A 55,668-nucleotide genomic window follows, 5' to 3' on the forward strand; every position below is an offset into this window, starting at 1 on the left:
GCCGTATCAGACCGTGAAAGGGACTTATGACACGCTTCCCGATCAGATGATCAGTGCTTGTAGTTCAGGCCGATCGAGAAGCGACGACCGAACGGATCAAGGTTCGAGTAGAAGTTCCCGCCAACCCAGACCGGCGGTTCTGCGTCGAAGATGTTGACCACGCCTGCGCGCAGGGTCAGGTCATCACGCACCTTGTAGCGAACGGTCAGATCGTTCCGCATGAAGTTTTCCAGACGGTGATAACGGGCTTCGCGGTTGTCCCAGTTGGTCACCGTCGCCGTACGACGGTTCAGATCCTGAGCCGACTGCCAGTCAGCCGTCCAGGTAAGGCTGAAGGTGTCGTTCGGACGCCAGGTCAGGTTCGAGGCAAAGCGCACCCGCGGGTAATACACACTACCTTCCGATGCGGTGTAATCTGCCGGATTATCGATATTGTTGAAGTTCTTCTGTTCGATCAGCCACGAACCGTTCAAGGAATGGTCGAGGCGGCCAAAATCACGACCCAGGAAGTTGCTCAGGTCCCAGTGGTAGCGGGTCGAGAAATCAAGGCCACGAACTTCGCGTTTCGCATAGTTGAGCGAGTCCTGGACGAAGCTGGTGATGACCATACGGTCATCACGCGGGGTGGCGGGATCATCAATCGGCGAACGGGTGACACGATCGCAGTTCTGCTTAACCAGGGTGCCTTCCGGGCCCGAGACACACAGCCCAACATTGGTACCAACAGCCACCGAAGCGATCACCTGATCAATGGTGATCTCATAGTAGTCCAGCACCAGTTGGAAGTTCGGGACGAAGCGAGGCTGCATCACGACCGAGAAGGTGAAGGACTCGGATTCTTCCGGTTGCAGGTCGATATTGCCTTGGTTGAAGCCCGCCACACTGGACGGATACTCCGGACGGAAGGCATTCGGTGCATTGGGATTGGTAAAGCTGAAGGTGCCCGGCGCGAAACCAAGCTCCGCGGCCAGCAGCTCGCAGTTGGCCGCACGGCGGGCCTTCACCTCTTCGTCGATGATATTGTTGATCTGGCGGGAGTCACAGACATCCGTCGGCTGAGCGAAAGTCTGGGTCGCCGGCGCATAGTTTTCACTGAGCGTCGGGGCGCGAACCGAGGTGTTAAAGCTGGTCTTGAAGGCCAGATCCTGAATCGGGCGATAGACGAGGTTCACACCGTAAACATCGCTCTTACCGAAGTGCGAGAAGTCCGATGCACGGTACGAGGCCGTGAACTCGGCATAGTCACCCAGGAAGTTGTCGCGGAACAGCGGAATGCTGATTTCTGCGAAGCCTTCTTTCACGGAATAGTCGTGATAGAGGAAATCCGGACCGGTGTTGGACAGCAGCCAACGACCAGCCGTCGTCTTGTCGCGGCCCGTACCTTCGGTGGCTTCCTTACGCCATTCTCCGCCTAAGGCGAACCCGATGGGGCCCGCACCCCAGAAGTCCCAGAGCTGGCCGGAGACCGTACCCATCACGTCATGCTGTTCGTTCATCTGATCGATGACGATTTCCGAACGCACATAGGCCAGAGCTTCAGGCGACTGATTGCCTTCACCGAAGATGTTCAGCGGCTGACAGGCTTTGATATCGGGATCGTCTGCGCCGATCTGGGCCGGACCGACACCTTGTCCCGTCGTCGGATCATAAGGGTTGCGGTTGGTGACCAGGCCACCATTAGCCGTGGCCAGTTGCACGCGGCAGACAATAGCACCCGGCGTCCCGAGCACGCCCAAGGTGTCGACGACTGAATCCAGAGCATAGCTGAACCGTTCGCCATCGACCGAGCGCTCGTAGTTCTTGTTGTCCACGCGACCGTAGGTATAGCCGATGTCCCAATTCAGGTTCTTGATGAACCCGACCTGTTCCAGTTCGCCATCAAGCGAGATGACGTAGCGCTGCAGTTGCTTTTCATTGAGCTGCGGACGGGTCAGGGTCCAGGCCGAATAACGGGCAAACGGCATGGCTTGAGCCGGATTGGTGACACCGCCGTAGGGGACGCCGCCCGCGCAGCCTGCCACAGTCAGACAATACACCGGCTGCACATTGTTCATGATAGCCGTCCGCAGGTTTGCTGGCAGGAAGGCATTGTCCAAACGGGTCAGGAAGGCCGACGGACCACTGGTACGGGCGCTCAGGATCTGGGCGGAGTTGGTCGCAGATCCGACATTGCCGATATACACATCGGCAAAGGCATAACCGGTCGCCAGTTCAGTCGTTTCGTCCTGATACTTGGCTTCAAGGTGAAGGTTGACGTTTTCGGTCAGTTTAATGTTGGCTCCGACCTGGAACAGGGCGCGCTCGCTGGCCGGATAGATTGCGTCGACGTTGAATGTCGTGTTCGGGTTCAAACCATCACCGCCCACATTGGTGACCCGGTTGGTACCACCTTTCTGGACCCAGTCGCCGAAGTTCGCGAGACGCGCGTTCAGACCATCAAAAACCCAGGTGCGTCCCGGCTCCACGCCATAGCACATGGACTGCGTAATGCTGGTCGTACATTGGGCCGACGGAGAAATAAGCGGATTGTTCAAGGGGCTAGGCTGATAGTTGCCCGCCAAGGTCACCTGCCCCCATTTCATCAACTGCAGGGTACGGACGTCGCGATACAGCATCGCGTCCCACACTCCGTCAGCAGGCACGGCCGTAGGGTCAGCATCATTGGTCGTAAACGACCAGCCGTCACGGAGCCAGTCGATGTCCTCGGCAGACATCGCATCGCCCTTTTCATACTCGCCATAGCCATACAGGTTCAGACGGTCGTCAAAGAAGTTGCGCCCGACCAGACCGGCGATGCGATACTGCATCTGCCCATCCTGGTTGATCTGGGCGGCGCGGGCATCGATCTCAATGCCATCAAAGTCTTCGCGCAGAACATAGTTCAGCACGCCGGATACCGCGTCGGCACCATACACCGACGAGGCACCGCCCGTCACAATCTCAATATTGCGGATCAGAAGACGCGGAATAACGTCGGAGTCCACAGACAGCGAACCTGCCGCCGAGCCGACATGGCGACGGCCGTTCACCAGAGAAAGGGTACGCCCCGCACCGAGAGAACCCAGGTTAGGCAGAGACAGACCACCAGCATTCAACACACCTGCTGTGGTGTCGGACGGAACCTGCGAGTTCATCAGCGCCGGGATCGTCGCCAGATATTCAATGACCGAACTCTGCCCGGTTTCCAGGATCTCGTCCTTGGTGATCTGGATTAGCGGCGTCGGCGCGGTCGCCGGGTCACGGCGGATGCGCGAGCCCGTCACGACAACTTCCTGTACGCGAGTGACCTCGTCTTCGGATTGTGCGGTCGAGCTTTGGGCAAATGCCGGAGCGGCCAGTGCCGCGAAGCTGACGATCATAGTCGTGCCGAGAAGCGCGTTTCTCATAGTGATCATAGGTCTCTCCGAACGGTTTGACACCGGTATGTCTGATTACAGACACATGTTAGACACATTCTTGATCTGCCCGTCACCGATCGAAATTCGTCGTTACTTACGTATTTTCGCTTAATACGGCAAAGCTTATAGCAAAGCTTAAAACCTTAATTCACATTTTTTGAATATGAGATGCTCGTTTCAATTGATTGTAATTTCGAGGCAAAAATGAATATTTTCTATACATTAAAGTTTAACTGCAAAGCTTGAAATCCATCGTATCTCAATATTTCTGGGCTATACTAAAGGTTGCATATTGTTGGATTGAGTTGCCTAAAAACATCACAGGATTCAGACCATGACACTCGATAACGACATTAGAGATAATGATAAGCTTAGCCGTTACGAGATCGAAGTAGATGGAAAACTGGCTTACGTCGAGTACAACAACGTGGCCGGCGGGCGTCTGGTATCCAAGACACTGGTTCCGCCGGAACTCGAAGGGCGCGGGATTGCTTCGCGGTTGGCGAAGCATGTGCTTCAGGACATTCGCGACAAGGGTTTGAAGATCCTCCCGACTTGCACCTTCTTCGCGGCCTATATCCAAAAGCATCCGGATGAATATGCCGATCTGGTTCAGGATGGGTACAAGGCGGTTCTGGGGCTTTAAGCGCCACGGGACGAAGGGCGGGTTCGCTTTCCCGCCCTTGGCCTGCTAGGGCAGGCCCATGAAGACCAACACCCTTGATGTCCTGATTGTCGGAGCCGGCGCTGCCGGCATGATGTGCGCGATCGAAGCGGGCAAGCGCGGTCGCCGCGTGCGCGTGATCGACCATGCCAAGGCTCCCGGCGAGAAGATCCGCATCTCGGGCGGCGGTCGCTGCAACTTTACCAATACGGGCATCCATCCCGCCGCCTATCTGGGCGAGAACCCGCGTTTCGCCCTGTCGGCGCTGAAACGGTTTTCGCAGCACGACTTCATCAAGATGGTCGAGCGGCACCGCATTCCCTATCACGAGAAAACCCTCGGCCAGCTGTTCTGCGACGACAGCGCCAAGGACATCATCAAGATGCTGACCGACGAGATGAAGGCGGCCGGCGTGATCCTGTCGCTGAACCTCGGGGTCAAGGCCATCAACAAAACGGGCACGCTCTTCAGCGTCGATCTGGATGACGGGTCGCGCGTGGAGGCGCAGTCGGTCGTCATCGCTACCGGTGCCAAGTCAATCCCCAAGATGGGGGCCACGGGCTGGGCCTATGATGTGGCGCGCCAGTTCGGCCTGCGCGTGACCGATACCCGCCCGGGGCTGGTGCCCCTGACCTTCGAGCCGACGCTGCTAGAGAGCCTGAAGCCACTGGCCGGCGTCTCGTTGGATGCCGTCGTCCAGCACAAGGCCCCGAAGGATGCGGCAGCGGGCCGCCCGAGCAAACCGACGCAGTTCCGCGAGGGCCTGCTGTTCACCCACCGTGGCCTGTCGGGACCGTCGATCCTGCAGATCAGCTCCTATTGGCGCGAGGGCGAGGCCATCACCGTCAACTTGGCCCCTGATATCGACGTGGCCGCCGCCCTGCTGGCCGCCAAGAACGAAAACGGCAAGCAGATGGTCCATACCGCCATGGGCCACATCGTCCCGCGCCGTCTGGCCGAGGTGCTGTGCGAACGCGCGGGCCTGAAGGGCAAGCTGGCCGAACAGGGCGACAAGAAGCTGCGCGCCCTGGCCGAAAGCGCCAATGCATGGACGGTGAAGCCCGTCGGCTCCGAAGGCTATCGTACGGCGGAGGTGACGCTGGGCGGCGTCGATACCACCCAACTGGACCAGCAGACGATGGAGGCCAAGGACGTGAAAGGCCTCTATTTCATCGGCGAGGCGGTGGATATCACCGGCTGGCTGGGCGGCTATAATTTCCAGTGGGCGTGGTCGTCCGGCTGGGCGGCGGGTCAGGCCGCCTGACGCCACGTCTTGATAGATATCAGGCGGCGGCTTCGGCGGACTTCATCAAGGGCGCGAGGCTTCTGAGCAGCTCCGGCGAGGTCTTGAGTAGTTCGCGTCCCTCGGTGGAGCGGATCACCTTGATGACCTCGGCGCGGGCCTGATCGGTCAGCTTGCCGAACGGGGCCGCCTCGCCCGTGGCGATCTTCAAGAGGACAGACAGACGCTGGGCCAGCGGCTTTGGCGCATTGACGATCTGGGGCAGGAGGCGGGCTTCGTCCGCGATCCGTGCGCCGAGATTGCCCAAGGTGATGACGGCGTTTTCGGCATCCTTGCCCGTCAGGCCCGCGCCCTCGATGGCCTGTTGCAGGCGGCGCAGAGATGCCAGCTTGTGCGTGGGCGGTGAGACTTGGCCCCTGATCTCCGTCTCGAACCGCAGAGATGAAATACAGGCCTCCAGCCAACGTGCCGCTGCGCGCTTGCTGCTGCCGCCGGTGACGTTGTCGCTGAGACGCGCCAGTCGCTCGGCCTCGGCTAAGACATTAGGGCAGTCCTTCACATAGGCCGCCACAAAGTCCGCATTCACCAACAGGCGCGACCGCTCGATAAAGGCGTTCTGGACCTCTTCGAGCGTCAGCAGACGCCCTGCCGCCGCCGTCAGCGACATCGCCAGCGCCCGCAGGATGTTGATCTCGCCCTCGGCATCGCCGGAATGGAGCCGCCGCTGGCTGGTCAATTCGCGCAGCACCATCTTGGCCAGAGCGGCAGCGACCATGGGAAAATCCCCTGCCGCCAGACGTTCACCCAGCCTTGCGGCCGGACCATCGACCGGTGGCACCATGACGGCCAGCTTGGGGTCCTGGGCGACAATGGTGGCGACCTCGACAGGAGCGACCATGCGCACCACGGCGGCCAAGGTAGCCCCCTGATCCAGAGACGGGCCGAACAGTTCCGGCAGATTATAGCGGGCCGCCAGCATCTCGCAGAGGATCTGTTCGACCGGCACCATGATCATGGCCCGAACAGGACCTGCAGCCGGTGCGCGGTCGCACATCTCCAGCAAGGTCGCCAGACGCGCCCGTGCGCCGACCTTGCCTTCCAGACCGCGCGCTACAGCGCCACCCATGCGGAAAGCGCGATCGGGGTGACCCTGAAGCTTCTCGGCGATCTGTTCGATCGGGATGCGGGCCGGATCGTCGAACTCGCCCTTGCGACCGGCGCGGGCGATACGCTCGACGGTGTCGTCGGCCAGTTTTTGATAGATGCGGATCAGGGCATGGACGTCCTGTCCGGTGGCCTGGGATTCCGGCACGGCGACCTTTTGGATCGCGTGCTGGACCTCGGCGCCGGATGCATCCAGTCGCTCGGCCAGAAGGGGCGAATGCAGAAGCTCGAACGCCGTCGCGCCCTGACGACGCAGCCAGTCCTCCAGCACCTGTCCGAGGGATTCGCGCGCATGGAGCGTATAAAGCTCTGCGGGCGTGCGGCAGGCAGGGCCGGTCGGGCCCTCGATCTTGGATTTCTTGCGAACAGGATCGGGTGTGCCCAGACGCAAGACATTGACGGTCGAGAACTCCATCGTCGCCGGATTGAGGGTTTCCTTGGTCACCTTGACCGCGGCGGCGATGCGGTCGCGGATCACCTCTTCGGCGGTGGTGATGCTGAAGCGGCGGTCCTCATTGGCCATAAGCAAGGTCCAGTCCGCATTGGCGGTCTTGCGTATGTAAATTTCGTAGTGGACCGGTCCGGCCATCTTCAACCCGCGTCGATATTTTGCGAGCCAATTTGTAAATCAGAGAGATTAACGTTCAGCTTCACCATACAAAAGATGAAGGGGGTTGAACCTAAAGTTGGCTCCCCCCATTTCCTGTGGCCGTAATCTGCCTTAATCATAACGCACGGTACCGTTTGCCGTGCGTATATTACGGCCCAATCGTCCGCGTTCGTTCGCAAGGAGAAGCCCTTGGCTAACATCACCCTGGTCGATGACGACGAAAACATCGTCGCGTCCGTATCCCTGGCGCTGGAAAGCCATGGCCACAAAATCACGGCCTATCACGACGGTGCCTCGGGCCTCGAGGCGCTCGAGACCACGCCGCCGGATCTGGCTATTCTGGATGTGAAGATGCCGCGCATGGACGGCATGGAAGTGCTGCGCCGTCTGCGCCAGACCTCCAACATCCCCGTCATCATGCTGACGTCCAAGGACGAGGAAATCGACGAGATCCTCGGCTTCAACCTTGGTGCCGACGACTATATGCACAAGCCGTTCAGCCAGCGTCTGCTGCTGGAACGCGTCAAGGCCCTGCTGCGCCGTGCGGGCGTTGAAGGCACCGATATGGCCGACACCTCCGGTGCAAGCGATGCCAACAAGGCCATCAAGCGTGGCCCGCTGGCCATGGATCCGGCCCGTCACGAATGCACCTGGGACGGCAAGCCGGTGAAGCTGACCGTCACCGAATTCCTGCTGCTGCAAGCTCTGGCCCAACGCCCGGGCTTCGTGAAGAGCCGCGACAACCTGATGGACGCGGCCTACGACGATCAGGTCTATGTCGACGACCGCACCATCGACAGCCACGTGAAGCGCATGCGTAAGAAGTTCCGCATGGTTGACCCTGAATTCGACGCGATCGAGACCCTGTATGGCGTCGGCTACCGCTACCGCGAAGCCTAAGACTGACAAGCCGCGCAGACGGTTCCGTTTCGGCGGATCGCGTCTGGGCGGCTTTATGCTGGCCCTCAATCTTCTCAGCCTGCTGATCATGATCGGCGGGGCACTGGCTCTGAACGAATGGAGCCGGGGGTTGATCAATGCCCGACAGGAATCGCTGTCGGTGCAGGCCGAACTTCTGTCCAACGTGCTGGGCGAGTTGGGGATCACCCAAGGCGATCCCTATCCGGTACTGGACGACCGCGCCGCCGCCTTCTGGCTACGCGACAACTTCATTCCTACCGGCCAGCGCGCCCGCCTGTTCGACATGGACGGGATTCAGGTTTCGGATTCCTACAACGTCTCGGACAATATTCCCGGTCAGCCGCTGCCGCCCGCCCGTCCCGCGGGCTCGCCCCTGCCGGAAGAGCCGTCGCCGCAACTGATCGAACAGGCTCGCAGCGAAGCCGACGCGGCACTGGCCGCCGAGGTGGAACTGGCCCTGCAAGGCGAACCCCAAGCCACCATCCGCCGCAATGAAGAGGGCGAACGGGTGGTTTCGGTGTCCCTGCCCGTGCGTCACGTCCAGCAGGTGCTCGGCGTGCTGACGCTGGAAGCGGGCGATGTGAATGCCACACTGGCGGCCCAGCGCCGCGCCCTGATGCCGTTCGCCTTTGTGGCCTTGGCGGTGAACCTTCTGGCCTCGCTGATCCTGCATCTGTTTGTAGCTCGTCCGGTGCTGCGTCTGTCGGCAGCAGCGGATCAGGTCCGTCTGCAACGCGCCCGCGCCATCTCCCTGCCCGACCTGACCATCCGTAAGGACGAGGTCGGCGGTCTGGCCCGCGCGCTGGAACAGATGACCGACACATTGTCGATGCGGATGGACGCCATCGAGCGTTTTGCCGCCGACGTGTCGCACGAGATCAAGAACCCGCTGACCTCGATCCGCTCGGCGCTCGAAACCCTGCCGCTGGTCAAGACGGACGAGCAACGCGCCCGCCTGACCAATCTGCTGCAAAACGATGTGCGTCGTCTGGATCGCCTGATTACCGACATCTCCAACGCCTCGCGTCTGGATGCCGAGCTGTCGCGTGACCGTCCACGCCAGATCGATCTGGGCGAGCTGTTGAGCGACATCATCGGCGTCTATGAGAATAGCCTGCGCGAGGGGGATATCCCCGTGCGTCTGGTCAATACGGCTGGCCAGGATGTGTCGGTCATTGGCCGTGACACGCCGCTGGGTCAGGTGTTCCGCAACCTGATCGACAATGCCCGCTCGTTCAGCCCCACGGGTGGCGAGGTGCGCGTCTTCCTTGAAAAGGACAGCACCCCGAACTTCTGGCGCATCCGCGTCGAGGACGACGGCCCCGGTATCCCGCCCGACAACCTCGAGACCGTGTTCGAGCGTTTCTATACCTCGCGTCCCAAGGGCACGGCCTTTGGCAACAACTCGGGCCTTGGCCTGTCGATTGTGCGCCAGATCGTGACCGCGCACGAAGGCACTGTGGTGGCCGAGAACCGCACCGAGGGCGATGCAGTGAAGGGCGCGACCTTTACGGTGCGCCTGCCTGTCGCCAACCGCCGGCTGTGAACGACCAGCCGATCCACGCCACCACCGTCGCCATCCGCTGTGACAACAGCGGCAACAGCGAGTGGCGCGGCGTCGTGCTGCGCGGCCCATCCGGCATCGGCAAAAGCGATCTGGCGCTGCACCTGATCGCCATGGGCGGGCGTCTGGTCGCCGATGACCGGACCTTGATCTGGGCCAGTGGTGACGGCGTGTTTGCCCGCTGTCCCAACCCTATTCGCGGACTGATCGAGGCGCGGTCGGTGGGTATTATGACCCTGCCTGCGATGGAGCTGGTCCGTGTGCGGCTGGTCGTGGACCTGTATGATCACGCGCCCGAACGCTGTCCCGATCCGCAAGTGATACAGTGGCTTGGTCTCACCCTGCCGCTCATTTCCATCGACGCGCGATCCGCAGGGGCTGCCAGCCTGATCCACCGCGTCACAGAAGCCCTTTGAACCTTTGTGGGTTTGCCTCTAAGACTATCGGTTTGCAGCGGCATTGGCGGACAATGATCTGCCCCGCTTCATAATGTTCGACGGGTTAGGACCATACTGGTGTTGGCTTTATGATCGGTCTTGTGATCGTCACCCACGGGGGCCTGGCTTCCGAATTCATTTCGGCGATGGAACACGTCGTCGGACCGCAGAGCGGCGTGGCCGCCATCTGCATCGGGCCGGAAGACGATATGGAACGTCGCCGTCAGGACATCCTTGATGCCTCGGCGGCGGTGGATGATGGCGATGGCGTTATCCTGCTGACCGACATGTTCGGTGGCACGCCGTCCAATCTGGCTATTTCCGTTATGGAACAGACCAAGGCCGAGGTGATCGCCGGACTGAACCTGCCCATGCTGATCAAGCTGGCCAGCGTGCGTAACCGCGAGACGCTGGAAGCCTGTGTCGCCCATGCCCAGGATGCGGGGCGTAAATATATCTCGGTCGCGTCGTGGGTTCTGGCGGGGGACAAATGAGCCAGACCGCCAAGGTGACCCTGTCGATCTGCAACCAGCGCGGCCTGCACGCGCGGGCCTCTGCCAAATTCGTCAAAACGGCTTCGGAGTTTGAATCCGAAATCCGCGTCAGCAAGGACGGCACCACCGTCGATGCCCGCTCGATCATGGGCCTGTTGATGCTGGGTGCCGGTATCGGCTCGACCATCGACGTCGAGGCCGAAGGCCCCGATGCCGAGGGCGCCATGGCGGCGCTGACCGATCTGGTCGAGCGCCGCTTTGACGAGGACCAATAGGGCCGCGCTTACAGCCCTTGGATCCAGTTCTCGATTTCGGCCTGATCGGCATCGGTCATCCAGTGCCCCAGCCCCAGAACCTTGTGGCTGACCTCATGTCCCGCCGCCGACAGATCCGCCGTCAGGGCGGTGGCACGATCAACCGACACCAGATGGTCGCTATCGCCTGACACCAACAGGATACGGCCCTGCCCCTGCACGGGCTCGACCTCGCCTTCCAGAACCTTCATCCCGCGCAACAGGACAGCCTGCCGGACGGTATCGGGATAGAGCTGGGCCATGGCGGCGATCATGTTCGCGCCGTTTGAATAGCCCAGCAGCATCAGCTTATCCGGATCGAGCGCATAGCCACGGATGGCACCGGCCATAAAGGCGTTGAAGGCTGCAGCCTCGGAGCGAATGTCGTCCTGATCGAACTCGCCCGGTCCAAAGCGGCGGAACCAACGCAGCTTGCCCTCTTCGGTCGCGCGCCCGCGCACGGCAAGGATGGCGGCCTTCGGGTTAATCCGGTGCGCCAGCGGCATCAGATCGCCCTCATCCCCGCCCGTCCCGTGCAGGACGACGATGGTGCTGCCATCCATCTCCTCTGGCCAATAGAAGCGGTGCACGAAGGGCAGGTCGCGCTTGGGGCAACGCATCTCGCCCGGCCGTGCGAACTGCGGCAGGCGGATACGAAGCTCCTCGGCCACATGGGGCATGATTTCGGGCGGGAATTTCAGCGTCTGGCCCAGTTGGTCGGCGGGTTCGTCAGCGCTCATACCGGGGGCATCGGTCGCATATTCGATCAGCAGGCCCGAGGTATCGCGCACATAGAGCGACACGAAATACTGGCGATCATGCACATTGGTCGGGCCGTGATTGATCAGGTCCAGCCGCATCTGGCGTACAGCCTCGATATCCGGCGCGCGGAAGGCGACATGGTCCGGCACCCCTGCCCCCTTCACCGAAGGCGGGAAGCCGGTGACAGCATGGATGTCCACAATATCGGTATCGGATTTCAGGCGGGTGATCGCGCCCTCGGTCCTGTCGTGCTGATAGCCGAAGCGACCGATGAAGGCAGAGGTTGCCTCGGCCACGTCGCTCAGCACCGTAATGCCGCGAATATGACAGGGTGCCGTCACCGATCCCGATCCGGTCGCCGCCTCGCTGGCCACCAGCTTGATAATCAGACCGTCGGGGTCCTTCAGCCGCAGGACGGATTCGCCGAACTCTTTCAGCGGCCCCTCCACAGGGATGTTGGCCGAGATGGCCCGCATCATCCATTCGCCCAGACTGTCCGCCGGAACCGCAAAGGCGATTTCGGACACCTGTCCCAGACCGGTGCGGCCCCGCCCCGTAGCCTCCCACACAAGGAAGCTAACCAGCGTGCCGGGGCGACCTTGGGGATCACCATAGAAGAGGTGCAGCTGCTGGGCGTCCTCATAGCCACCCGTCTGTTTGACGAGGCTGAGCCCCAGAAAGCCCATGTAGAAGTCCACATTGGCCTGAACATCGGCGGTAATGCTGGTGACGTGGTGAATGCCCGTGGTCACGATATCTCTTTCAATGAAAATGGACCCCGTGCCATGCGGACGCGGGGCCAATAGTATTCGGTTTTACTTGCCCGCTTCGCGGTCCAGAACCTTTTGCACCGCAGGGTCAGCCGCCAGACGGTCATGCAGGGCCAGCACATTCGGATACTGCGACAGATGGCCCTCCAACAGCTTCTTGCCCCAGCGGATCATGGGGAAGGCATAGGCGTCCATCACCGACTTGGTGCCAAGAATCCACTCGCGGCCCTCAAGGTGTTTATTCAAGGCGGCAAACTGTTTGTGGGCCAGGGCGTGACCGGCCTTCACCACCTTTTGGCGCGCTTCGTCGCTGTCGTCGGTGGTGTAGCGGGCGGGCATGAAGATCGGCCAGAAGGAGGCGTGCATGTCGCTGGTGAAGAAGGACGACCAGCGATGGGCCTCGGCCCGCTCGCGCAGGCTGTCGCCACCGGTCAGGCCCGCTTCGGGATGTTTGTGCGCCAGATAGTCAAGGATCGCCCCCGCCTGCGTCAGCAGCCATCCGTCGTCTTCACGAAGGGTCGGCACCGCACCCGCAGGATTGACTGCCAATAGCTCCGGCGAGCCATAGCCAACCTTGACCGCCTCATACGGTGCACCAATCCACTCCAGCACAATATGCGGTGCCAGCGAGCAAGCCCCAACGGCGTAATAAAGCGTCGGCATCAATGTCGTCCTTTGCGTTTCCAATCAGGCATCAGCCCGGTTGCAGTTCACATGGTCACTCGCTCCGCGCGCCGAAAGCCATCGGCGGCCCACCTCAATGTGACACCATGTAAAACGGCAAATCAAACGGTCGGTTGCCGCGGCAAACGCCGCAATGGCAGGTCAAATCACCGCCAGAATATCCATTGTGCAGGAAGATGGTGGAGCCGAGGGGAATCGAACCCCTGACCTCGTCATTGCGAACGACGCGCTCTACCAACTGAGCTACGGCCCCGTGCGGTGGAGATAAGGACGACAGGTCCGGCCTGTCAACGGGTCGTTGGCCTGCTTGGCTATTGTCGTACGGATCGCTAGAAGGGACGGCTTGAAACAGGGATAGACACCGATGGCCGCCGGCTTTGTGAACTTCTTCTTTCTGGTGCTGAACTGGTCGCTGGACCTTGTGGTCATTGCCATCATCGCCAACGCCATCCTCAGCTGGCTGCTGGCGTTTGACGTCATCAACTATCGCAACCGTTTCGTCTATCAGATCGCCACCGGGCTGGACCGCTTCACCTCGCCGCTGTTGGCACCGCTGCGCCGTTTCATCCCGTCGCTGGGCGGCATCGACATCACGCCGATCATTCTGTTGTTGGTGATCCGCGCCCTTCAGTCGACCGTCATCGTGGCCCTGCATAACCTTTGCCTTGGCATGGTGGGCTATTGAGCTAGGGCTTGCAGGTCACGCCCCTATGCATTTCCGACATCGCGTCGCCATTCGTGACTTGCACCCAGCGTAGCGGCCTCTAATGCTGTTCAGCCTAACTGTTCAGTTCTGTCGGAAGCCCTAGTTGACCATGAGCGGATTCAAAACTGTCGCCATCATTGGCGCCGGTCAGATGGGGGCAGGTATTGCCCAGACCGTCGCCACCGGTGGCTATGACGTCAAAATCTATGACGCGGCAGAAGGACGCTCCACGCTGGCACTGGGTGAAGTCGCCGCCAGTCTTGCCCGCCGCAGTGCGCGTGGACTGATTGGCGAGGCCGAAGCCCACGCGTCGCTGGGCCGCATCCAGCAAGCGGGCTCCATTGTCGAACTGGTGACCGGCGCCGATCTGGTGATCGAGGCGGCCAGCGAGGACGAGGCCGTCAAAAAAGCCGTTCTGGCCGATGCCGTGCCGCATCTGTCGGCCCATACGGTCATTGCCAGCAACACTTCGTCGATTTCCATCACCCGTCTGGCCTCGGTGACCGACCGTCCGGACCGCTTTATCGGCCTTCATTTCATGAAGCCGGCACCGGTGATGCGACTGGTCGAGATCGTGCGCGGCATCGCCACCTCGGCCGAGACCTATGACCAGGCGGTCGCCTTTGCCGAGAGCCTTGGCAAGGAGACCACCGTCTCCGAAGACTTCCCCGCCTTCATCGTCAACCGCATCCTTGTGCCGATGATGAACGAGGCGATTTACACCCTTTATGAGGGCGTCGGCACGGTCACCTCGATCGACCGCGCCCTCAAGCTTGGCGCAAATCATCCTATGGGCCCGCTTGAACTTGCGGACTTTATGGGGCTGGATGTGGCTCTGGCCATCATGAACGTGCTTCATGAGGGTCTGGCAGACAGCAAATACCGCCCGTGCCCGCTGCTGGTGAAATATGTCGAGGCCGGCTGGCTTGGGCGAAAGACCGGCCGCGGTTTCTATGACTATTCGGGCGAAACTCCGGTACCCACACGCTGATGATTGAACACGCCGCCCCCACCCCGCCCCGCACGGATCGCGAAAGCGCCACGAGCATCATCGACCGTTTTCCGGGGGGCGAACGTGTTGCACCGCGTAATAGCCCGCAGTCCAAGATTCTGGCCGTCCTGCTGGCCGCCGCATGGCCGCCGCTGCTGGTGACCCTGCCGATCTGGCCGCCGCATCACTATTGGGCGGGGCTGGATACCGACTGGCGGCTGGTGCTGCTGGCGGTGGGGCTAATCGCCACGCCGATCTTCATGGCCCGTCTGGCCAAGGCCAAGCGCCCGAACAATGCACCGTGGACGCGCCGTGCGGTTGTGGCCCGCTATGTCATCTATGGGGGCCTTCTGACGGCTGTCCTTCAGATCCTGATGACCCTTGTTCTGGCCATCGTCGCCGGTTTCTCGGGCGAGAGCTTTGTTCAGGCTCTGGGCGCGATCGAGACGGTCGTGCTGGTGTTCGGGGTTCTGGGCGTTCCCCTCGCTCTGATGGTGGGTGTCAGCTACGCCCTGTGGGGCGGGCTGTGTGTGGCCTATATCGGCTATAAGAAGGTGAACGTTTCACGCTTCTAAAGCCCAGATGACCATCGGGAGGGGTGGCCATGACGGTAGCGGATAATCGACTGATATCGCTGGACAGCCTTCGTGGTCTGGCTGTACTCGGCATTCTTGTCGTGAACATCATGGCCTTTGCCTGGCCGATGACTGTGGCCATGGATGCCACAGCCGGTCCGTTTGCGATCGATGGCATGCTGTCGGGCAACGACCGCCTGTTCTACTGGGTCGAGCAGACCTTCTTCGTCGATCGTTTCCGCAACCTGTTCACCCTGTTGTTCGGGGTCAGCCTGTTTCTGGTGGGCGGAGAGCGCACCGACAAGGATCGCGGGCGCCTGTTGCGACGGCGCCTTGGCTGGCTGGCCGTGTTTGGCCTCGTCCACGGGTTGCTGATCTGGTTTGGCGATATTCTACTGTTCTATGCGTTTTGCGGCCTGTTCGCCATGCTGGCGCGCTCGCTGTCGGGGCGTATCCTGATCATCATCGGCGGGGGGATCACCGCGGCCCTTGGTTTTTGCCAGCTCGGGTTTGGCCTGCTGCTGCCCATGCTGCCGCCGGAGTTTTCCGCGTCCATGTCGGGCGAGCAGACCGCGGATGTATTCGGCTCGGTCACCGATATCATCGCGGCCTATCAGTCCGGCCTAGTCGGGGCTTTGATCGAGAACCTGAAGGCGTGGCTGATCGTCCAGCTCAGCAGCCTGATGATCATGCCATTCTCGTCCATCCCGATCATGCTGCTGGGCATGGGGCTGTTCAAGGTAGGCTTCTTCCACGGGCGGGTCAGGGCGTGGATCTATTGGGCGCTGATCGCCGTCACGGCGGTGGCACTGGCCGCTCGCGGCTGGGCCGTGCATGTCGAAAGTTTGGTCCCTCCCGTCGAAATGCCGTCGCGGGGGCTGGATGAAGCCACAGCAGGGCTTTCTGTGCTGATCACCATCGGATACGCCGCCCTGGTCATCATGGTGCCGGTGATGTTCCGCTGGCTTGCCCCTGTGGGCCAGATGGCCTTTACGACCTACCTCTGCCAGTCGCTGATCATGGCCTTTGCCTTCTATGCGCCATTTGGGCCAAAGCTGTTTGGCACCGTGCCACCCGGCCAGATGTGGACATGGATTATCGGGTGCTGGATCGCCCAGATTGTCTTTGCGCATGTATGGATGCGGTTCTTTAGATGGGGTCCGCTGGAGTGGGTGTGGCGCTGCCTGACCTACGGTCGCAAGCTCGAGATCCGCAAATCCCTCCCCTAGTCGCATTGCAGCGGGACGTGTGATGGCTTAATCGCCACCGCATGACCGATACTGCACGCCCAGACACCCGCCCCGAAGCACGCTCACCCCGCGGTTTTCAGGACCGTCGCGGCCATGATTTGAGCGTCGAGCGTCAACTGATCGCGCGCGTGTCGGAAGTTTACGAGCGCTGGGGCTTTGAGGCCCTTGAGACGCCCGCCTTTGAATATGTCGATGCGCTGGGCAAATTCCTGCCGGACACCGACCGCCCGAACGAAGGCGTTCTGGCGCTGGAGGACGACGACGACCAGTGGATGGCCCTGCGCTATGACCACACGGCGCCGCTGGCCCGCTTTGCGGCGCAGAACTGGGAAACCCTGCCCAAGCCGTTCCGCCGCTATGCCTATGGTCCGGTCTGGCGCAATGAGAAGCCGGGTCCAGGCCGCTTCCGCGAGTTCTGGCAGTGCGATGCCGATACCGTAGGTTCCGACCGCCCCGAGGCCGACGCCGAAATCATCGCTATGGGCGTTGAGGGTCTGGGGGCCGCTGGCCTCGAGGCCGGTCAGGCCGTTATCCGCGTCTCCAACCGCAAACTGTTCGACGGTCTGTTCGACGCCGCCGGTATCACCGACACCAACCAGCGCCTGACCGCCCTGCGCGCCGTCGATAAATACGACCGTCTGGGTATCGAAGGCGTACGCCTTCTGCTGGGCGAAGGCCGTCTGGATGAGTCCGGTGACTACACCAAGGGGGCCAATGTTCCGGCCAGCCTGATCACCAGCATCGAGGCCTTCCTCGCTTCGGCCGAACAGCCGGGCCTGTCGCGCGCCGAGGTTCTGGACGCCATTGCCAATGTCGGTGCCGGTCTGGGCGCTGCGGGCGAAGCGGCTCTGAAGGAACTGTCGGCCATCGACCGCGCCCTGAACGCCATGGGCGTGGCGCAGGATGCGGTGAAGTTCGACCCGACCATCGTGCGTGGTCTGGAATACTACACTGCCACCGTGTTCGAGGCCGAGCTGCTGCTGGAGACCAAGGACGAGAAGGGCCGCCCGATGCGCTTCGGCTCGATCGGCGGCGGTGGCCGGTATGACGATCTGGTCGCCCGCTTCACCGGCCAGCAGGTTCCGGCCACCGGCTTCTCCTTCGGTGTGTCGCGTCTGGCCTCGGCCCTGAAGGCTGCAGGCAAGACGGGCGAAGGCCGCACCCGCGGACCGGTCGTCGTCATCGTCTTCTCGGACGACGACATGCAGCACTATCTGGATGCCGTGGCCGAGCTGCGCAACGCAGGCATTCCGGCAGAGCTGTATCTGGGTCGCGCCGGCATGAAGGCCCAGTTCAAATATGCCGACCGTCGCAACGCCCCCGCCGCCGTCATCCTCGGCGGTGACGAGATCGCAGCGGGCGAAGTCACCATCAAGGATCTGGACGCCGGTCGCGCCCAAGCCGCCAACATCGCCGACAACGAAGCATGGAAGGCTGCCCGCCCCGGTCAGGTCAAGGTCGCCCGTTCGGAGCTGGTTGCCACCATCAAGGGCATTATCGAATAAGTTTCGAGAAATTACCTGCAACCCCATCAGGTTATCATCGATAACTCATAAATCCTTCGATTCCTTGCTTTCATTCGATTGACGCAAGGGCATCGATTGGGCCAATTGGGGTCACTCGAGGGACGCAGCGCGGTGGCGCAGCAGTCACTTGGAGGCGTTTCGGGGAGGAAACGTCCGCTCCATCAGAGAGCGAGAAGGCCCGCTGCGATGTATCCCCCGCAGCGGGCTTTTTCATGCCTGCATCCCAAGCTTCAGCTTAATCGCGCACGTTCATGCTTAACGCCGATACTCCGTGCGGCAGCGTCGCGCATGAAAAAGGCCGGTGGGAAACCACCGGCCTTCTCACTATCGAAACATTTTCGATAATCGCTTACCAGAGACGGACGCGGTCTTCCGGAGCGAGGTAGTATTTGTCGGTCGGCTGTACGTCGAAGGCCGAGTACCACTCGTCAACGTTACGCAGCGGGCCGATGACGCGGAACTGGGCGGCCGAGTGCGGGTCGGTGGCGACCTGCTGGATCAGTGCCTGCTCGCGATACTTCGACTGCCACACCTGGGCCCAGCCATAGAAGAAGCGCTGCTCGCCCGTCAGGCCGTCGATGACCGGAGCCTCTTGGCCCTTCAGCGACAGACGATAGGCATGCAGGCCCACGGCCACGCCCGAAGCGTCACCGATGTTCTCGCCCATGGTCAGGTTCGGGTTGATCTTATAACCGGCGACCGGCTCGAACTGGGCGTACTGCTCACCCAGACGGGTGGTCAGGGCCACGAAGTTGGCGCGGTCTTCCGGCGTCCACCAGTCGCGCAGGACGCCATCGCCGTCCGACTTGGAGCCCTGGTCGTCGAAGCCGTGGCCGATTTCGTGACCGATCACGCCGCCGATGCCGCCATAGTTCACAGCCGCATCGCCATTCGGATCGAAGAACGGCGGCTGCAGGATGGCAGCCGGGAAGACGATCTCGTTATTGACCGAGTTGTAGTAGGCGTTGACGGTTTGCGGAGTCATGCCCCACTCGGTCTTGTCGACCGGCTTGTCCAGACGCGAAACGCGGTCGGCATAGGACCACTGGCGCATACGGATGGCGTTGCCGACCAGATCGTCGCCACGGATTTCCAGAGCCGAATAATCACGCCACTTGTCCGGATAGCCGATCTTGACGGTGAATTTGTTCAGCTTGTCGAGGGCGGCGGCCTTGGTCTCATCGCCCATCCAGGTCAGGTTCTGGATACGCTCGGCTTGGGCCAGACGCAGGTTGGCGACCAGTTCTTCCATTTGGGCCTTGTATTCCGGCGGGAAGTACTGGGCGACGTACAGACGGCCTGCGGCTTCACCCAGAGCGCCCTCGGCGAAGGAGATGGCGCGCTTCTCGCGGGTGCGCTGCTCGGGCTGGCCCTGCAGGTCGCGATCGCGGAAGGCCCAGCGCAGGTCGGCAAAACGCTGCGACAGCAGCGGAGCCATTTGATCGGCGGTGTGGAACGCCTGCCAGGCCTTCAGCACATCCAGATCGGCTTCGGCATAGATGGCCGCCATCTTCGGCATGGCCGTGTCTTGGCGCACGATGATGCGGTCGGCATGGCCAAGACCCGCAGCATTGTAGAAGCCCTGCCAGTCAAAGCCCGGTGCCTCGGCCGCCAGCGACTGGATGGTGTATTCATTATAGGTGCGGTCGCGGTTGCGGTTTTCCGCAGGCGTCCAGTGAGCCTGAGCGATACGGTTTTCCAGATCGACGATCTGGGCCGCGGTTTCGACCGGATTGTCCCAGCCGATCTGGGTCAGCATGTCGGCCACATAGGCCTGATACTTTTCTTTCTTCTCGGTGAAGCGCTCGTCCAGATAGTAGTCGCGGTTCGGCAGACCGATGCCCGAGTGGCCGGTCGAGACGACGTGGCGGGTCGGGTTCTTGGCGTCTGCGCTGACAAAGGCACCAAAGAAGGCCGCACCGAAGTCACCATTGTGCGCGCCCATATAGGTGGCCATGGCTTCATGGCTGTCGATGGCGCGGATATTGGCGAGGTACGGAGCCAGCGGCTGGGCGTCCAGCGCCTCGATGCGGGCTTCGTCGATATAGGAGCGGTAGGCGTCGGCGATCTTCTGCTCGTCAGAGCCGGCAACCAGATCGGTACGGGCGGCCAGACCCAGCACCAGCTCCTTCATGCGGTTGTCCGACAGTTCGCGCAGCAGCGGGAACGAGCCGTAAGACGTGCGGTCCGATGGAATGACCAGTTGTTCGAAGGCGGCGCCATTGGCGTGGAAGAAGAAGTTCTCGCCCGGGCGCACCGAGGTGTCACGGCCGGAGAGGTCGAAACCCCAGGTGCCGTAGCGGGGGCTTTCGGTGCCCTGCCAGCCACCATTGGCCGCCTTGGCCATCGGCGTTTCGAACAGGCTGACCATCTCGCATTCGCTGTCGATGCAGGCGTGATCGTGCGCTGCCGTTTGCGCCATGGCTGCTGCAGGCATCACCAGAGCTGCAACGGCGGCACTTACCAGGAGTCTTTTCATATCTGTCCCTCGAATAGAGTCATCTTTAGCAATGCCCTTGGGCGTTGAATGCGGCAGACGACTTGTTCGCAGATTGATTAGGCTACCCACCGATGCCCGACAATAGTGGCAGAGGCTTCCAACCAAGACATTGGTCGAAAACAGGAATCTGCGAAATTTCTTGAGGCAGGAGTTTTCTGTATATCCGAGCCCGAGAAAACATTGTTGCGCCACCCGTTGAAATGGCCACAAAAACGCAAGTTTTTTTCTCGGGGCTAGTAAAAATACTTACTTAAATCGCAATTCAGAGGGCTTTGGGCATGCATTTGGACGGATTTTCGACCCATTTTGGTCACTGTTCGATGATGTTAGTTCGCTCCAGCAAATCGCCCCGTACCGCTGTTCGCCCGTCATTGTTACCGCAGCGACCTTGGTCCGGGACCGATCCAGTTTCGGCGGCTCTCCCCGCCTGTTTTAAGTTTTAGTGATAGAGTATTTAAGTCGATGACCGAGACCGTCGTTGTCGCTTCTGCGACCGCCGAATCCGAAGCCAAGCCGCGCGTAAACCGTCGCCAGGTGGCCAAGGCCCGTACCCGCCTGAAAGTTCTGGAAGCTGCCCGCAACCTGTTTGCGGAACGTGGCTATGACGCCGCCACCATCCGTGACATCGCCAAGGGCGCTGGCATGTCGACCGGTGCGGTTTTCGCCAACTTCCAAGACAAGGCCGAACTGTTCGAAGCCGTCTTCGCTGAAGAAATGGCTGCCCTCGCCGAAGACTTTGCCGCTGGCATCGCCATCGACGACACCACCGCCGCCCGTCTGGCCGGTGGCCTGACCGCCGGTTACCACCGCGCTCTCGATCACCTGCCGCTGATGCAGGCTATGGTCGCCCGTTCGTGGTTCCAGCCGGAAGACGCCGACAAGCGCGTCCGTGAATTTCTCGCCCCGATCATGTCGGCCCTGAGCGAAGTCCTGCAAGCCGGTATCGCCAAGGGCGAGCTGCGTCAGGACATCGACGTGGCCATGATCGCCCGCATGGTGTGGGACATCTATCTGTCGAACTTCCGCCGCGCAGCTTTCGACAACTGGGGCATCGAAGAGCTGACGCCGCTGGTCCGCAAGCAAATGGACGCCCTGCTGGGCGGCCAGCTGGCCAAGTAAGTCCGGGACATCCGTTCCAAAAGAAAGGCCGGAAGGGAAACCTTCCGGCCTTTTTTCTTGGACGTCAGCTGCGCCAGCGCAGGACGGTCTCCTTGACCGGATTGACGAAGGCCCTGCCTTCGGCACGGCTGAGCAGCCATTCCTTCTTGGTCTGCTGGTACCATTTGGCCTGTTGGTCGGCGTCATCGATCCAGATGAAGGTCGGATCGTATTTCAGACCCTCGTTCTGAAGATTGACCATGCCGCCATCCTGCTGGAGGAAGGCCACGACACCTGCGCGAAGGAAGGGCTTCATCAGCCCGAAAATCCAGTGGTCGGACCAGAAGACCTGCGTCACGCGCGTGCGCTTGTCGGTAATCGGGGTCAGCAGGGTCAGCGCCAGCACATAGCGGCTGCCAACCTGAATATGCTCCCACCGATAACCCGGCAGGCGGAAGCTGATCTCGGTCTCGGGGGTGCCGCCCAGTATCTTATAAAGGCGGCTGTTGGACGAAGGCTTGTGCCGCATCATGGTCCAGCCAAAGGGCGAGGGCGCAAAGGCCTTGGCCTTTTCGTGCATGGACTTGGCCGAGCGCCACCACCACTGTCGATGCACATAGGGGCCATGGGCCGGATCCATCAGGCCGATGGACGCATGGTCGATATGGCTTTCAAAATCCATCCATTCAAACAGGCGGATATCGCCGTCGGCACCGGGAAAGACGGGCGGCTCGTGATCCGGCTCTGACGGATGGCGCGGATCGGCGGCCATCCAGACGAAGATCAGGCCCTGGCTTTCCCGAACCGGATAGTTGCGGACCTTGAACCGCTGCGGATCAACATTCTGCCCGTCACACAGCGAAGGAATGGCGGCGCACACACCATCGGTGCGGAAACGCCAGCCGTGATAGGGACATTCGACCGTCTCGCCCTCGCCGTCGCGCTCGACCAGACGGCCTGCGGACAGGGGGGCGGCGCGGTGCGGACAGACATCGCGCAGGGCATAGACCTCGCCCGCGCGGGTACGGCCCAGCAGGACAGGCTCGCCCATCACCTCATAGCGTTTGAGCGAGGCGGCCCCGACCTGTCGAGACAGCGCTACAAAATACCAGGCATCGGTGACATAACCCTTGCCGAACGCTGTCGACGGCTTGGGGACGACGGACGGCACAACCTGTGATGCGTCACTCTTCATCCGGTTGTCATATCAAGTCGGCGCTGACATGTCCTGCTGGACATTATAGAGAACTTTGTTTTATAAAGTCGCGTAAGAAAACATATCCATCGGAGAGAACGCCCTTGTCCCGCAAAGCACTTATGGCGGCCATGCTCGCCCTGCCCCTTTCGCTGACACTGCCGACGGTCAGCGCAATGGCCCAAACCCAAGCTCACGGCTCGGATCATGGCCACCAGCATGCCGACTTCCAGTCCGACCGCATCCACGTTCGCGTTGATGGTTTGGAAGGTGGGCCGGACGTGGTCCTTATTCCGGGCCTGACCTCGTCGCCGCGCATCTGGCAGGACACGGTGGACCAGCTTTCGGCGACCCACCGCATCCACCGCATCCACGTCAACGGCTTTGCTGGAGCCCCTGCGGGCGGCAATGCCCAGTCGGGTGAAGAGCCTTCGCCGTTCGTCGTGCCGGTGGCCGAAGAGATCGCCCGCTATATCGAAGCGAACGGCCTTCAGAAGCCCGCCGTCATCGGCCACTCGCTGGGCGGCACCCTCGCCATGACGCTGGCCTCGCGCCATCCCGATGCTGTCAGCAAGGTGATGGTCGTGGACATGCTGCCCTTCGTTGGCGCGATGTTCGGCCCTCCCGGTGCCACGACGGCTGAAAGCGTCCAGCCGGTGGCGCTGAATATGTGGCGTCAGCAGGCCTCGATCTCGCGCGAAGACTACAACACCGCAGGTGTCGCGACCGTCACGGGCATGGTCAATAATGAGGCCCGCCGTCCCATGGCGATCGAGGATGTCGAGCGTTCGGACCAAGCCGTCGCGGCGGCAGCCTATTATGATCTGGTCATCAGCGACCTGCGGGCTGATCTGCCCAAGATCACCGTCCCGATGACGGTGCTCTATGTGAAGTTCAACGATGCGCGCATGACCAATGAGATCACCGACATGATCTACCGCGCCAGCTTCTCGACCCGGCCGGAGACCACGCTGAAACGCATCGACGACAGCGCCCACTTCATCATGTTCGACCAGCCCGAAGTGTTTGCGGCAGAAGTCGATAGCTTCCTGAAATCCAATTAAGTCGCCATCAAACGGTCGACAGTTTATGGATGGTGTCGAGTACCCCCGAGCCGCTAGGTTCGGGGGTGGCTGACCACGAGGACTTCCATGGCGCGTAACGACCGTAACCCTAATGCCGAGCCCAAGCCTCGCCGTTCATTCTTCGGACGGCTGTTCTATTGGGGTTCGGTTCTGGCCGTTTGGGGCCTGATTTTTGCGGTCGTCTTCTTTGCGATTTTCGCGCGCGACCTGCCTGATACCTCCAGCCTCTATAATGTCGACCGCCAGCCGTCGGTGACCTATCTGGACCGCAGCGGCGCGCTGATTGCCGTGCGCGGGTCGCAGATGGCCCCGCCGGTCGATCTGGACTCCCTGCCCGACTATGTCCCCGCCGCCTTTGTGGCCATCGAGGACCGTCGCTTCTGGAGCCACCCGGGCTTTGACCCCATCGGCATGAGCCGCGCCATGGCGTCCAACCTCAAGGCCAAGCGCGTGGTTCAGGGTGGCTCGACCATCACCCAGCAGCTGGCCAAGAACCTGTTCCTGACGCCGGACCAGAACCTGAAGCGCAAGGTTCAGGAGCTGATGCTGGCTGTCTGGCTGGAAGTGAAATTCTCCAAGAAAGAGATCCTCGCCCTCTATCTGAACCGCGTCTATTTCGGTGCCGGTGCCTACGGTATCGAGGCCGCCTCGCAGCGCTATTTCGACAAGCCGGCCCAGCAACTCACCGTAGGCGAAGCCGCCCTTCTGGCAGGCCTTCTGAAGGCCCCTTCGCGCTATTCTCCGGTGAGCGAAAGCGAGCGCGCGGCGGGCCGTGCCACCGTCGTTCTGAACTCCATGGTCGAGACGGGCATCATCACCGAGGCCCAGCGTCAGGCCGCCGTGGCCGAGCCGGTGCGCGTGTCGCGCACGCTGGCCAGCCAGCACGCCCAGTATTTCATCGACTGGCTCGACAAACAGGTCCGCAGCATGGTCGGCGAACAGACCGAGGACCTGATCGTCGAGACCACGCTGGACCTGTCGATCCAGACCGATGCCGAACGCGCTGTCCGCCGCATCATCGACCGCGACAAGGACAAGGGCGTCGAACAGGCCGCTCTGGTGGCCATGGACGGCGATGGCCGCGTGCGCGCCATGATCGGCGGGGCCTCCTATCCTGACAGCCAGTTCAACCGCGCCACCGAAGCGCGCCGTCAGGCGGGTTCCGCATGGAAGCCGTTCGTTTATCTAGCCGCGCTGGAAGCGGGCTATACGCCGGATACCGTGGTGGTGGATGAGCCTGTCACCATCGGTGGCTGGTCGCCGCGCAACTATTCGGGCGGCTTTGCCGGTCAGATGACGCTGGCACAGGCCGTCGCCCAGTCCACCAATACGGTCGCCGCTGCCGTGGCCGATCAGGTGGGCCGCAGCAATGTCGCCAATGTCGCGCGCCGTCTGGGCATTACCGGCAATATCAGCACCTCGCCGTCGATGGCGCTGGGTGCGGTCGAGGTGTCGCCGCTGGAAATGGCACAGGCCTATGACGCCTTTGCCAATGGCGGACGCCGCGTGAAAGCCTATGGCATCAGCCGTATCCGTACCAAGTCGGGCCGCATCGTCTATCAACACGGCGGAGCCGAGGCCAATCAGGCCATCCATAACCCGTCACTCTATTATCTGAACCAGATGTTGCGCGGTGTGGTCACCGGCGGCACCGGCCGCGCGGCAGCCGTGGGTGGTCGCGATATCGCGGGCAAGACCGGCACGACCTCCGATTACAAGGATGCCTGGTTCGTCGGCTATACCGGCGGCTTTACCGCTGCGGTGTGGGTCGGCAAGGACGACAACACCCCGATGCGCCGCATCTCCGGCGGCGGAGCACCGGCAGCGATCTGGGCCACCTTTATGCAGGCCGCCCTGCCCAAACTGGCGGTTCAGGCCATTCCCAACGGTCCAGCCCTGCCGGACGGCTGGGTCCCGCCGGATCCGGTGGGTGACCTGATGCGCGACATCGAAGAGCCGCTGGTCGACGATACCAATGTGCCGATCGAGGACCCGATCTATGACGGCCCTGTCGATCCCAAACGCCCCGTAGAGACCGCGCCTCCGGCACAGGCTCCGAACCCGAAGCCCGCGCCCAAGCCGTCCAACGAGGCGCTCTTCTACTAGGCCCCGCCCTAGCCGCCGATGGCGTGAAGCTCTACGCCGTGCTGTTTCAGCCAGCGGCGCATGGGCTTGTGATCTCCGATCAGGCTTTCGACCACGGCCCAGTATTCAGGGCTGTGGTCGGCCCTGACCAGATGGGCCACCTCATGGGCAGCCAGATAGTCGGCCACCTTTTCAGGGGCCATCACCACCCTCCAGCTATAGCGGATCGAGCGGTTGTGCGGGCTGCATGAGCCCCAGCGCGAACGGGTATCGACAATGGATATCCGTACCGGCTTCTGGCCGAGTTGGGCGAGGTAGTGCTCGGTCCGCTCCACCAGAAACAGCCGCGCCTGTTTGCGGAACCAGTTCTCGATACGTCGGGCATAGGCCTCGCCCTCGCCACCGGCCCGCAGGACAGGGCCATCGGGCAGATCGATCAGCCGTGCCGCACCTACACCCTCGATGCCCTCAAGGCGGATTGGACGCCCCAGCAGGGGGATGGTCATACCGGGGGCGAACGGGCGGATTTCAGACGCCCCGTCCAGCTTTTCAGCGATCCATTCGGCTTTGGTCTGGGCAAAGGCGACGCCCTGCGCCAACGCTGATGCCGATGGCACCACCACCACCGCTTCACGCGACGCGGCGTCGATGCGGATGGAGAGCCTGCGCGCCCGTCTGTTGACCGACAGCCTCAGGGTATGACCGCTGGCGAGGGCCAGTCGGTCACCGTCCCTGTATCTAGGCTGAAAAAGCTTCATTGGCGGCGATGAAATCCCGAAGTCGCGGATAGATCTGCTCGCGGAAGCGGCGACCGTTGAAGACGCCATAGTGGCCGACATCGGCCTGTACGTGAAGCAGGCGACGCCTGTCGGGAATGTTCGGGGTCAGAACGTGGGCCGCCTGTGTCTGGCCGACACCGGAGATGTCGTCGTTCTCGCCCTCGATGGTGGCCAGACCGATATCGGTTATGGCGGCCAGATCGACCTTGCGCTCGCGATGGGTCAGCAGACCGCGCGGCAACAAATACTGCTGGAACACATAGTCGATGGTCTGGAGATAAAACTCTTCGGTCAGGTCCAGCACCGAGAGGTATTCGTCATAGAATTCCTCGTGCTTTTCGACGCCGTCGCCATCACCCACGACCAGACTGTCGAAATAGCGCCTGTGGGCGTCGAGGTGTTTCTCCTCGTTCATCGACATGAAGCTGTAGAGCTGGACAAAGCCCGGATAGACACGGCGGCCCGCACCCGCATAGGGCAGCGGCACGGTATGGATCATGTTCGAGCGGAACCAGGTAAACGGCTTTTCCTCGGCCAACTGGTTGGTCACCGTCGGCGACAGTCGCGCATCAATGGGCGAGCCGAGGAAGCTCATAGAGGCGGGACGGTTGGGGTGGTTGTCCTCGGCCATAAGGGCACAGGCCGCCAGCACGGGCGGCCCCGGCTGGCACACGGCCACAACATGGGCGCGACCGCCGATGGCCGTCAGCATGTCGCGCACATGGTCGATATAGTCGTGGAAGTCGAACCGCCCCTCCAGCAGGGGAACTTCGCGGGCATTGGTCCAGTCAGTGATGTGGACGTCAAAGTCCTGAAGGAAGCCTTCGACCGTCCCGCGCAACAAGGTGGCGTAGTGGCCCGACAGCGGTGCCACGATCACAAGATTGGGGCGCTCGCCCTTTTGGCCCGCAGCCGCCAGATCGGCGGGGTCGCGGGTGAATTTCAGCAGTCGGCACCATGCCGTTGACCACACCACCGACTGCGACACGGCCACCGGCCTGTCATTGATGGTGACGCTGTCCAGCTTCCACTCGGGCTTGCCATAGCGACGGGTCAGGCTCTCGATCAGCTCTGCGGCGGCAAAGGCGGTGCGCCCCATGGCGGTGTCGGACGCCAGATTGAACGGCGAAGTCCAGAACTCGCGCGCCATCTGCGCCCCGAGGCGCAGCGGCATGGCGGAATGATAGGCAAGCTCGTGCCAAGCGTAGAGCATAGTGAACCGATACATCGCGCCCGTCAGGACAGGCAGGGGTCAGACAGTCTCATACTGCAACGCACAATGAACCACGGTCGATCCACTATGGAAAGCGTAACCTTGGTTGCGTATGGCGGGTTTGACCGCCCGTTCAGCCTCTGGCCATCGCATTGCGGATCAGGGACACCGTGCGGTCCGGTCCCAGATCCGAGGCCAGCGGGCTGCGGAACTTGCCGTCCGGTCCCATCAGATAGACGGTCAGGCTGTGGTTCATCGTATAGCCTTCGCCCTCTCCGACCTTTTCATAGAAGACGCGATAGGCCTTGGCCGCATCGGCGACCTGTTGGTCCGAGCCGGTCAGGCCGATCACACCCTTGGGGAAGCCGTCCGAGGACAGATAGTCCTTGAGCGCCTGCGGGGTATCGCGGGCCGGATCGATGCTGATGAAGACCATCTGCAGCTTGTCTGCGTCGTCGCCCATCTGTTCCTGCACCGCGTTCAGGACGCCCAGAGTGGTCGGGCAATAGTCGGGGCAGTAGGTAAAGCCAAAGAAGACCAGCGACCATTTGCCGTTCAGGATGGACTGATCAACGGTCTGGCCATCCTGATTGACCAAGGTGAAGTCACCACCGACCAGCGGCTGGCCAGTCGCGACCTCATGGGCGCGCGGGGCGTCCGATCCATTGCGCTCGTTCCACACCAGAACGGTCGTGAAGAACAGGCCGATCGCCAAGGCTGTGATCACGGCGGCAAAGATGACAATCGAACGACGGGGCATGACCAAACCTAGATGCAGGATATCTGTGCGCCATTCAGACCCATGGGCGGGCGCAGATATAGGGGTATAAGAGCAAGGTGAACCATACAGAAGCCCCCTCCCTGTCGCAGGCCGTGGCCGATGCCGCCCGCAGCGGCACGCGCGATCTTCTGGATCTGTCGCGCCAGTCCAGCCGTGGGCGGGGCCTCAGCATCCGCACCCTGATCGTTCTGCGCTGGCTGACGATTGCCGGACAGCTGGCGGCGGTTCTGCTGGCCTATTGGGCGCTGAGCTTCCCCCTGCCCCTGATTTCGTGTCTGGCGGTGATCGGGGCCAGTGTGGCGGTCAACCTTGCAACCATGGCCCGCACGCGCAAGCAGCAGGTCAATCTGCGTCAGGAAAGCCGCACAACCTTCCAGCTGGGTTTTGACGTCCTGCAGCTGTCGGCTCTGCTGTTTTTGACGGGCGGCCTGACCAATCCCTTCTGCCTGCTGTTAGTAGCGCCCGTGACCGTGGCCGCGGCAAGCCTGCCGTCCCGTCAGGCGCTGGGTCTGGCGACGCTGGCGCTCATCTGTGTGGCGGGGATGTTCTGGTGGTCCCTGCCCCTGCCGTGGCGCACGGACGAGGCGCTGGAACTGCCGGGCCTTTACCGGATGGAGCTGGGTATCGCCCTGATCACCGGCGTGCTGTTCACATCCGGCTATGCATGGAAGGTCGCCAGCGATGCCGAACGGCTGGAACTGGCACTGGCCACGACGCAGGATGTCTTGCAACGTGAGCAGAGGCTGGCGGCGATTGGCGGTCTGGCCGCCGCTGCCGCACACGAACTGGGCACGCCCTTGGCGACCATTCAGATCGTGGCGCGCGAAATGCTGCGTCATGCCGACAGCGACGGGGCCTTGGCCGAAGAGGCCAATCTGATCCTGCAACAGGCCGCGCGGTGCCGCGAAATCCTGAACCAGCTTTCGGACGCGCACCACAATGACGATGGCCCCTTTGCCGAGGCCGAACTCAAGGCCGTGCTGCAGGAGGTCGCCGCCCCGCATCAGGGCTTTGATCTGGATTTTGACCTCAAGGTGGTCGCGCCCGAGGGTCAGCCCCTGCCACGCATCTATCGCCAGCCGGAGGTCATCCATGGCCTGTCGGCACTGGTCGAGAACGCCGCCGATTTCGCCAACCAGACCGTCAGCATGGTCGCCACGGTCGATGCGGGCTGGATCACCGTCGACATCAGCGATGACGGCCCGGGCTTTGCGCCCGATGTCGTGCCGCGCCTTGGCGATCCCTATGTGACGACGCGCCCGCAGAACAAGGCCCGCCGCGCGCTGGCCAAGCAGCTGGCCACGGCTGGACAGGACCACTCCACCCCCATCGCCCCCAGTCAGGGCGGCATGGGGCTGGGTTTCTTTATCGCCCGCACCCTGCTGGAGCGCAGCGGGGCGCGTGTCTCTATCGGTTCCGGCCTTGCCCGCCCCGAGGGTCACGGGCATGGCGCACGCGTATCTGTCCGCTGGCCTCGCCAAAGACTTGAAGCCCACCAACCCGATCAGGATGACATCTCCGCGGGCTAGGGCCGCGTGGAACCATATGTCGCACCTGCTCCCTTGGTTCTTGACCTGAGGGGTGCGAGGCCCGACCTGAAGGCGCAGGAGAAGTTGATGTCCGAACTCGAAAACCTGATTGCCGACCTTGCCGACAAGTCCGTGCTTTTGCTGGACGATGATCAGGCCCTTCGCACCCGTCTGGGCCGCGCACTGGAATCGCGGGGCTTTGTGGTCACGCTTGCGGCATCCGTCGCCGAGGCTCAGGGCATTATCCGCGAAGCGCCGCCGGCCTTTGCTGTGCTGGACATGCGCCTTGAGGACGGCAATGGGCTGAAGGTAGTCGAGGCTCTGCGCGATGCGCGCGAGGATGCCCGCATTGTCATGCTGACCGGCTATGGGGCCATCGCCACGGCGGTCGCCGCTGTGAAGGCCGGTGCCGTAGACTATCTGCAAAAGCCGGCCGATGCCGATGATGTGGTCAAGGCCCTGCTGTCCGCTGGCGAAGCGCCCGAGCCCCCCGAGAACCCCATGAGCGCCGACCGCGTCCGCTGGGAACATATCCAGCGCGTGTTCGAACTGTGCGACCAGAACGTTTCCGAGACGGCACGCCGCCTTGGCATGCACCGCCGCACCCTCCAGCGCATCCTCGCCAAGCGCGCGCCGCGCTAACTGCTTTATAGTGCCCTACGCCAGCGCCGCGGGCGCTGACTACTTGAGGGCGCTCTTGCCCTAACGCCAGCACCACGGGTGCTGGCTACTTGAGGGCGTTTCTGCTCTATCGCCTGCGCCGCGGGCGCTGGCTACTTGAGGGCGTTTTTGCCCTACTCCAGCGTCGCGGTCGCTGGCTGCTTTAAGGTTAGGATCCAACCTCGCTGCGGGCCAATCGGAAGGCGCTGAGCCGTCCGAATGCGATCAGCATGGCCTTGCGACGTGCCGCCGCCAATGGCTCTGGCGGGGCGTCGCGCACCACCGCCCCCCCGAAACCGTCGGCTATGATCAGGCCCGGTTCATCCGGCAGGACGCCTTCGGGAAAGTCCGGCGAGACGGCAAAATAGAAGGCATCGCAATAGGGCGCATATTCATGCCATTTACGATCGACGCGAAAATCGTCAATGCCGGATTTGACCTCGACAATGATGATGTCGCCCTTCTTGCCCAAGGCCAGAACATCGGCGCGGCGACCGTTTGGCAGGCACACCTCCATCAAGGGTGCATAGCCCATATCCGCCAACAGGCGGGCGGCTCCGCGCGTCACCGCATGGGTGGTTTCGGTGCGCGAAAAGCGTAGCTCGATATCGGCAGGGGCTAGGGCCATGCCAATATTATGTTCTTCTTACGTTCCGTCCACAAGGCGTTGGCGGTTGATCTGCCATTCGTCTTTTGTCTGACCCCAGATATTGCAGGTTGCCGTATCGAACGGGACAGGCAGCGGACGCGGGCCACGGTTTTTGGACCCCAGCTTTTCGGCCACCTTTTCCGAGGGTTTGTTCCGCGGATCGATGCAGTGGATCACGTCATGCCAGCCCAGCACATCGAAGGCATAGTCCATGGTCGCAATGGCCGCTTCCATCGCATAGCCCTTGCCGTGGGCATCGGGGTGCAGGCTCCAGCCCACTTCCCTGCCAGGCCAGTCATAGGGGTGAAGCGGGCCGATCCGGCCCAGCCATAGCCCCGTCTGTTTGTCGATGACCGAGAACATGCCCTCGCCGTGCAGGGCCCACATGCCGACCACCATGGCCATGGTGCGCCAGACCTGATGCTTGGACTGGGTGCCGCCTATGAACTGGCTGGCCTCTTCGTCCGCCAGCAGCTCGCACCAGCGCGGGAAGTCCTCCAGCGTCGGTGGACGCAGGATCAGCCGCTCGGTCTCCAGCGTGGGGCCGACACGGGTTTCAGTGGTTCCGGTCCAAGGCGTCACAGATGATACTCCCTCTCCAGCGTATAGACGCTGCCCTCCCGCGTCAGGACGCTGGAATAGAGGCCGAACGTCGTAAAGCGGATCGGGGGGGACTGGAGCAGGTTGTGCCCTGTAATCCAAGCGCCAACGCGGTCCGGGTTCGTTTCGGGCTTCAGATAGGCCAGGGTGACGTGGGGGCGATATTCGCGCCGTTCGGGCGGCAGGCCCGCACGGTCGCCCGCCGATTTGCAGCGGGCGGCCAGTTGGCTCAGCGCCTCATTGGGTTTTACCCCTGCCCAGATGGTGTGGCTCTGGTGATTGTCGCCAAAAGCCCCGACACCGTTCAGCTCCAGATCAAAGGCTCCGCGCCCTTCGGCCCGCACCAGTTCGGAGGCCAGATCATCGGCCTGTCGCTCGGTCGCGTCACCATAGAAGGCCAGCGTAATGTGCAGCTGGTCCAGCGGTCGCCACTTGGCCCCCGGCAAACCGGTCTGGCGGCGTTGCAGGGTTTCAGCGATGTGTTCGGGCACGTGCAGGGCGGTGAAGAGTCTGAGCATGCGACCGTTGGTAGCGGCTGGAACGGACGACTTAAAGGCGGGTTTTCCTTGCATAGGAGACTGCGCGACCCGATATTTCCATCAAGGTCGGCATACTCCGACCATTTGGGAGACGAATTTCGCGATGAGCGACTTCAACAACGGCTATGCGCGCCCGCTTCCGCAGTCGGCGGACATGTCCGTCGACGCCGGTCTGCGCGCCTTCATGCTGGGCGTTTACAACAAGCTGGCCCTCGGCCTCGCTGTTGCAGGCGTGCTGGCCTACATCACCGGCAACGTTCCGGCTGTTCAACAGCTGCTGTTCGCACGCATGCCGGATGGCCGCATCGGCCTGACCCTGCTGGGTATGATCGTTCAGTTCTCGCCGCTGGTCATGCTGTTCGGTTCGATGTTCTTCATGAAGAACCCGACCGCCCGTGGCGTGAACCTGCTGTACTGGGCCGTGGTGGCCACCATCGGTGCGGGTCTGGGCGTTCTGTTCCTGACCTATACGGGCGGTTCTCTGGCTTCGACCTTCTTCGTGACGGCGGCAGCCTTCGCCGGTCTGAGCCTCGTCGGCTACACGACCAAGAAGGACCTGTCGGGCATGGGCACCTTCCTGATCATGGGTGTGATCGGTCTGGTCATCGCTACGCTCGTGAACGCCTTCATCGTGAAGTCGGGCATGTTTGGTCTGGTCATCTCGGGCCTTGGCGTCCTGATCTTCGCGGGCCTCATCGCCTATGACACCCAGCGTCTGAAGATGACCTACTACGCTCTGGGCGGCGACCAGCAGGCTCTGGGCGTGGCCACCGGCTTCGGTGCGCTCAGCCTGTTCATCAACTTCATCAACCTGTTCCAGTTCCTGCTCGCCTTCCTCGGCCAGCGTGAATAGGGCTTTTTAAGTGCGCTATGGCAGCGACGCGGTCGCTGCCGACTTGAGCGCGTTAAGTGCGCTATGGCAGCGACACGGTCGCTGCCGACTTGAGCGCGATGAAGTTCAAGCCCCTGCCATACGGCGGGGGCTTTTTTCATTCCACCACCGTAAAGCGGCGGCTGTCGAAGACCTTGAGCACCTGAGCCAGTTCGCGGCCGCGTTTCAGGATGATGCCGCCCTCGCCGATCACGGCGTACTGACCCTGTTTCAGGCGCAGCGCGGGGCGTTTTTCGATGCGGTAGGCAGGGGCGTCGCCATGACGGCGAAAGACCGCGAACTCGGCCACGTCCTTGAGCCCCGCCATTGAATAGTCGCGCCACTCGCCCTGCGCGACCATCCGTCCATAAACGCGAAGCAGTTGGTCCAACTCGCGACGGTCCCAGAATACGGGTCCGGCCAGCGGGGTTTCAGGCGTCGGATCAAAGTTCATAACCTCAATCTAGTCCCCCCGCGCCCGAAAGCCAGCCTCGCCAATCTTGACCCTGCGTCTTGTCAGTGGCGGCGGGGGCGTCCAAAAGACGGGCAACAGATTTGATTTCCAGGAGACACACCATGGCTGACGGCTGGGATATGCCTAAGGGCGAGCTGATGAAGGGCAAGAAGGGCCTGATCATGGGCGTTGCCAACTCCAACTCGATCGCTTGGGGCATTGCCTCGCAGCTGGCGGCTCAGGGTGCGGAACTGGCCTTTACCTACCTCGGCGAAAGCCTCGAGCGCCGCGTGCGCCCGCTGGCCGAAAGCGTCGGCGCCAAGGCCATCATCCCGTGCGACGTCTCTGACGACGCCTCGATGGATGCCGCCTTTGCCCAGCTTAAGGAAACCTTCGGCGAGATCGACTTCGTGGTCCACTCGGTCGCCTTCGCCAACAAGAACGAGCTGCAAGGCTCGTTCGTCGACAACACCACCCGCGACAGCTTCCTGCTGGCCATGAACATCTCGGTGTACAGCTTCGTGGACGTGGCCCGTCGCTCGGCCGAGTTGATGCCGAACGGTGGCTCGATGATCACCCTGACCTATCTGGGTTCGGAACGCGTGATCCCGAACTACAACACCATGGGCGTGGCCAAGGCCGGTCTTGAGGCCGCCACCCGCTACATCGCCCGTGACCTCGGCCCGAAGAACATCCGCGTCAACGCCATCTCGGCCGGTGCCATGCGTACCCTGTCGCTGGCCGGTATCTCGGGCGGCCGTGGCCTGCACTCCAAGTCGGCGCAGTTCTCGCTGATCAAGGAAGAGACCTCGATGGAAGGCGTCGCTGGCGCCGCCCTGTGGCTGACCTCGGATCTGGGCCGCTCCACCACCGGTGAAGTGGTTCACGTCGACGCCGGTTTCCACGCCGTCGGCCTGCCGGACGATCTCGAAGTCTAATCAGCAGTTTCCAGATGAGGCGGTGCTTTCCAAGGCACCGCCTTTTTTGTGCATGAACGCCAGCGACGCAAAATCCCTACCCCCTGCCAGCTTTGCTGCCGCCACGGTGGCGACGGTGATCGGCTTTGGCGGGACCGTGGCACTGGTCGTGCAGGCCGGACAGGCGCTGGGGGCCAATACAGCCCAGATCATCTCCATGCTGGCTGCGCTGGCGCTGGGGATCGGACTGACAGGCGCGGTACTCAGCTGGCGTCTCAAGATGCCGGTGGTCATGGCGTGGTCGACGCCGGGTGCTGCGCTTTTGGCGACCAGTGCCGGATATGACTGGCCCACCGCCGTCGGGGCCTTTTTGCTGGCCGCCCTGATGATGGTGGTCACAGGGATGATCCCCGCCTTGGGTCGGCTGGCGGCGCGTATTCCCTCCGGCGTGGCCTCGGGGATGCTGGCCGGTGTCTTGCTACCCTTCTGTTTGAAGCTGTTTCAGGCGGTGTCGGTCGATGCGGCCTTTGTTATCGGCCTGATCGTTCTGTTTCTGGTGGCGAAGCGGTTCGCAGCCACATGGGCGGTGCCTGTGGTGTTGGTGGCGGCATTTGTGGTGCTGGGCCTGCGCGGGCAGCTGGCGCTGTCGTTCGATACCGGCTGGATGACGCGTCTTGCGCCAACCGTGCCCCAGTTCGACTGGAAGGCCGCCATTGGGCTGGCTCTACCGCTCTATCTGGTGACGCTGGCGTCCCAAAACCTGCCGGGCCTCGTCGTGCTGCGGGCCGCAGGCTATGAGCCACCTGCCAACCGTCTGATCTTCTGGGGCGGGCTGGCCAGTACTCTGGCCGCGCCCTTCGGGGCCCATGGTGTAAACCTTGCCGCGATCACGGCGGCGCTTTGCACCAATCCCGAAGCCCATCCCGATACCGCGCAGCGGTGGAAGGTGGGTGTAATCTATGGTGGGCTTTATCTGGTGGTGGCCCTGTTCATTCCGCCGCTGGTGCAGTTGTTTGTGGCCATGCCCGCCCATGTGCTGGCCAGCGTCACCGGCATCGCCCTGCTCGCCCCGCTGGCGGGCGCTCTGGGCGGTGTGTTCAAGGACGAGGCGTACCGCGAGCCTGCCCTGCTGACCTTTGCCTGTACGGCGTCCGGACTGGCGCTTTGGGGTATTGGATCAGCCTTCTGGGGGCTGATGGTCGGCTTTGCGGCTCTGGCTATCCTCAAGCGTCCATAGCCACGCTTTACATTCCGGCCCTTTACAGTCCGCAGCGACGTGGCACCTTGAGTGACGACCGATAACGGCGCAATCCAAGGAGGGATCCATGGCCCACAAGTTCGAAGTCTATCAGGACAAGGCCGGCGAGTACCGCGTTCGCTTCAAATACAACTCCGAGATCATCTTCTCGACCGAAGGCTATTCGGACAAGTCGGGAGCCAAGCGCGCCATCGAGTCGATCAAGAAATACGTCGCCGACGCACCGGTCGAAGACGCATAGGTCTTTAGCCACACGGCACAAAAAAAGGGGCAGCGGATCGAACTCCGCTGCCCCTTTCTTTTGATCAGTCTGGATCGCGTTCGCTGATCTCGGCGGGGCGGATGATCCGCAGCCAGCCGTCCGCAATATGCAGTTCCGGCACCGCCGCCTTGGTGAACGGCAGGTACCACGTCGGACCACCTTCGGCCGGTGCGATTTCCAGCATGTCGTCGGCACCGAAATTTTGGACGGCCTTCACCTTGCCGATGACCTTGTCGTCGGCATCACGGCCCTCAAGGCCGATCAGGTCGGCGAGATAGAACTCGTCCTCGTCCGGTTCCGGCAGTTGGTCGCGGTGGACATAGAGCTTGCGGCCACGGGCGGCGTCGGCCTCTTCCTTGGTGGTCAGCTCTTTGACCTTGGCCACCAGACCATGCTTGTCCGGACGGGCCGACAGGATGGTCAGCACCGGCTGGCCCTTGGCGTCCAACAGGGGCGAATAGGTCTTCAGCGACTGGGCATCGGCGGTATAGGCGGTGATCTTCACCTCGCCTTTCACACCGAAGGCACCACCGATCTGGGCCACCAGAATATATTTATCGTCGCCGCTCAACTCGGGCTCCTTGGGTTCAACTCACGTCCAGATAGCAGAAAAGCAGCGCCCTTGCGGGCGCTGCCTTCCTTAAATCATCGAAGTTACCGATGAAGCCGTAATCAGGCTTCGGTGGTTTCTTCAGCAGCCGGGGCTTCTTCAGCGGCCGGAGCAGCAGCAGCGGCTTCAGCTTCAGCCTTGGCAGCAGCTTCGGCTTCCAGACGGTCGGCTTCGCGTTGAGCACGTTCTTCAGCGCGCTCTTGAGCCTTCTTGCCCGGGGTACCCTTCTTCGGGTTGTTGCCTTGCACCCACTTGACCTTTTGGCCCAGAACTTCGTCTTGCGACAGGAAGCGAGCAACGCGGTCGGTCGGCTGAGCGCCCTTGACCAGCCATTCGTTGATGCGCTCGACCTTCAGGGTCACGCGCGGGGTCGCGCCGTCCTTCGGCAGCATCGGGTTGTACGAGCCAACCTTCTCGAGGAACTTACCGTCGCGCGGAGCGCGGGCGTCGGCAACGACGATGTGGTAGTAAGGACGCTTCTTGGAGCCACCACGGGCCAGACGGATCTTCAGCATTTTAGTCTCTTTCTAGGAAAGTCAGTTTTTCTTGGGGAAGCCCGGAAGACCCGGAAGCCCCCCCGGAAGTTGTCCGCCACCCAGGCCGGCCATGCGGTCCTGAAGGGCTTTCAATTCGTCGGCGCTGGGTTCCGGCATCTTGCCGCCGCCCAGTGCTTTCAGGCGGGCCATGTCGGGACCGCCGCCGCCCATGCCGGGCAGTCCGCCCATCATGGCCGCCATCTTTTGCAGGTTCTTGCCGCCGCCCTTGGACAGCGACTTGACCATGTCGGACATCTGACGGTGCTGTTTCAGCAGACGGTTGATGTCCTGAACCTCTACGCCCGAACCGGCCGCGATACGCTTCTTGCGGCTGGCGTTCAGCAGATCGGGCTTCTTGCGCTCGGCCTTGGTCATCGAGGAGATCACGGCCAACTGGCGGTCGATCATCTTATCGGTGACATTGTTGTCGGCCATCTGGTTCTTCAGCTTGGCCACGCCCGGCAGAAGACCCATGATGCCCTGAAGGCCGCCCATCTTCTTCATCTGGTTCAGCTGGGCCGCCAGATCATCGAGGTCGAACTGGCCCTTGGCCAGCTTGCGGGCCATCTTCTCGGCCTTGGCTTGGTCGAGATCGGCAGCGGCCTTTTCGACCAGGGCCACGATGTCGCCCTGACCGAGGATACGGCCAGCGACACGGCGGGCGTCGAAGACGTCGAGTTGATCGACCTTTTCACCGGCACCCAGATATTTGATCGGCAGGCCGGTGACGGCGCGCATCGACAGCATGGCACCGCCACGACCGTCACCATCGGCGCGGGTCAGGATCAGGCCCGTCAGCGGCAGACGCTCGTTGAAGGCGGCGGCCGTGCGAACGGCGTCCTGACCGGTCAGGCTGTCGGCGACCAGCAGGGTCTCGATCGGCTTGGCGATGTCGGCCACTTCGGCGACTTCGTTCATCAGCGCTTCGTCGAGCGTGATGCGGCCCGCGGTGTCGAGGATCAGGACGTCAAAGCCCTGAAGTTTCGCCGATTGCAGAGCGCGGCGGGTGATCTGGACAGCGCTTTCGCCGGCCACGATCGGCAGGGTGGCGACCTCGATCTGCTGACCCAGGGTGGCCAGCTGTTCCATGGCGGCCGGACGACGGATGTCCAGCGAGGCCATCATCACCTTCTTGCGGTCGAACTTCGACAGACGCAGGGCCAGCTTGGCCGAGGTGGTGGTCTTACCCGAGCCCTGCAGACCGGCCATCAGGATGACGGCGGGCGGGGCGGCATTGGTATTCAGCGGGACCGGCTCTTCGCCGCCCAGCATGTCGACGAGGCCGTCATAGACGATCTTGATGACCTGATCCGCCGGCTTGACCGAGCGGATGACTTCCTCGCCCGTCGCCTGTTCCTTGGCGCGGTTGATGAAGTCCTTGACGACCGGAAGAGCGACGTCGGCTTCGAGCAGGGCGACGCGGACCTCGCGCAGCGCCTCTTCGACATCCTTAGCGGACAGCGCGCCGCGACCGGTAATCCGGTCGAATACGCCAGTCAGCCGCTCGTTCAGAGCATCAAACATTCAAAACCTCAAATCCGTGGCGGGTCCGTTGGCTCGGCTCCATACGACAACGGCCTCTGTGGACGATACTCGTCGACAGAGGGTTCTCGCCTGCCTCGTTCTTTATTGAGGGGCTATCGGCCGGTCGGCCTACTTGAGCCCCGTGGGGTCAAGCGGTGCCTGCGTTCCTGAGCGCCCGAAGGGCCGTGCTCAAGTAGCGCAAAGCGCGGTAGCACACTCGACAAAGCTGTCGTGCAGGTGGAGACGCGAGTTTCACTTGCGCCGGAAGTGGCGGCTTATGCCCCATTTTCAAGCCTGTGTCGACTCAGGAGTCGCCGCACCGACAAGGGCTAGATTGCGCGGCTCTGCGGGCTTCCTTGTGAAGAATAAAATTCCTGTAATGTTAAACTTGAGTCATTTCTTTCAAGTAATCATTTCAAACAATTATAAATTTGTCCGATTTATACCGCATAGGCGTCATTCTGTATTCAATATCGGCGTTCATACAGGCAGCCAGTGAAGATGAATATCTCGAAGACAAACCTCTCAAACTGGAAACGCCCCAATGATCAAAACTGCTTTTATCGCCGCCACCGCCCTGTTTGCTGCAACCTCGGCCTATGCCGATCCGATCAGCATCAGCACGGACCAGATTGACACCGTCGCCGGTGCCGCCCGCTTTGAGCGTGACGTGAACCGCGCCGCCCGCTCGCTCTGCGTCGACATCCGCGGTGTCCGTAACGTGGCCTGCAAACAGGCCGTCCGTGACGAGGCCATGGCCCAGCTGCCGGCCGCCCAGCGTCAGGCCTATGCCCAGATGCGCGGTGCCCGCGAAACCCAATACGCCGCCAACCGCGCCAACCAAGGCTAAGTCGCGGCCCTGACTGTCAGTATGCGTTGTTGAGTTGGTTGTAGAGTTGTCCGGACCCACGCCTCCATAACGGTCCGGACGCAAAGGCACCGGCCTCGGGGGAGGTCGGTGCCTTTTCCCCGTCTGTGGGCAGGGCAGTGCCCATAAGAAAACGGCCGGTGGATCGCTCCACCGGCCGCCTTCATTTCCGGTATCCGACTTAGTGGGTCGGGAAACCGCGCACCTTCAGCAGGGCTGCCACATCCGGGTTACGGCCACGGAACTGGCGATAGGCCTCGCCGCGATCCGTGGTGTTGCCCGGGGCCAGCATCAGGGCCTTGAAGCGGGTTGCGATGTCCGGATTGAAGACATCGCCCGACTCCTCGAAATAGGCCCAGGTGTCCGCGTCCATGGTTTCCGACCACAGGTAGGAATAGTAGCCCGCCGAATAGGCGTCGGACGTGAACAGGTGGTTGAACTGCGGCAGACGGTGCCGCATCACGATTTCCTTCGGCATGCCGATGCGGTCCAGCGACGCCTTTTCAAAGGCGGCGATGTCGGTCGGCGGCGTGGCCTGGGTGTGCATGTCCATGTCGACGATGGCCGACGACAGATAGGACACGGTGGCGTAGCCCTGGTTGAAGGTCGAGGAAGCCTCGATCTTGTCCACCAGCGACTGCGGCATCGGCTGGCCGGTTTCAACGTGCTTCATATAGCCGTCGAGGATCGGACGGGTCAGCACCCAGTGCTCGTGCACCTGCGACGGGTATTCCACGAAGTCGCGCGGGGTTTCGCCGAACGACGGATAGTCCACCACCGACGAGTAGTAGTGCAGGGTGTGGCCGAATTCGTGGAACAGGGTCTCGGCGTCATCCAGGGAGATGAGCAGAGGCTGGCCTTCCTCGGCCTTGACGAAGTTGTTGTTGTTCGAGGCCAGGATCGGCTTGGAGCCTGTCAGGTTCGAGAACGAACGATAGGTCGTCATCCATGCACCCGAACGCTTGCCTGGACGGGCGAAGTCGTCGGCATAATACAGGCCGATCAGGCGGTCGGTTGCCTTGTCGCGGACCTCATAGGTGGTGACGTCAGGCTCGAAGGTCGAGACCGAACCCTTGGGCAGTTTGACGAATTTGAAGCCGTACAGACGCTCGGCCATGTAGAAGGAGGCTTCGCGCACGGCGTGCAGTTCGAAGTAGGGTTTGATCTCGTTCTGGTCGAGGTCGTACTTCGCCTTACGGACCTTCTCTGCGTAGTACAGATAGTCCCACGGCTCGATGTCGTGGCCGGCGATCGCCTTCATGTCGGCGACTTCCTCGGCCACGCGAGCCTTGGCCGGAGCCCAGACGCGTTCCATCAGTTCCATAGCCGCCGCAGGGGTCTTGGCCATGGTGTCCTGCATGCGCCATTCGGCGTGGTTGGTGAAGCCCAGCAGGCGGGCGCGCTGGTGACGCAGGGCCACGATACGGGCGATGGTCGACTTGGTGTCGTTGGCATCGCCGTTGTCGCCACGGTTCACAAATTTGCGCCAGACCTTTTCACGCAGGGCGCGGTCGTCGGCAAAGGTCAGGAAGGGATCGACGCTGGAGCGGGTGTTCAGGATGGCCCAGCCCTGGATGTTGCGGGCCCGTGCGGCGGCCGCAGCTGCAGCCTTGCTCGAGGCATCGAGGCCGCGCAGACCCTCTTCGGTTTCGATCACCGTCCAGGTGTTCTCGTCGGCGACGACCTTTTGACCGAAGGCGGTGAAGGCATTCGACAGCTCGGCATTGATACGGCCCAGTTCGGCCTTGCCGGCGGCGTCCAGTGCCGCGCCATTGCGGATGAAGGCGTCGCGGCGACGCTCGGCCAGACGCTTTTGCTGGGCATTGAGGCCAGCTGCGTCGGCGTTGTCAGCCACGGCCTTCACGCGCTGGAACAGCTTTTCATTGAAGGTGATTTCATCGAACGCCGCAGTCAGTACCGACGAAATCTCGGCTTCCAGACGATCCCATTCGTCGCCGCCGATGTTCGAGGTCATCACGCTGAAGATGTTGAAGGCGCGATCGATCGGCTCGCCGGCCAGTTCCATCGCCACGATGGTGTTGGCAAAGGTCGGGGCGTCAGCGTTGTTGGCGATGGCGTTGATGTCGGCGCGTTGCAGCTCGATACCTTCCAGAAGGGCCTCGCGCATCTTGGCCGGCGTGACCTTGTCCCACGGGGGTACGCCACCATAGGGACCGGTCCACGGCTGCAGCAGTTCGGCGCGCGGCGCGGCCGACGGCATGACGGCGCGGGCGATGGCCTCTTCTTCTCTCAGGTTCATCGGGTTCGTGGTGCCTCCGGTGCCGGTTCCCGCCGTTGCGCAGGCCGATAGTGCAAGGAGGCTACCGCCTCCGATAAGAAGGTGACGTCTGTGCATTCGGTCTCTCCCAACCCAGATTTCGTGCGCCGGGGTGTTGCAACCCTAGCGTTTCCACATGTGGGTGTAGTGCGAAGTGATGGACGGCGAAACCCTTGAGGTCTAAAGGCCGCAGTATGGCGATAGGCGTTTTTGACTCCGGTGTGGGTGGACTGACGGTTCACCGTGAACTCGTTTCGCGATTTGCGGAGCGTGATTTCATCTATTTGGGCGATCAGGCCCATGCCCCCTATGGCGGTCGCGGCGGCGAGGAAATCGTCGAGCTGACCCGCAAGGGCTGCGAGACCCTGTTCCGCGCGGGCGCGTCTGTCGTGGTGCTGGCGTGCAATACCGCCTCCGCCATTGCGCTGCGCCGCCTGCAACAGACGTGGATCCCGGGCCTGCACAAGGAGCTGGGCCGTCCGGTCAATGTGCTGGGCATCATCGTGCCGACCATCGAGGCCGCCACCGGCCTGCCGTGGTCCTATGAGGCCGAGCGCGACGGGCGTCTGGAAGGCGAAAAGAAAGAAGCCATCGACATCACGGGCATCTTCTGCACCGCCGCCACGGCCATGAGCCGCGTCTATGAGATCGAGATCGACAAGCGCCGCACCGACCTTGCCGTCTTTACCGAGCCTTGCCCCGGCCTTGCCGGCCTGATCGAGCTGGGCGCGCCGGAAGACGAGCTGCGCGTGGTGGTGCGCGACCACGTGGATTCCCTGCGCCGCCGTATCGGGCGCCATCCGGACAAGGCCATTTTGGGCTGCACCCACTATGAGATCGTCGCCGACCTGTTCGCCGAGGCCCTCCCTGAAGGCGTCGAAGTCATCAGCCAGCCGACGGCGGTTGCCGACAGTCTGGAACGCTATTTCGAGCGCCATCCGGAATATGATCTGGGGAACAGCGGACGCCGCACCTTCCTGACCACGGGCCAGCCCGGCCCGCAGTCAGACCTGATCGCGCGTTTCTGGGGCGCGCCCCTGACGTTCGACGCCGCCGAATAGGCGACTAGCGGCCAAAGCTGGCTGCGGTTGCCTTTTGGCGCTCCCAATATTCGGCACCGTTCGAGGGTTTGAACATGGTGCGGACCACGCCGCGTCTGTCGACGACGGCGAAGGTGTTGGTGCGCGCCTGATAGATCAGAACATCGCCATTGGGGCGGCTGACCTTTTCAGCATCAGCAGGCGGGGTTTTGGTGAAGGCCTTGGCCTTTTCCAGATAGTCCTCGGCACTGGTCGCCCCGAAATCGGCACCATTGCGCTCATAGAGGCGAACAGCCTTGGCCCCAGCCGTTTCGCGCCGGTTGGAGGTCAGGACCACCGCCGCCTGAGCCGGAGCCTCCGGCGGGGTTTGGACTTGCGCGATCTGGGGCGCGGCCTGTTCGCTCAAGGCCAGAGGGGCGGCTGCGGGTGCCCCTTCCCTGTCCCGCGTTTCGACGGCTGAACCGCCGTTACCGCACGCCGCCAGCAATAGCGCAGCCGCCAGCGCGCCCCCCGAAATCTGCCTCATCACCCACCCCCTTTAGATATCAACGTTATTATTAATAGGGGCGTTCGGCTGCTTATGGCAACGCTTGTGCGACGCGGCTTTGTCTCGACGCCGTCATCATCCAAGTCTACACACAGGGCATGAGCCATACGTCCCTCACCGGTCGCCGCGTCCTGCTAATCATTGGCGGGGGTATTGCTGCCTATAAGGCGCTGGAACTGGTTCGCCTGATCCGCAAGGCGGGCGGCGATGTCACGACCGTCCTGACCAAGGCGGGGGCCGAGTTCGTTACCCCCATGTCGCTGGCGGCACTGAGCGGGCATCCCGTCCGGCAGGACCTGTTCATGCCCGAAGACGAGACGGCCATGGGCCATATCGAACTGTCGCGCTGGGCCGATCTGGTGGTTGTGGCTCCGGCCACCGCCGGGCTGATCGCCAAGGCGGCCAATGGCATGGCTGACGATCTGGCCTCCACCACCCTGCTCGCCACGGACAAGAAGACCCTTTGGGCACCCGCCATGAATGTACGGATGTGGGAGCATCCGGCGGTTCAGGCCAATGTCGCCAAGCTGAAAGCCTTTGACGGCTTCCATCGCGGTGTCTTTGTCGGTCCCGATCAGGGCGAAATGGCCTGTGGCGAGTTCGGATTTGGCCGCATGGCCGAGCCCGCTGTCATTCTGGATGCCATTGCCGCGCAACTGTCGGGCGACAAGCCGCTGGCGGGGCGCAAGGCCGTCATCACCGCCGGCCCGACGTTCGAAGCGATCGACCCCGTGCGCGGCCTGACCAACAGGTCCAGCGGCAAGCAGGGCTATGCCGTCGCGGCGGCTCTCGCGGAACTGGGGGCCGAGGTGACGCTGGTTTCCGGCCCCGTATTCCTCAATCCCCCTGCGGGCGTGCGCCGCATTCCGGTCGAGGCTGCCACCGAGATGCTGGCCGCCGTCGAGGCCGAGCTGAAAGCTGCGCCCGTGGACATCGCCGTGATGAGCGCAGCCGTGGCCGACTGGCGCGTGGACGGCATCGCCACCGGCAAGATCAAGAAGGTGCCGGGTGGCGGCCCCCCTGCCCTGCAACTGATCGAAAATCCCGACATTCTGGCTGCGGTATCCAAATCCGGTCCGTCGCGACCCAAGCTGGTCGTTGGCTTTGCCGCAGAGACGTCCGACCTCGAAGCCAATGCCAAGGCCAAACTGTCGCGCAAGGGCTGTGACTGGATCGTCGGCAATGACGTCAGCGAGAACGTCTTTGGCTCGGACGGCAATGCCGCCACCCTGTTTACCCGTGACGGCAGCGAAAGCTGGGCGCGTCAGTCCAAGACCGACATCGCCAACCGTCTGGCCCAACGCATCGTCGAACACTTCAAGGCTAATCCTCAATGAGCACCCTGCGTATCCTGCCCCTGCCCCACGCCGAAGGCTTGGCACTTCCGGCCTATGAGACGCCGGGGTCCGCAGGCATGGACCTTCGCGCGGCCATCGGCGCGGACGAGGTGCTGACCCTGCAACCGGGGGCTCGGGCGCTGGTCCCGACGGGGCTGAAGATCGCGCTGGAGCCGGGCTTTGAGGCGCAGGTGCGTCCGCGTTCGGGTCTGGCGCTGAAGCACGGCATCACCACCCTGAATTCGCCCGGCACCATCGACAGCGACTATCGCGGCGAGCTGGGCGTCATCCTGATCAACCATGGTCAGGAAGCCTTCGAAATCCGCCGTGGCGAGCGCATCGCCCAGATGGTCATCGCCCGCCACGAGCAATGCATTATTGAGATCACCGATACTCTTGACGAGACCCAGCGCGGTGAAGGAGGCTTTGGCTCCACGGGGAAATAAGCACCGCAAACGGTGCGAGGGGGAGGCGAGATGAACGAACTGGATTGTCTGGTGTACGTCAGTCGCAGCACGCTGGACGACGACGCCCTGCCCGCCGCGCTGGCCGATATCGTCAAGGTCGCGTCCTACCTGAACCGCGAAGCCGGTATTACCGGCATACTCACCTATCACAGCGGCCAGTTCGTCCAGTTGCTGGAGGGTCCACCGGCCGCCATCGATCGGCTGATGATCCATCTGCATTTCGATGAACGGCATCAAGACATCCGCATTGTGGCCCGCGGCCGTATCCAGACCAAGGAGGCGCTCTCCTGGGCCATGATTGCCCCGGAGCAAGACCATCCTTTGCGGAAGAGTCTCGGCGAGTTGCTGAGCGCGCCGCCGCAGACCATCCAACCGTGGCGGCAGCTATTGTTGCAAATGATGCTTGAGCCCAGCGCCTAAACGCTGGCGTTGGCGCTGGGCGGCGTGATCTCGCGCTGGCGGACGCGCTCGCGCCACGCCGTATAGACACCGCTGGCGGCAATCAGGGCCGCACCGCAAAGCGTGGCGGGTGTGGGCACATCCGACATCAAAGCCCACCCCAGAAGCACCGCGCCCACCATCTGTAGATAGTCCAGCGGGGCCAGCGTCGACACAGGCGCATGGCGCAGGGAGGTGGTCATCAGCATCTGGGCAAAGCCGCCCGCCAGCCCGCCTGCCGACAGCACGCCGATGACCGCAAGGCTGTGCACATGGCCGTTGAACAGCGAGACCGTGCCGCCCACGAGGGCGCAGGCGATGAAGAACCAGAAGACGATGGATGTGGCGCTTTCCGTCTTGCCCAACTGGCGAAGGGTGACGGTGACAGAAGCGGCCACGAACGCCCCCGCCAGCGAGAACAGCAGACCCACCAGCGGTGGTGCCCCCTCTGCCCCCGGACGCACCACCACGATCACGCCTAAAAAGCCGATCAGGATGGCAATCCAGCGATGGATGCCGACGCTTTCCTTCAACAGGACAATGGACAGCAGGGTCGCAAAGATAGGCGCGGTAAAGCCAATGGTCGTGGCATCGGCCAAGGGAAGGTGTTTGATGCCCTCGAAGATCAGGAAGATGCCCGACACCCCCAACGCGCAGCGCCACAGGTGGACGAAAGGCCGCTTGGTCTTGATAGCCTCCAGCCCCTGTTTCTGGCTGGCGACCCACAGCATCACCACCGGAAGCCCGAACAGGGCGCGGTAGAAGACCATTTCACTGGCCGCGACCGGCTCCAGTGTCGCGGCCCATTTCATCAGGCCAAAGCTCAGCGAGAAACACAGGGCCGAGACGGCCCGTAGGGTGACGCCGTAGCTGGAACCGGATCTGATCATGACGCGTGGCCTCAGGCCTGACGGAAGCCGAGAACGTCCTGCATGTCGTAAAGGCCCGGCTGGCGGTTACGCACCCATGCCGCGGCGGCCACAGCGCCCTTGGCAAATAGGCTGCGGTCGATGGCCGAGTGCGACAGGCTGAGCACCTCGTCCTCGGACGCGAACATGACGGTGTGCTCGCCAATGATGCCGCCGCCACGGATGGTGGAGAAGCCGATCTTGCCGCTTTCGCGCGGGCCCTGCACGCCGTCGTAAGGCGCGGTGCGAAGGTCCGACAGGTCGGCACGGCGACCATCGGCAGCCGCCTCGCCCAGCATCAGGGCCGTGCCCGAGGGGCTGTCGACCTTGCGTCGATGGTGGGCCTCGGTGATCTCGATATCCCAGTCGGTGCCGTCCAGACGCTGGGCCGCGTTGCGGACCAGACCGATCAGCATGTTCACGCCCAGCGAGAAGTTGCCGCTTTTGACGATGGCGATCTTTTCGGATGCAGCCTCGATGGCGGCTTCCTGCTCCTCGTTCAGCCCCGTAGAGCCGATAACCAGCGCGGGGCCGCCAGCCTCGGCGCAGGCCTTGGCCAATGCCACCGAGGCCTCGGGCGTCGAGAAGTCGATGATGACGTCACAGAGCTTCAGATCGACCGTGTCGCCACGATCGAAACGGGCCGCGACCACAACATCCGAACGAGCGTCCAGAACGTTGGAGACAGCGCGGCCCATGCGTCCGCGATAGCCGGAGATTCCGGCGTGGAAAATATCACTCACGCAGCGTCTTCTTTCGAGCCGTCGGTTTCACCACCCATAATATCGGCCCAGAAACGTTTGGCCTTGCCCGCGAAGCTGGTGTTACGGGGGGTTTGTTTTTCGCCGAGCGATGCGGCCAGCTCTTGCAGAAGTTCCTTCTGGCGAGCGGTCAGATCGGTCGGGGTTTCCACGAACAGCTCGACCACCAGATCGCCGCGCGAACGGCCGTTCAGGTGCGGCATGCCCTTGCCCTTGATGCGGACGGTACGGCCCGTTTGCGAGCCGGCGGGCACATCGACCGCCTGCCTGCACGCGCCATCACAGGCCGTCGAGACAAGGCAGGGCGCATCCACAACGCCGCCGAGAGCCGCGACCGTCATCGGGACCGGCACCGTTACCAGCAGGTCGAGATTGTCGCGCTCAAACAGTTCGTGCGGCTTCACCGACAGGAAGACGTAAAGGTCACCGCGCGGACCACCGCGCTGTCCGGCCTCGCCCTCACCCGTCAGGCGGATGCGCGAGCCGTCATCGACACCTGCCGGAATCTTGAGAGACAGGCGACGGGTCTTGCGGACCTGACCCTGACCACGGCACTCGGGGCACGGGTCGGAAATGGTCTCGCCCGAGCCACCGCAACGCGGGCACGTACGCTCGACTTGGAAAAAGCCGTTGGCCTGACGCACGCGGCCAGCGCCGCCGCAGGTCGAGCAGATGTCGGGCTTGCTGCCCGCCTTGGCCCCCGAGCCTTCGCACGGCTCGCAGGTCATCATGGTGGGGATGGAGATTTCGACCTCGGCACCCTGATAGGCCTGCTCGAGGGTGATCGCCATGTCATAGCGCAGGTCCGAACCGCGACGCGGGCCATGGTTGGCGCGGCCGCCACGGCCACCGCCCATGCCGAAGGCATCGCCAAAGGCGTCGCCGAAGACCTGACTGAAGATGTCGTTGATATCGTGGAAGCCCGCGCCGCCCTGACCGAACGGATTGCCGCCGCCACCGGCACCGCCGTTCACGCCAGCGTGGCCAAAGCGGTCGTAAGCGGCACGCTTCTGCTCGTCGGACAGGACCGAATAGGCTTCCGAAATCTCTTTGAACTTGGCGACAGACTCCTCAGAGCCGCCATTGCGGTCAGGGTGGTGCTGCATCGCCAGCTTGCGATAGGCACTCTTGAGGCCAGGGGCATCGATCGTGCGCTCGACCCCGAGGATTTCGTAATAGTCACGTTGCGCCATCAGGCGTTCGTCCTCTTACCTTCCCGCCGCCTCGCGAACCTGTTGTCGGCCGTCGAAAGCGGATGATCCAGCAGACATTGGTGGCCGGATCGTATGATGCAAGTTCCTAAGCTGTCCTCAACCCACTCCGCGGGCAATGGGACGACCTCACCAAGCCGTCCTCAAGTAGCCCAAAGGGCGGTAGGACAACTTAACAAACCCGTCCTCAACTAGCCCAAAGGGCGATAGGACAACTTAACCAAGCCGTCCTCAAGTAGCCCGAACGGGCGATAGGACAACCTATGAAAGACCCCGCCTACCAGCCGGCAAGCGGGGCCTTCAGTTTACTCAAGCCCCGAGCGATCAGGACTTCTTGTCGGCGTCGTCCGAGACTTCCTCGAACTCGGCATCGACCACGCCGTCGTCAGCCGGTTGTTCGGCTGCACCGGCGTCGCCCTGTTGGGCGGCGTACATGGCTTCACCCAGCTTCATCGAGGCTTGGGCCAGTGCGTTGGTCTTTTCACGGATGGCTTCCGGATCGGTGCCGTCCTTGGCCGACTTCAGCTCGTCGATGGCGGTCTGGATGGCGGTCTTTTCAGCTTCGCCAACCTTGTCGCCGTGCTCCGACAGAGCCTTTTCGGTCGAGTGGATCAGGGCGTCAGCCGAGTTCACGGCTTCGACCAGTTCCTTGCGGGCCTTGTCCGCCGCAGCATTGGCTTCGGCTTCCTTGACCATCTTCTCGATGTCGTCATCCGACAGGCCACCGTTGGCCTGAATGCGGATCGAGTGTTCCTTGTTCGTTGCCTTGTCCTTGGCCGTGACGTGCACGATGCCGTTGGCGTCGATGTCGAAGGCGACCTCGATCTGCGGCATGCCGCGCGGTGCCGGCGGAATGCCCATCAGGTCGAACTGACCCAGCAGCTTGTTGTCCGCAGCCATCGGGCGCTCGCCCTGGAACACGCGGATGGTCACAGCCGACTGGTTGTCCTCGGCGGTCGAGAAGACCTGGGCCTTCTTGGTCGGGATGGTGGTGTTGCGCTCGATCAGCGGGGTGAACACACCGCCCAGGGTCTCGATGCCGAGGGTCAGCGGGGTCACATCCAGCAGCAGCACGTCCTTGACGTCGCCTTGCAGAACGCCAGCTTGAACAGCAGCGCCCAGAGCCACGACTTCGTCAGGGTTCACGCCCTTGTGCGGTTCCTTGCCGAAGTATTTCTTCACGGCTTCCTGAACGGCGGGCATGCGGGTCATACCACCGACCAGAACCACTTCGTCGATGTCCGAAGCCTTCAGGCCGGCGTCGGCCAGAGCCTTCTTGCACGGCTCGATGGTGCGGGCGATCAGGTCTTCGACCAGAGCTTCCAGCTTGGCGCGCGACAGCTTGATGTTCAGGTGCAGCGGGCCCGAAGCGTTCATGGTGATGAACGGCAGGTTGACCTCGTACTGCGTGGTCGAGGACAGTTCCTTCTTGGCCTTTTCGGCCTCTTCCTTCAGGCGCTGCAGAGCGAGCTTGTCCTGACGCAGGTCGACGCCCTGCTCCTTCTTGAACTCGTCGGCGAGGTAGTCGACCAGACGCAGGTCGAAGTCTTCACCGCCGAGGAAGGTGTCGCCGTTGGTCGACTTCACTTCGAACACGCCGTCGCCGATCTCGAGGATCGAGACGTCGAAGGTACCACCGCCGAGGTCGTAAACGGCGATCTTCTGACCGTCGTTCTTGTCGAGGCCATAGGCCAGAGCGGCAGCGGTCGGCTCGTTGATGATACGCAGGACTTCGAGGCCAGCGATCTTGCCGGCGTCCTTGGTGGCCTGACGCTGGGCGTCGTTGAAGTAGGCCGGAACCGTGATGACGGCCTGGGTGACGGTTTCACCCAGATAAGCCTCGGCGGCCTCCTTCATCTTGGTCAGGGTGTAGGCCGAAACCTGTTGCGGCGAGTAGTCCTTGCCGTGGGCCTTGACCCAGGCGTCGCCGTTCGGGCCCTTGGTGATTTCAAAGGGCACCATGCCCTTGTCCTTGGCCACCACCGGATCGTCGAAATTGCGGCCGATCAGGCGCTTGATCGCGAAGAAGGTGTTGGCCGGGTTGGTCACAGCCTGACGCTTGGCAGGCTGACCCACCAGAACTTCACCGCCGTCCTGGATCGCGACCACCGACGGGGTGGTGCGAGCGCCTTCGGCGTTTTCGATGACCTTGGGGTTGGTGCCGTCCATGACGGCGACGCACGAGTTGGTGGTGCCGAGGTCGATGCCGATAATCTTGGCCATGGCCTTGTCTATTTCACTCCTTGCGGCGGGCGATGCGGCGGCCTTTAAAAGCGCCGCGCTTGACCGCCCCCAGTTGGGCTTGAGACGCCTCACCGGCAAGGCCGGATCAGCAGGTTAATTCCGATTGGCCGTCTGCGTCGTGAACCCACGACCGCAACGTAACCGTTCGCAGTCGGATATGGGAAAGTCCCTAGCGGCTGCAAGGGCTTCTGGTGCAATGAATCCGATTTATGTGGCCACAGGGGCCAAACCCATGGACCGATGGCCTGAGGATCGCCAATCTGGGGCGGAAATGCCCCCCGACCATGACGAGATATTACGCCTGCCCGCCCCTGTTCCGACAGGGCTGGATGGCTTTGTCCTGTGGCCACAGGCGATAACGATTGATCAACAAAATCAGATTGTTGATCAGTTACGCGAGATTGTGAGAGTTGCGCCGCTCTATCAGCCCGTCACGCCGGGCGGGCGGCCTTTTTCTGTCCGGATGACCAACTGTGGCCCCCTAGGGTGGGTATCGGATCGAAACGGCTATCGATATCAGCCCCACCATCCCGTCACGGGCCAGCCATGGCCGGACATCCCGCCCCTATTGCTGGCGCTTTGGGCACAGGCGACGAACCACGGCCCGCCGCCGGATGCCTGTCTTATCAACTTTTATGATGCGGATGCCCGTATGGGTTTGCATCAGGACAAGGACGAGCAGGATTTCGCGGCCCCCGTCCTGTCCGTCTCACTGGGCGACACAGCCGTTTTCCGGTTTGGGCACGCAGACGGTGGATCAACGCGCTCGGTCAAGCTAGCGTCGGGCGATGTCTGTATGCTGTCCGGTCCGGCGCGACTGGCGCGCCATGGCGTCGACAGGATTTTATCGGGAACGTCCCGCCTGCTTCCATCCGGTGGGCGGATCAATCTGACTTTACGACGCGCCGTCAAATGATCTGGCGGCACAAGCACTTAATGTTTCACATGAAACGATAGACGAGGAAGTCGCCGAATGCCCAGCATCACCACGCCCGACGGCCTTTCGCCCGATCAGAGCGCCCCGACCCGCCGCACCCTTGGCAAGCTGGCCGCCGGAGGCGCGGCCTTTGCCGCCTATGCCCCCGCCGCACTGGGACAGGATGCGGTTCCGGTTCACACATCGGATGAAGGGCTGGTAACGGGCGATATCTCCTATCCGTCGGCGGACGGGTTCGACCTCCCCGCCTATATCGCCCGCCCGGTAGGCGACGGCCCCTTCCCCGTCATCGTGGTGGTGTCGGAAATCTTCGGCCTGCACGAATACATCCGCGATGTCTGCCGCCGCGTGGCCCGTGCGGGCTATGTCGCCATCGCGCCCGCCTTCTTCGTGCGCGTGGCCGATCCGGCTCCGCTGAGCGACTTTCAGGAGATCATCGCCATCGTCAATCAGGCCAGCTATCCGCAGGTCATGGGCGATCTGAAAGCGACCCTGAACTGGGCCAAGGACCAAGCCTTTGCCGACAACGCCCGTGCGGGCATCACCGGCTTCTGCTGGGGCGGAAAGGTGGTGTGGCAGGCCTGCGCCCACCCTGATCTGAACTTCCGCGCCGGTGTGGCGTGGTACGGGCGCGTGGCCCCTGCCGCCAACGCCACCCCCGAACAAATCGAGGCGGGTAAGCCGTGGCCCATCGAACTGGCCGCCGCCCTGCCCGTGCCGGTCATCGGCCTTTATGGCGATCAGGACAGCGGCATCCCCAATGACAGTGTGGCCGCCATGAACGAGGCCCTGTCCGCTGCCGACCGCACCGACAGCCGCATCACCCTGTTCGAAGGGGCGCAGCACGGTTTCCACGCCGATTACCGCCCCATGTTCCATCCGCAGCATGCCGCCGAGGGCGAGCGCCGGATGTTCGAGCATTTCGCGAACTTCGTGAAAGCCTGACAAAGAAAAACCCGCCGTCCATCAGGGCGGCGGGTTTTTGCTTTTATACAGCTTCGGCCAATCAGGCCTTTTCGTCCAGATTGTCGCCGGTACGCGGCGCATCGGCATAGGCACCGCCCGCCGCCGGACCCGAGCCCTTGGCCGCCACGACGACCATGGCCGCGCGGACCGTACGGTCGAACAGCGAATAACCCGGCTGCAGGGTCTGGATGACCTGACCGCCCTGAACCGTATCGGACGGCTGTTCCATCATGGCCTGATGGAAGTTGGGGTCGAACGGCTCACCCGCTTCGGGCGCGACCTTCTTCAGGCCGTTAGCTTCAAAGGCCGACAGCAGCGACTTCTGAACCAGTTCCAGACCGGTCACGAGGCTGGCGGTCGCACCTTCGGCATCCTTGGGCGCGGCCTGCAGAGCGCGCTCGAGGCTGTCGGCAACACCCAGCAGATCCTTGGAGAAGCGCTGGATCGCATAGGCGCGCGCATCGTTCAGCTGGGTCTCGGCACGGCGCTTGGTGTTCTCGGCCTCGGCGGCGGCACGCAGGGCGCGGTCGCGCCACTGGTCACGTTCCTCGATCAGGGCGTCGAGCGCGGCCATGCCCGCATCCTCGGTGCCCTCGGCGTCGATACCGTCGTGGATGTCCTGCTCGAGTTGGTCCCGGGTCTCTTCGTTATTGTCCGTCACGTTCCTGTCCGTCCAGAATACGGCCCAGCACCCGGGCGGTATAATCCACCAGCGGGATGACACGGGCATAGTTCAGTCTTGCGGGTCCTATCACGCCGATGGCGCCAAGGACACGTTGTCTGCCTGACATATAGGGTGCCGCGATGACTGCGGAACCCGATAATGAAAATAGTCTTGTTTCCGCGCCGATATAGATGCGCACACCCTGCGCGGCCCCGACGTCGTCCAGAAGGCCGATCAGCTGTTCCTTCTGTTCCATGTCGTCGAACAGCACGCGCACGCGGTCCAGATCCTCGGCGGCGCTGGCATCCTGCAACAGGTTGCCGCGCCCGCGCACGATCAGGCTGCGATCACGCTCGCCCTGCCCTGTCCATGCGGCCAGTCCCTGTTCGACCAGACGGGCGGCGGCCTCGTCCAGCTCGCGCTTGGCGACCTCCAGTTCGGCCTGCATTTCCTGACGGGCATCCGACAGGGCACGGCCCCGCAGCCGCTGGCTGAGGAAGTTGGACGCTTCCTGAAGCGTGGCGGGGGTGACACCCGCGCTCAGGTTCATGATGCGGTTCTCGACCGTGCCATCATCGGCCACCAGCACGGCCAGCGCCTGATCCGGGCCCAGTTTGACGAACTCGACATGGCGCACGCCCGCATCGCTGACGGGGCTGGCGACAATGCCCGCCCCGCCCGCAAGGCCGGACAACAGGGCCGAGGCCGCCTCCAGCGCCTCTTCTACGTTGGCCCCGCGCCCGCCCGCGCCCATACCGCCCAGACGAGCGTCGATCTCGCGGCGCTCCTCCTGTCCGAGGTCCCCGACCTCCAGCAGGCCGTCCACGAACAGGCGCAGGCCCGCATGGGTCGGAGCCCTGCCCGCCGAGGTGTGCGGCGACAGGAGCAGACCCGCTGCCGTCAGTTGCTGCATGGTGTTGCGGATGGAGGCCGAGGACAGCTGCACCCCGCCCTTCTGGATGGTGTGCGAGCCGACCGGCTCTCCGGTTTCAAGATAGGTCTCGACCACACGGCGGAAAATATCGCGTGCGCGGCTGTCCAGTGTCGCGAGACCCGGCGAGGGATGAAGCAGGCTCATCGTCTGGTGACCTTGAAAACTCTCGCCGCACGCATGGACGCGCGGCGTCTTATTCAGGATAAGCAGTCAACTGCGCCGTGCAAGTCACGGCGACCCCACTTTCCCGAGGTATTGCCATGCGTCCATCCGAGCGCACCCCCGATCAAATGCGCGCCGTCACCATCGAGACGGGCGTCACCCGCTATGCCGAAGGCTCGTGCATGGTCAGCTTTGGCCACACCAAGGTGCTGGTCACCGCCTCGGTCGAGGAAAAGGTGCCGGGCTGGATGCGTAACACCGGCAAGGGCTGGGTGACGGCTGAATACGGCATGCTGCCGCGCGCCACCCACACCCGTGGCCGCCGTGAAGCCGCCGCAGGCAAGCAATCGGGCCGCACGCAGGAAATCCAGCGCCTGATCGGCCGCTCGCTGCGCGCCGTGGTCGATCTGGAAGCTCTGGGCGAGCGTCAGGTGGTCGTGGACTGCGACGTCATCCAGGCCGACGGCGGCACCCGCACCGCCTCCATCACCGGCGCATGGGTGGCCATGGCCATCGCCTTGAAGAAGATGGTCGAGGCCGGTGCCCTGACCAAGAGCCCGATCCTTGATCAGGTCGCCGCTGTCTCGTGCGGCATCTTTAACGACGTGGCCGTTCTGGACCTCGACTACGACGAGGATTCCACCGCCGAGGCCGACAGCAACTATGTCCTGACCGGCGACGGCAACATCGTCGAAATCCAGGCCACCGG

53 protein-coding genes and 1 tRNA gene (1 of these 54 only partly in view) are annotated in these 55,668 nt (G+C 62.6%); 29 read left to right on the forward strand and 25 right to left on the reverse strand.

The window, feature by feature from the left end; genetic code table 11:
• Positions 1–50 precede the first annotated feature (50 nt).
• On the reverse strand, positions 51–3,395 hold the full coding sequence (locus tag Q0Y42_RS00005; protein ID WP_297798817.1) for a TonB-dependent receptor: 3,345 nt from the start codon (positions 3,393–3,395) through the stop codon (positions 51–53).
• Between the two features lie 337 nt (positions 3,396–3,732).
• Between Q0Y42_RS00005 and Q0Y42_RS00010 the strand changes: the two genes are divergently transcribed.
• Both Q0Y42_RS00010 and Q0Y42_RS00015 read left to right on the forward strand, forming a co-directional pair.
• Positions 3,733–4,044, forward strand: coding sequence for a GNAT family N-acetyltransferase (locus tag Q0Y42_RS00010; RefSeq protein WP_297798818.1), 312 nt, complete (start codon positions 3,733–3,735; stop codon positions 4,042–4,044).
• A 58-nt stretch (positions 4,045–4,102) separates the two neighbouring features.
• On the forward strand, positions 4,103–5,326 hold the full coding sequence (locus Q0Y42_RS00015) for an NAD(P)/FAD-dependent oxidoreductase (protein ID WP_297798820.1): 1,224 nt from the start codon (positions 4,103–4,105) through the stop codon (positions 5,324–5,326).
• A 19-nt stretch (positions 5,327–5,345) separates the two neighbouring features.
• Here Q0Y42_RS00015 and Q0Y42_RS00020 read toward each other — a convergent pair whose 3' ends face one another.
• Positions 5,346–7,058 carry a hypothetical protein gene (locus Q0Y42_RS00020; RefSeq protein WP_297798822.1) on the reverse strand — a complete coding sequence of 571 codons (1,713 nt, stop codon included), beginning with the start codon at positions 7,056–7,058 and terminating at the stop codon, positions 5,346–5,348.
• A gap of 210 nt (positions 7,059–7,268) precedes the next feature.
• Between Q0Y42_RS00020 and Q0Y42_RS00025 the strand changes: the two genes are divergently transcribed.
• The 5 genes from Q0Y42_RS00025 (at position 7,269) to Q0Y42_RS00045 (ending at position 10,770) form a co-directional block, all read left to right on the forward strand.
• Positions 7,269–7,979 (forward strand): response regulator transcription factor, encoded by a 711-nt coding sequence (locus Q0Y42_RS00025; RefSeq protein WP_297798824.1) that lies wholly within the window; start codon positions 7,269–7,271, stop codon positions 7,977–7,979.
• A complete protein-coding gene (locus Q0Y42_RS00030; protein ID WP_297798826.1) occupies positions 7,948–9,546 on the forward strand; it encodes an ATP-binding protein in 1,599 nt (532 codons plus the stop codon). Before Q0Y42_RS00025 ends, Q0Y42_RS00030 begins: the two co-directional genes overlap by 32 nt.
• On the forward strand, positions 9,543–9,980 hold the full coding sequence (locus tag Q0Y42_RS00035) for an HPr kinase/phosphatase C-terminal domain-containing protein (RefSeq protein ID WP_297798828.1): 438 nt from the start codon (positions 9,543–9,545) through the stop codon (positions 9,978–9,980). Before Q0Y42_RS00030 ends, Q0Y42_RS00035 begins: the two co-directional genes overlap by 4 nt.
• Before the next feature lie 110 nt (positions 9,981–10,090).
• Complete coding sequence (locus Q0Y42_RS00040; protein WP_297798830.1) at positions 10,091–10,495, forward strand: PTS sugar transporter subunit IIA; 405 nt, start codon at positions 10,091–10,093, stop codon at positions 10,493–10,495.
• Entirely contained in the window at positions 10,492–10,770 is a 279-nt protein-coding gene (locus Q0Y42_RS00045) for an HPr family phosphocarrier protein (RefSeq protein ID WP_297798831.1), read from the forward strand. Before Q0Y42_RS00040 ends, Q0Y42_RS00045 begins: the two co-directional genes overlap by 4 nt.
• Positions 10,771–10,778: 8 nt before the next feature.
• Here Q0Y42_RS00045 and Q0Y42_RS00050 read toward each other — a convergent pair whose 3' ends face one another.
• The 3 genes from Q0Y42_RS00050 to Q0Y42_RS00060 all read right to left on the reverse strand — a co-directional run bounded on the left by Q0Y42_RS00050 (position 10,779) and on the right by Q0Y42_RS00060 (position 13,257).
• A complete protein-coding gene (locus Q0Y42_RS00050) occupies positions 10,779–12,302 on the reverse strand; it encodes a VOC family protein (RefSeq protein ID WP_297798833.1) in 1,524 nt (507 codons plus the stop codon).
• A gap of 63 nt (positions 12,303–12,365) precedes the next feature.
• Positions 12,366–12,983 (reverse strand): glutathione S-transferase family protein, encoded by a 618-nt coding sequence (locus tag Q0Y42_RS00055; protein ID WP_297798835.1) that lies wholly within the window; start codon positions 12,981–12,983, stop codon positions 12,366–12,368.
• A gap of 198 nt (positions 12,984–13,181) precedes the next feature.
• Positions 13,182–13,257, reverse strand: a tRNA-Ala gene (locus Q0Y42_RS00060).
• Positions 13,258–13,368: 111 nt separating this feature from the next.
• Here Q0Y42_RS00060 and Q0Y42_RS00065 point away from each other — a divergent pair.
• The 5 genes from Q0Y42_RS00065 (at position 13,369) to hisS (ending at position 18,031) form a co-directional block, all read left to right on the forward strand.
• Complete coding sequence (locus Q0Y42_RS00065; protein ID WP_297798837.1) at positions 13,369–13,689, forward strand: YggT family protein; 321 nt, start codon at positions 13,369–13,371, stop codon at positions 13,687–13,689.
• 130 nt (positions 13,690–13,819) lie between these two features.
• Positions 13,820–14,701, forward strand: a complete 882-nt coding sequence (locus Q0Y42_RS00070; protein WP_297798839.1) for a 3-hydroxybutyryl-CoA dehydrogenase — start codon at positions 13,820–13,822, stop codon at positions 14,699–14,701.
• On the forward strand, positions 14,701–15,276 hold the full coding sequence (locus Q0Y42_RS00075) for a hypothetical protein (RefSeq protein ID WP_297798841.1): 576 nt from the start codon (positions 14,701–14,703) through the stop codon (positions 15,274–15,276). Before Q0Y42_RS00070 ends, Q0Y42_RS00075 begins: the two co-directional genes overlap by 1 nt.
• Before the next feature lie 29 nt (positions 15,277–15,305).
• Positions 15,306–16,505: a DUF418 domain-containing protein gene (locus Q0Y42_RS00080; RefSeq protein WP_297798843.1), complete on the forward strand. Its 1,200-nt coding sequence runs from the start codon at positions 15,306–15,308 to the stop codon at positions 16,503–16,505.
• A 41-nt stretch (positions 16,506–16,546) separates the two neighbouring features.
• On the forward strand, positions 16,547–18,031 hold the full coding sequence (gene hisS, locus Q0Y42_RS00085) for a histidine--tRNA ligase (RefSeq protein WP_297798846.1): 1,485 nt from the start codon (positions 16,547–16,549) through the stop codon (positions 18,029–18,031).
• A gap of 370 nt (positions 18,032–18,401) precedes the next feature.
• On the opposite strand, the gene Q0Y42_RS00090 is transcribed toward hisS, so the two are convergent.
• A complete protein-coding gene (locus Q0Y42_RS00090; RefSeq protein WP_297798848.1) occupies positions 18,402–20,531 on the reverse strand; it encodes a M13-type metalloendopeptidase in 2,130 nt (709 codons plus the stop codon).
• 483 nt (positions 20,532–21,014) lie between these two features.
• Here Q0Y42_RS00090 and Q0Y42_RS00095 point away from each other — a divergent pair, with 483 nt between their 5' ends.
• Complete coding sequence (locus tag Q0Y42_RS00095; RefSeq protein ID WP_297798850.1) at positions 21,015–21,671, forward strand: TetR family transcriptional regulator; 657 nt, start codon at positions 21,015–21,017, stop codon at positions 21,669–21,671.
• A gap of 64 nt (positions 21,672–21,735) precedes the next feature.
• Here the strand turns inward: Q0Y42_RS00095 and Q0Y42_RS00100 are convergent, their stop codons facing one another.
• Complete coding sequence (locus Q0Y42_RS00100; RefSeq protein ID WP_297798852.1) at positions 21,736–22,845, reverse strand: aromatic ring-hydroxylating dioxygenase subunit alpha; 1,110 nt, start codon at positions 22,843–22,845, stop codon at positions 21,736–21,738.
• A 104-nt stretch (positions 22,846–22,949) separates the two neighbouring features.
• Here Q0Y42_RS00100 and Q0Y42_RS00105 point away from each other — a divergent pair, with 104 nt between their 5' ends.
• Together Q0Y42_RS00105 and Q0Y42_RS00110 are read left to right on the forward strand one after the other, a co-directional pair.
• Positions 22,950–23,909: an alpha/beta hydrolase gene (locus tag Q0Y42_RS00105; protein WP_297798855.1), complete on the forward strand. Its 960-nt coding sequence runs from the start codon at positions 22,950–22,952 to the stop codon at positions 23,907–23,909.
• Between the two features lie 87 nt (positions 23,910–23,996).
• On the forward strand, positions 23,997–26,036 hold the full coding sequence (locus tag Q0Y42_RS00110; RefSeq protein ID WP_297798857.1) for a PBP1A family penicillin-binding protein: 2,040 nt from the start codon (positions 23,997–23,999) through the stop codon (positions 26,034–26,036).
• A gap of 8 nt (positions 26,037–26,044) precedes the next feature.
• Here the strand turns inward: Q0Y42_RS00110 and Q0Y42_RS00115 are convergent, their stop codons facing one another.
• The 3 genes from Q0Y42_RS00115 to Q0Y42_RS00125 all read right to left on the reverse strand — a co-directional run bounded on the left by Q0Y42_RS00115 (position 26,045) and on the right by Q0Y42_RS00125 (position 28,767).
• Complete coding sequence (locus Q0Y42_RS00115; RefSeq protein WP_297798859.1) at positions 26,045–26,773, reverse strand: SprT family zinc-dependent metalloprotease; 729 nt, start codon at positions 26,771–26,773, stop codon at positions 26,045–26,047.
• Complete coding sequence (gene phaZ, locus Q0Y42_RS00120) at positions 26,754–28,007, reverse strand: polyhydroxyalkanoate depolymerase (RefSeq protein ID WP_297798860.1); 1,254 nt, start codon at positions 28,005–28,007, stop codon at positions 26,754–26,756. Before phaZ ends, Q0Y42_RS00115 begins: the two co-directional genes overlap by 20 nt.
• A gap of 133 nt (positions 28,008–28,140) precedes the next feature.
• The gene (locus tag Q0Y42_RS00125) at positions 28,141–28,767 is read right to left on the reverse strand and encodes an SCO family protein (RefSeq protein WP_297798862.1); all 627 of its coding nucleotides are present in this window, start codon (positions 28,765–28,767) and stop codon (positions 28,141–28,143) included.
• Between the two features lie 77 nt (positions 28,768–28,844).
• Between Q0Y42_RS00125 and Q0Y42_RS00130 the strand changes: the two genes are divergently transcribed.
• Together Q0Y42_RS00130 and Q0Y42_RS00135 are read left to right on the forward strand one after the other, a co-directional pair.
• Positions 28,845–30,317, forward strand: a complete 1,473-nt coding sequence (locus Q0Y42_RS00130; RefSeq protein WP_297798863.1) for an ActS/PrrB/RegB family redox-sensitive histidine kinase — start codon at positions 28,845–28,847, stop codon at positions 30,315–30,317.
• Between the two features lie 87 nt (positions 30,318–30,404).
• Positions 30,405–30,959 (forward strand): ActR/PrrA/RegA family redox response regulator transcription factor, encoded by a 555-nt coding sequence (locus tag Q0Y42_RS00135; protein WP_297798864.1) that lies wholly within the window; start codon positions 30,405–30,407, stop codon positions 30,957–30,959.
• 187 nt (positions 30,960–31,146) lie between these two features.
• Here Q0Y42_RS00135 and mmcB read toward each other — a convergent pair whose 3' ends face one another.
• From mmcB to thpR, 3 genes are read right to left on the reverse strand one after another with little or no spacing between them, the layout of a single operon-like run.
• Positions 31,147–31,605 carry a DNA repair putative endonuclease MmcB gene (gene mmcB, locus Q0Y42_RS00140; RefSeq protein WP_297798866.1) on the reverse strand — a complete coding sequence of 153 codons (459 nt, stop codon included), beginning with the start codon at positions 31,603–31,605 and terminating at the stop codon, positions 31,147–31,149.
• Positions 31,606–31,623: 18 nt separating this feature from the next.
• Positions 31,624–32,208: a GNAT family N-acetyltransferase gene (locus tag Q0Y42_RS00145; protein WP_297798868.1), complete on the reverse strand. Its 585-nt coding sequence runs from the start codon at positions 32,206–32,208 to the stop codon at positions 31,624–31,626.
• A complete protein-coding gene (gene thpR / locus Q0Y42_RS00150; protein WP_297798870.1) occupies positions 32,205–32,744 on the reverse strand; it encodes an RNA 2',3'-cyclic phosphodiesterase in 540 nt (179 codons plus the stop codon). Before thpR ends, Q0Y42_RS00145 begins: the two co-directional genes overlap by 4 nt.
• A 124-nt stretch (positions 32,745–32,868) precedes the next feature.
• Here thpR and Q0Y42_RS00155 point away from each other — a divergent pair, with 124 nt between their 5' ends.
• Positions 32,869–33,618, forward strand: a complete 750-nt coding sequence (locus tag Q0Y42_RS00155) for a Bax inhibitor-1/YccA family protein (RefSeq protein WP_297798872.1) — start codon at positions 32,869–32,871, stop codon at positions 33,616–33,618.
• Between the two features lie 136 nt (positions 33,619–33,754).
• Here the strand turns inward: Q0Y42_RS00155 and Q0Y42_RS00160 are convergent, their stop codons facing one another.
• A complete protein-coding gene (locus Q0Y42_RS00160; protein WP_297798874.1) occupies positions 33,755–34,090 on the reverse strand; it encodes a DUF2794 domain-containing protein in 336 nt (111 codons plus the stop codon).
• Between the two features lie 122 nt (positions 34,091–34,212).
• Here Q0Y42_RS00160 and Q0Y42_RS00165 point away from each other — a divergent pair, with 122 nt between their 5' ends.
• The 3 genes from Q0Y42_RS00165 (at position 34,213) to Q0Y42_RS00175 (ending at position 36,506) form a co-directional block, all read left to right on the forward strand.
• Positions 34,213–35,028 (forward strand): enoyl-ACP reductase, encoded by an 816-nt coding sequence (locus tag Q0Y42_RS00165; protein WP_297798876.1) that lies wholly within the window; start codon positions 34,213–34,215, stop codon positions 35,026–35,028.
• Positions 35,029–35,080: 52 nt separating this feature from the next.
• A complete protein-coding gene (locus tag Q0Y42_RS00170; protein ID WP_297798878.1) occupies positions 35,081–36,244 on the forward strand; it encodes a benzoate/H(+) symporter BenE family transporter in 1,164 nt (387 codons plus the stop codon).
• An 88-nt stretch (positions 36,245–36,332) separates the two neighbouring features.
• On the forward strand, positions 36,333–36,506 hold the full coding sequence (locus tag Q0Y42_RS00175; protein ID WP_297798880.1) for a DUF1508 domain-containing protein: 174 nt from the start codon (positions 36,333–36,335) through the stop codon (positions 36,504–36,506).
• 64 nt (positions 36,507–36,570) lie between these two features.
• Here the strand turns inward: Q0Y42_RS00175 and rimM are convergent, their stop codons facing one another.
• The 3 genes from rimM to ffh form a co-directional block, all read right to left on the reverse strand.
• Complete coding sequence (gene rimM / locus Q0Y42_RS00180) at positions 36,571–37,098, reverse strand: ribosome maturation factor RimM (protein WP_297798883.1); 528 nt, start codon at positions 37,096–37,098, stop codon at positions 36,571–36,573.
• Positions 37,099–37,199: 101 nt separating this feature from the next.
• Positions 37,200–37,652, reverse strand: a complete 453-nt coding sequence (gene rpsP, locus Q0Y42_RS00185) for a 30S ribosomal protein S16 (RefSeq protein ID WP_297798885.1) — start codon at positions 37,650–37,652, stop codon at positions 37,200–37,202.
• Between the two features lie 21 nt (positions 37,653–37,673).
• Complete coding sequence (ffh, locus tag Q0Y42_RS00190; RefSeq protein WP_297798887.1) at positions 37,674–39,197, reverse strand: signal recognition particle protein; 1,524 nt, start codon at positions 39,195–39,197, stop codon at positions 37,674–37,676.
• 544 nt (positions 39,198–39,741) lie between these two features.
• Between ffh and Q0Y42_RS00195 the strand changes: the two genes are divergently transcribed.
• Positions 39,742–40,047 carry a UrcA family protein gene (locus tag Q0Y42_RS00195; protein ID WP_297798889.1) on the forward strand — a complete coding sequence of 102 codons (306 nt, stop codon included), beginning with the start codon at positions 39,742–39,744 and terminating at the stop codon, positions 40,045–40,047.
• Between the two features lie 199 nt (positions 40,048–40,246).
• Here Q0Y42_RS00195 and Q0Y42_RS00200 read toward each other — a convergent pair whose 3' ends face one another.
• The gene (locus tag Q0Y42_RS00200; protein WP_297798891.1) at positions 40,247–42,325 is read right to left on the reverse strand and encodes a M3 family metallopeptidase; all 2,079 of its coding nucleotides are present in this window, start codon (positions 42,323–42,325) and stop codon (positions 40,247–40,249) included.
• Between the two features lie 212 nt (positions 42,326–42,537).
• Here Q0Y42_RS00200 and Q0Y42_RS00205 point away from each other — a divergent pair, with 212 nt between their 5' ends.
• Entirely contained in the window at positions 42,538–43,404 is an 867-nt protein-coding gene (locus tag Q0Y42_RS00205; RefSeq protein WP_297798893.1) for an aspartate/glutamate racemase family protein, read from the forward strand.
• A 4-nt stretch (positions 43,405–43,408) separates the two neighbouring features.
• Here Q0Y42_RS00205 and Q0Y42_RS00210 read toward each other — a convergent pair whose 3' ends face one another.
• Positions 43,409–43,909 carry an S-type pyocin family protein gene (locus tag Q0Y42_RS00210; RefSeq protein WP_297798895.1) on the reverse strand — a complete coding sequence of 167 codons (501 nt, stop codon included), beginning with the start codon at positions 43,907–43,909 and terminating at the stop codon, positions 43,409–43,411.
• 119 nt (positions 43,910–44,028) lie between these two features.
• Between Q0Y42_RS00210 and coaBC the strand changes: the two genes are divergently transcribed.
• From coaBC to Q0Y42_RS00225, 3 genes are read left to right on the forward strand one after another with little or no spacing between them, the layout of a single operon-like run.
• Positions 44,029–45,267, forward strand: coding sequence for a bifunctional phosphopantothenoylcysteine decarboxylase/phosphopantothenate--cysteine ligase CoaBC (coaBC, locus tag Q0Y42_RS00215; RefSeq protein ID WP_297798897.1), 1,239 nt, complete (start codon positions 44,029–44,031; stop codon positions 45,265–45,267).
• The gene (gene dut / locus Q0Y42_RS00220; protein ID WP_297798900.1) at positions 45,264–45,713 is read left to right on the forward strand and encodes a dUTP diphosphatase; all 450 of its coding nucleotides are present in this window, start codon (positions 45,264–45,266) and stop codon (positions 45,711–45,713) included. The genes coaBC and dut overlap by 4 nt, the downstream gene beginning before the upstream one ends.
• A gap of 30 nt (positions 45,714–45,743) precedes the next feature.
• Complete coding sequence (locus Q0Y42_RS00225) at positions 45,744–46,154, forward strand: BLUF domain-containing protein (protein WP_297798902.1); 411 nt, start codon at positions 45,744–45,746, stop codon at positions 46,152–46,154.
• On the opposite strand, the gene Q0Y42_RS00230 is transcribed toward Q0Y42_RS00225, so the two are convergent.
• From Q0Y42_RS00230 to dnaK, 4 genes are all read right to left on the reverse strand, one after another.
• Entirely contained in the window at positions 46,151–47,062 is a 912-nt protein-coding gene (locus tag Q0Y42_RS00230) for a DMT family transporter (RefSeq protein WP_297798904.1), read from the reverse strand. The two genes, Q0Y42_RS00225 and Q0Y42_RS00230, sit on opposite strands and share 4 nt — an antisense overlap.
• A gap of 11 nt (positions 47,063–47,073) precedes the next feature.
• Entirely contained in the window at positions 47,074–47,823 is a 750-nt protein-coding gene (gene dapB / locus Q0Y42_RS00235) for a 4-hydroxy-tetrahydrodipicolinate reductase (RefSeq protein ID WP_297798906.1), read from the reverse strand.
• The gene (dnaJ, locus tag Q0Y42_RS00240) at positions 47,820–49,034 is read right to left on the reverse strand and encodes a molecular chaperone DnaJ (protein WP_297798908.1); all 1,215 of its coding nucleotides are present in this window, start codon (positions 49,032–49,034) and stop codon (positions 47,820–47,822) included. The genes dapB and dnaJ overlap by 4 nt, the downstream gene beginning before the upstream one ends.
• Before the next feature lie 342 nt (positions 49,035–49,376).
• Positions 49,377–51,275, reverse strand: a complete 1,899-nt coding sequence (dnaK, locus tag Q0Y42_RS00245) for a molecular chaperone DnaK (protein WP_297798910.1) — start codon at positions 51,273–51,275, stop codon at positions 49,377–49,379.
• Positions 51,276–51,528: 253 nt separating this feature from the next.
• On the opposite strand from dnaK, the gene Q0Y42_RS00250 reads away from it, so the two are divergent.
• Both Q0Y42_RS00250 and Q0Y42_RS00255 read left to right on the forward strand, forming a co-directional pair.
• The gene (locus tag Q0Y42_RS00250) at positions 51,529–52,212 is read left to right on the forward strand and encodes an alpha-ketoglutarate-dependent dioxygenase AlkB (protein ID WP_297798911.1); all 684 of its coding nucleotides are present in this window, start codon (positions 51,529–51,531) and stop codon (positions 52,210–52,212) included.
• Positions 52,213–52,269: 57 nt separating this feature from the next.
• Complete coding sequence (locus tag Q0Y42_RS00255) at positions 52,270–53,178, forward strand: dienelactone hydrolase family protein (RefSeq protein ID WP_297798912.1); 909 nt, start codon at positions 52,270–52,272, stop codon at positions 53,176–53,178.
• A gap of 61 nt (positions 53,179–53,239) precedes the next feature.
• Here Q0Y42_RS00255 and grpE read toward each other — a convergent pair whose 3' ends face one another.
• Positions 53,240–53,860 carry a nucleotide exchange factor GrpE gene (gene grpE, locus Q0Y42_RS00260; protein ID WP_297798913.1) on the reverse strand — a complete coding sequence of 207 codons (621 nt, stop codon included), beginning with the start codon at positions 53,858–53,860 and terminating at the stop codon, positions 53,240–53,242.
• Entirely contained in the window at positions 53,847–54,941 is a 1,095-nt protein-coding gene (gene hrcA, locus Q0Y42_RS00265; protein ID WP_297798915.1) for a heat-inducible transcriptional repressor HrcA, read from the reverse strand. Before hrcA ends, grpE begins: the two co-directional genes overlap by 14 nt.
• A 116-nt stretch (positions 54,942–55,057) precedes the next feature.
• Here hrcA and rph point away from each other — a divergent pair, with 116 nt between their 5' ends.
• On the forward strand, positions 55,058–55,668 hold the 5' portion of the coding sequence (rph, locus tag Q0Y42_RS00270; protein ID WP_297798917.1) for a ribonuclease PH. Its footprint extends 109 nt past the window's final position; 611 of the gene's 720 nt are visible here — the first part of the coding sequence; it begins with the start codon at positions 55,058–55,060; its stop codon lies beyond the right edge, outside the window.

It is taken from the genome of uncultured Brevundimonas sp. (assembly GCF_947305955.1).
Taxonomy (GTDB): Bacteria; Pseudomonadota; Alphaproteobacteria; order Caulobacterales; family Caulobacteraceae; genus Brevundimonas.

Coding starts and splice junctions, on each gene's coding strand:
- Q0Y42_RS00005 (WP_297798817.1), bottom strand. CDS start 3,395: ATGATCACTATGAGAAACGCGCTTCTCGGCACGACTATGATCGTCAGC.
- Q0Y42_RS00010 (WP_297798818.1), top strand. CDS start 3,733: ATGACACTCGATAACGACATTAGAGATAATGATAAGCTTAGCCGTTAC.
- Q0Y42_RS00015 (WP_297798820.1), top strand. CDS start 4,103: ATGAAGACCAACACCCTTGATGTCCTGATTGTCGGAGCCGGCGCTGCC.
- Q0Y42_RS00020 (WP_297798822.1), bottom strand. CDS start 7,058: ATGGCCGGACCGGTCCACTACGAAATTTACATACGCAAGACCGCCAAT.
- Q0Y42_RS00030 (WP_297798826.1), top strand. CDS start 7,948: ATGGCGTCGGCTACCGCTACCGCGAAGCCTAAGACTGACAAGCCGCGC.
- Q0Y42_RS00040 (WP_297798830.1), top strand. CDS start 10,091: ATGATCGGTCTTGTGATCGTCACCCACGGGGGCCTGGCTTCCGAATTC.
- Q0Y42_RS00045 (WP_297798831.1), top strand. CDS start 10,492: ATGAGCCAGACCGCCAAGGTGACCCTGTCGATCTGCAACCAGCGCGGC.
- Q0Y42_RS00055 (WP_297798835.1), bottom strand. CDS start 12,983: ATGCCGACGCTTTATTACGCCGTTGGGGCTTGCTCGCTGGCACCGCAT.
- Q0Y42_RS00065 (WP_297798837.1), top strand. CDS start 13,369: ATGGCCGCCGGCTTTGTGAACTTCTTCTTTCTGGTGCTGAACTGGTCG.
- Q0Y42_RS00070 (WP_297798839.1), top strand. CDS start 13,820: ATGAGCGGATTCAAAACTGTCGCCATCATTGGCGCCGGTCAGATGGGG.
- Q0Y42_RS00075 (WP_297798841.1), top strand. CDS start 14,701: ATGATTGAACACGCCGCCCCCACCCCGCCCCGCACGGATCGCGAAAGC.
- Q0Y42_RS00080 (WP_297798843.1), top strand. CDS start 15,306: ATGACGGTAGCGGATAATCGACTGATATCGCTGGACAGCCTTCGTGGT.
- hisS (WP_297798846.1), top strand. CDS start 16,547: ATGACCGATACTGCACGCCCAGACACCCGCCCCGAAGCACGCTCACCC.
- Q0Y42_RS00090 (WP_297798848.1), bottom strand. CDS start 20,531: ATGAAAAGACTCCTGGTAAGTGCCGCCGTTGCAGCTCTGGTGATGCCT.
- Q0Y42_RS00095 (WP_297798850.1), top strand. CDS start 21,015: ATGACCGAGACCGTCGTTGTCGCTTCTGCGACCGCCGAATCCGAAGCC.
- Q0Y42_RS00100 (WP_297798852.1), bottom strand. CDS start 22,845: ATGAAGAGTGACGCATCACAGGTTGTGCCGTCCGTCGTCCCCAAGCCG.
- Q0Y42_RS00110 (WP_297798857.1), top strand. CDS start 23,997: ATGGCGCGTAACGACCGTAACCCTAATGCCGAGCCCAAGCCTCGCCGT.
- Q0Y42_RS00115 (WP_297798859.1), bottom strand. CDS start 26,773: ATGAAGCTTTTTCAGCCTAGATACAGGGACGGTGACCGACTGGCCCTC.
- phaZ (WP_297798860.1), bottom strand. CDS start 28,007: ATGCTCTACGCTTGGCACGAGCTTGCCTATCATTCCGCCATGCCGCTG.
- Q0Y42_RS00125 (WP_297798862.1), bottom strand. CDS start 28,767: ATGCCCCGTCGTTCGATTGTCATCTTTGCCGCCGTGATCACAGCCTTG.
- Q0Y42_RS00135 (WP_297798864.1), top strand. CDS start 30,405: ATGTCCGAACTCGAAAACCTGATTGCCGACCTTGCCGACAAGTCCGTG.
- mmcB (WP_297798866.1), bottom strand. CDS start 31,605: ATGGCCCTAGCCCCTGCCGATATCGAGCTACGCTTTTCGCGCACCGAA.
- thpR (WP_297798870.1), bottom strand. CDS start 32,744: ATGCTCAGACTCTTCACCGCCCTGCACGTGCCCGAACACATCGCTGAA.
- Q0Y42_RS00155 (WP_297798872.1), top strand. CDS start 32,869: ATGAGCGACTTCAACAACGGCTATGCGCGCCCGCTTCCGCAGTCGGCG.
- Q0Y42_RS00160 (WP_297798874.1), bottom strand. CDS start 34,090: ATGAACTTTGATCCGACGCCTGAAACCCCGCTGGCCGGACCCGTATTC.
- Q0Y42_RS00165 (WP_297798876.1), top strand. CDS start 34,213: ATGGCTGACGGCTGGGATATGCCTAAGGGCGAGCTGATGAAGGGCAAG.
- Q0Y42_RS00170 (WP_297798878.1), top strand. CDS start 35,081: ATGAACGCCAGCGACGCAAAATCCCTACCCCCTGCCAGCTTTGCTGCC.
- Q0Y42_RS00175 (WP_297798880.1), top strand. CDS start 36,333: ATGGCCCACAAGTTCGAAGTCTATCAGGACAAGGCCGGCGAGTACCGC.
- rpsP (WP_297798885.1), bottom strand. CDS start 37,652: ATGCTGAAGATCCGTCTGGCCCGTGGTGGCTCCAAGAAGCGTCCTTAC.
- ffh (WP_297798887.1), bottom strand. CDS start 39,197: ATGTTTGATGCTCTGAACGAGCGGCTGACTGGCGTATTCGACCGGATT.
- Q0Y42_RS00195 (WP_297798889.1), top strand. CDS start 39,742: ATGATCAAAACTGCTTTTATCGCCGCCACCGCCCTGTTTGCTGCAACC.
- Q0Y42_RS00200 (WP_297798891.1), bottom strand. CDS start 42,325: ATGAACCTGAGAGAAGAAGAGGCCATCGCCCGCGCCGTCATGCCGTCG.
- Q0Y42_RS00205 (WP_297798893.1), top strand. CDS start 42,538: ATGGCGATAGGCGTTTTTGACTCCGGTGTGGGTGGACTGACGGTTCAC.
- Q0Y42_RS00210 (WP_297798895.1), bottom strand. CDS start 43,909: ATGAGGCAGATTTCGGGGGGCGCGCTGGCGGCTGCGCTATTGCTGGCG.
- coaBC (WP_297798897.1), top strand. CDS start 44,029: ATGAGCCATACGTCCCTCACCGGTCGCCGCGTCCTGCTAATCATTGGC.
- dut (WP_297798900.1), top strand. CDS start 45,264: ATGAGCACCCTGCGTATCCTGCCCCTGCCCCACGCCGAAGGCTTGGCA.
- Q0Y42_RS00225 (WP_297798902.1), top strand. CDS start 45,744: ATGAACGAACTGGATTGTCTGGTGTACGTCAGTCGCAGCACGCTGGAC.
- Q0Y42_RS00230 (WP_297798904.1), bottom strand. CDS start 47,062: ATGATCAGATCCGGTTCCAGCTACGGCGTCACCCTACGGGCCGTCTCG.
- dnaJ (WP_297798908.1), bottom strand. CDS start 49,034: ATGGCGCAACGTGACTATTACGAAATCCTCGGGGTCGAGCGCACGATC.
- dnaK (WP_297798910.1), bottom strand. CDS start 51,275: ATGGCCAAGATTATCGGCATCGACCTCGGCACCACCAACTCGTGCGTC.
- Q0Y42_RS00250 (WP_297798911.1), top strand. CDS start 51,529: ATGGACCGATGGCCTGAGGATCGCCAATCTGGGGCGGAAATGCCCCCC.
- Q0Y42_RS00255 (WP_297798912.1), top strand. CDS start 52,270: ATGCCCAGCATCACCACGCCCGACGGCCTTTCGCCCGATCAGAGCGCC.
- hrcA (WP_297798915.1), bottom strand. CDS start 54,941: ATGAGCCTGCTTCATCCCTCGCCGGGTCTCGCGACACTGGACAGCCGC.